Raw genomic sequence first — 56,807 nt, forward strand, 5'->3', positions numbered from 1 at the left:
GACGAGGAGTCGTCGGACGACGAGCAGGCGCTCAGGGCCAGCAGCGCGGCCGCCCCCAGTACGGCCACCCGCATCGGTCGGCGGGTCCGGCGCGCGGTACGGGTCATCACGGGTCCACTCCCTCTGGTCCTGACGGACACGATCGCCTGCGGTCCTGTCGGACAATCCGCATCCCCGATCCGGCGGGTGCGCGTACGCTGATCATACTGCCGCAGATGCGAGCGGAATGGTGCCTGTAGCTTCGCATGAGCTGGCATGCTGATCTGTGTGGACGGCATGTGCGTTCGCATGGGACGGTCGGCCGCCGGTCAGGGAATCCCGTTGCCGGAAGCGATCCAGGTCACTACCTTCGCCCCATGGCGGACGACGAACCCATACGCGCGGCAAGGCTGCTGGATGCTCAGGCGAAGGCCGAACGGCTCTTCACCGAGATCGAGAAGCGCGGGCTGATCGCCCCGGGCGAGGGCGAGCGGGCGGTCAGCGACCGGGTGCGGGACCTGGCGAACGACCTGTTCGGCACGACCCGGCACTGGCACAAGCGGATCGTGCGCTCCGGCCCGAACACCCTGAAGCCCTACCGGGAGAACCCGCCGGACCGGGTGATCACCGCGGACGACATCGTGTTCGCCGACTTCGGCCCGATCTTCGAGGAGTACGAGGCCGACTTCGGCCGCACCTTCGTCCTCGGCGACGACCCGGTCAAGCACCGGCTGCGCGACGACCTGCCCCAGATCTTCGCGGCGGGCCGGCACTTCTTCGACGCCGACCCGGAGATCACGGGCGCACGACTGTACGCCGAGATCGAACGGCTCGCGAAGGAAGCCGGGTGGGAGCTGGGCGGCTGGCACGCCGGGCATCTGGTCGGCGAGTTCCCTCACGAGTGGATCGACGGCGCGGACGTGGAGTCGTACATCACCCCCGCCAACACCACACCGCTGCGCCGCACCGACAAGGCCGGACGCCGCTGCCACTGGATCCTGGAGATCCATCTCATCGACCGGCAAAGGGAGCTCGGCGGCTTCCACGAGGAACTGCTCACGCTCTGACGCCACAGCGACGACCCCACCGACGGATACCCGACGACGTACGCCCGTGACGACCTCCCCGCGATCGACCACTGTCCCGGCGGCCAGACCACCCCGACCCCCGAGGGCATCGACTTCACACCGGGCCGGCTGCTCGGCAGCGTCTCCGGCGAACTCGGTCTGCGCACCGTGAACTGCCCGACGCCGATGTCGTCGTCTCACAGCCGTTCTGGCCCGCCTGGCGCATCGGCCTCGCCGTGCTGTGCCGCCTCGCGCCCTTCGACGTGAAACTCCACTACACCGACCGGCACCGGCTGCCGGCCGACCTTGAGCGCGAGCTGGGGCTGGTCTTCCACACCTCGGCCGCCGAGATGGTCCCGCACTGCGACGTCGTCACGATCAACGCCCCGCTGCACCCGGAGACCGAGGGCCTGTTCGGCGACGAGCTGCCGGCCACGATGAAGCGCGGCGCGTACCTGATCAACACGGCGCGGGCGAAGATCGTCGACGGAGGAACCCTGGCCGGAGCGGGCGCCCACTCCTACTCCGTCGGCGGCTGACCTGCACCGCTCGACAGCCGACGTGCGGACGCCGCACCTAAGAGGACCAACTGCCTCCAGAATCCCAGTATTTCAGTGAAATCCCCGTGCAACCATCCGTACCGCTCGCGGGTCACATCAAGTGGGAGCAAAGCGCTCCCATGGACCCAAGGGGGAAATATGCGAACCATGCGTAATGTCGCGGATGTCGGCGCGTTAACCGTTCTGGCGGTGGGCTCCGCGACCGCGTTCAGCGCGACCGCCTCCGCCGCGCCCAACGTCACCCCGCAGGGTGTCTGCGGCAAGGCCTACAAGACCGTCAACTCGGCGCCCATCGGCTCCTTGGGCACGGTCTACCTGACGTACAACCCCGCGAACGGCGAGAACTGCGTCGCGACCATCCGCAGCAACCCGGGCACGGTCAAGACCATGGGCACGTGGGTCTACGTCCCCGACACCGGCGACTCGGCCGAGGACGTCGGCAACTACACGTCGTACGCGGGTCCGGCCTACGTCTACGGCAAGGGCCACTGCGTCAGCTGGGGCGGCAGCATCAGCAACACGTACGTGACGGTGGAGAACTCCAACTGCGCCTCCCTGAAGGAGCGCCGGGTCACCGAAGTCCGCTGACCCGCACATCACCCCACCGTGCGTTCCCGCGCCGCCGGCAGCGCGGGAACGCACAGGGGCCCCGTATATCGCGTGCGCCGCGACCGGTGGACGTAGCAGACTCCGAGCATGGTCGACATGCGCATGCTCCGGGACGAGCTCACCGGCTGGGCGGGCGGTGGCTCCGGCCGGCCGGCGCGGGAGCTGGCGGAGCATCTGGGCGTGCACACGGCGGTCCTGCTGGAGGGGCTGAGCGACCTCGCCGCCGTCGAGGCGCTCGCCGCACGGCGGGACCGTGACCTGGCCGCCGAGGGGGTGTGCGTGGTGTCGATGGGCGGGGCGATGAGCGTCGGCCGCTACGCGGGGCTCCTCGGGCCGTCCGGTCTCGGCCTGCGCCTGCTCGGCCTGTGCGACGAGCGCGAGAAACCCTTCTTCGACCGTGGCCTCGACCGGGCCTCGGCGCCCCGTCCGAGCGTCTTCGTCTGCGCGGCGGACCTGGAGGACGAGCTCATCCGCGCGCTGGGCCCGGCGCGGGTCGAGCAGATCATCGAGGCCGAGGACGAGCTGCGCCCCTGGCAGACCTTCCTGCGCCAGCCCGCCCAGCACGGCCGGCCCCGGCCCCAGCAGCTGCGGCGCTTCCTCGGCACGAAGAAGGGCCGCAAGATCCGCTACGGCCGCCTCCTGGTCGAAGCCCTCGCCCCCGACGAGGTGCCCGCCCCGCTGGACGACCTCTTCGCCGGCCTGTGACGGCCTGTGACGGCGTGAGCGGCTCCACCCGGCCGGAGACCCGCTCCCTGCCGCCCCGGGCCCCTGACCTGGTGTGACTTCTCCCACCTGCTCTTGCCGGGACGAGGAACGCTTACCTACGTTCGGTCGTATGCCCCACCATGGCCGCGCCCTTCCCGGCGACCCGGACGAACCCGTCGCAGCGAGCGATCCTGCCGCGGACCGTCCCGATGCCGCCCGGACGGTCGACCTGACCGTCGACCTGAGCTCGCACGAAATGCTCCGGCGCGCCCATGTCCTGGAGGCCCTCGGCCCCGACTGGGACCCCGTGACCGCACTGCGCGACGAGGAAGCGGCGTACAAGCTGCTGTACTCCGGCCTCAGCGAGGACCAGCAGCGTGTGTACGACGAACTGGTCGCGGCCGGTGTGCTTCCGGAGGGAGGCGGCGGCCATGCTGCCGCTTGACCCGCAGGCCGACGTCGGGCGCCGCGCCTGGGTGGCCTGCCCGAACTGCGACGACCGGCGCGGGTGCGCCACCTGCGAGCAGGGCCGTACCTGCTCCGAGCACTGGCGCTATCTGCTCTCCAACCTCGGCAGCCTCCTCCATCTGCAGTGCCGGTCGTGCACCCACATCTGGACCCACGAGACCCACTTCGGCGCCACCCGCTCCCCATGGGAACGCATCACCAGCGGCCTGCGACGACAGTGATCGCCCGCGGCGGCCGACCCGGTGACCAGCCGGTGAGGCCGTACGGCGGATCGGCGCCCGCTTTCGGATGACCCGGCCGTCTGTCGCCGGGGAACGCCCGCCCGCCGTGGCCCAGGATCTCGGACGGCGGCCATCGCTGCCTGCCGTTCGTCCGCCCGGAGGCAGCTGTGCACATCCTGCTCCTAGCCAGCGCGTTCAACAGCCTCACCCAGCGCGTCCACGCCGAGCTTCGCGACCGGGGCCACACCGTGGCGGTCGAACTCGCCCTGCCGGACAGCCCGTTGCCGGACGTCGTACGGCGCCACGCACCCCAGCTCGTCATCGCGCCGATGCTGAGGACGGCGATCCCCGAGGAGGTGTGGACGGCGTACACCTGCCTCGTCGTCCACCCGGGGCCCGTCGGCGACCGAGGCCCGTCCTCCCTGGACTGGGCGATCCACGAGGGCGTCGACGACTGGGGCGTCACCGTCCTCCAGGCCGACGCGGAGATGGACGCCGGTGACGTGTGGGCCTCCGTCCCGTGCCGGATTCCCCAGGTGCCCAAGAGCGAGCTCTACCGGGGCGAGATCGCCGACGCCGCCGTCGAGGCCGTTCTGCTCGCGGTGGAGCGCTTCGCCGGAGGCACCCACGTACCGCGCAGGCAGGACCCGGCGAACGAGACCGGCTCCCGGCTGCGCACCCGTCCGTACCTCGACCAGAGCGTCCGGCGGATCGACTGGGCCGAGGACTCCACCCAGGACGTCCTGCGCAAGCTGAGGGCGGCCGACTCGCAGCCCGGCGTGCTGGACGTGCTGCTCGGCGGGGAGTGGTATCTGCACGGCGGTCACCCCGAGAGCGTGCTGCGCGGCCGGCCGGGGGAGCTGCTGGCCACCCGGGCGGGGGCGGTCTGCCGGGCCACCAGGGACGGCGCCGTGTGGATCCCCGAGCTGCGGCCCCGGCGCCTGCCCGGGCAGCCGCCCACGTTCAAGCTGCCGGCCGTGCGGGCACTGGGCGACCGGCTGCCGCCGCTGCCCGAGCACCCCCTGCCCCCGTTGCCCGACGAGGCACGGCAGCGGACCTGGTCGGACATCCGCTACCGGGAGGACGGCGACGCGGGCTTCCTCACCTTCGCCTTCCCTGGCGGCGCCATGAGCACGGACCAGTGCCGACGTCTCCTGGACGCCTACCGGGAGGCGTGCGCGCGGCCCACGTCCGTGCTGGTGCTCGGCGGCGAACGGGACTTCTTCTCCAACGGGATCCACCTCAACGTCATCGAGGCCGCCGCCGACCCCGCCGCCGAGTCCTGGGCGAACATCAACGCCATCGACGACCTGGTCGAGGCGGTCCTGACGACGACGGACCGGCTGGTCGTCGCGGCGGTCCCGGGCAACGCCGCGGCGGGCGGGGTGATGCTCGCCCTCGCGGCCGACGAGGTGTGGTGCCGCTCCGGCGCCGTGCTGAACCCGCACTACCGTCTGATGGGCCTGTACGGCTCGGAGTACTGGACGTACACGCTGCCGCGCAGGGTGGGCACCGCGACCGCCGAACGGCTCCTGAGTGAGGCGCTGCCGGTGAGCTCGGCGGGCGCGCTGCGCCTCGGGCTGGTCGACCGGGTCGTCGACTGCGGTCCCGACGCGTTCGCGGGCGAGGTCGGCGGCCTGGCGGCGCGTCTGGCCTCCCTGCCGGCGACGGCGTCACGGATCACCGCGAAGAAGACCGAACTGGACCGGCTGGAGAGCGCCACCCCGCTGGCCGGCTTCCGCGCCCGGGAGCTGACCCGGATGCGCCGGACCTTCGACGACCCGGACGCCCCGTACCACGCCCTGCGCCGCTCCTTCGTCCACAAGGAACGGCCGCCGCGCACCCCGCCGCACCTCGGCCCGGCTCCGGTTGCGTGAACCCGCCCGATCCGCTTCGGCGCCGGCGTCACCGGAACGGCCCTCGATGGCGTCTCGTCACGGCCGATCAGCTGGTACGAAGAAGAACGATGGTCGAAATGAAGGCTTTCATCCCTAACCTCCCCAGGAGGCGGTCCCATGACTGAGGCGACGCCGGGAACAGTCGACACCGCGCACGCGGACGGCGCGTCCGCCGACGAGACACCCACGATCCACATTCTCTGGATCAACGCGGGGCTCAGCTGCGACGGCGACTCGGTCGCGTTGACGGCGGCCATGCAGCCCAGCATCGAGGAGATCGTGCTCGGTGTGCTGCCGGGCCTTCCGAAGATCGCCGTCCACTGGCCGCTCATCGACTTCGAGTGCGGCCCGGTCGGCGGCTCGGACACGTTCATCGAGTGGTTCTTCAAGGGGGAGCGGGGCGAGATCGACCCGTTCGTGCTGGTCGTCGAGGGCTCCATCCCCAACGAGTCGATCAAGCCCGAGGGCTACTGGTGCGGCTTCGGCGACAACCCCGAGACCGGCCAGCCGATCACCACCAGCGAGTGGATCGACCGGCTCGCCCCCAAGGCCCTCGCGGTCGTCGCCATCGGCACCTGCGCCACGTACGGCGGCATCCACGCCATGGCGGGCAACCCGACCGGCGCGATGGGCGTCCCGGACTATCTCGGCTGGGACTGGAAGTCCCAGGCCGGCATCCCCATCGTGTGCGTCCCGGGCTGTCCGATCCAGCCCGACAACTTCTCCGAGACGCTCACCTATCTGCTCTACCAGGCGGCCGGTTCCGCCCCGATGATCCCGCTGGACGACAAGCTGCGTCCCACCTGGCTGTTCGGCGCCACCGTGCACGAGGGCTGCGACCGGGCGGGCTACTACGAGCAGGGTCAGTTCGCGATGTCGTACGACTCGCCGACCTGCCTGGTCAAGCTCGGCTGCTGGGGCCCGGTCGTGAAGTGCAACGTGCCCAAGCGCGGCTGGATGAACGGCATCGGCGGCTGCCCCAACGTCGGCGGCATCTGCATCGCCTGCACGATGCCCGGCTTCCCCGACAAGTTCATGCCGTTCATGGACGAGCCCCCCGGCGCCAAGCTCTCCAGCAACGCCAGCGGGGCGTACGGCGCGGTGGTCCGCAAGCTGCGGTCGATCACCGCCAGGACCGTGGACAAGGAGCCCAAGTGGCGCCGTACCGGAGAAAAGATCACCACGGGATACCGGCCCCCGTGGTGAGCAGCGGCCGAAGCGGCCGCGCGTAGTCGGCTCCCCGCTTCGCGCACCCCCCACCCCAACCTCCCGCGCAATGACGCAACGAAGGGCACGCACACAGATGGCACCGAAGACGAAGACGGCCGGCGACGGCAGCGGCCTGGTGGAGATGGCCTGGGACCCGATCACCCGGATCGTGGGCTCCCTGGGCATCCACACGAAGATCGACTTCAAGCAGAAGCGGGTCGCCGAGTGCTACAGCACGTCGTCGGTCTTCCGCGGCTACAGCGTCTTCATGCGCGGCAAGGACCCCCGCGACGCCCACTTCATCACCAGCCGCATCTGCGGCATCTGCGGCGACAACCACGCCACCTGCTCGGTGTACGCGCAGAACATGGCGTACGGCGTGAAGCCCCCGCACCTCGGCGAGTGGATCATCAACCTCGGTGAGTCGGCGGAGTACATGTTCGACCACAACATCTTCCAGGAGAACCTGGTCGGGGTCGACTACTGCGAGAAGATGGTCAAGGAGACCAACCCCGGTGTCCTCGAACTCGCCGAACGCACCGAGGCCCCGCACGCCGCCGAGCACGGCTACCGCACCATCGCCGACATCATGCGCTCGCTCAACCCGCTGGAGGGCGACTTCTACCGCGAAGCCCTCCAAGTGAGCCGCTACACACGGGAGATGTTCTGCCTGATGGAGGGCCGCCATGTGCACCCCTCCACCCTCTACCCGGGCGGCGTCGGCACCATCGCCTCCGTACAGCTCTTCACCGACTACATGAGCCGCCTCATGCGGTACGTCGAGTTCATGAAGCGCGTGGTGCCGCTCCACGACGACCTGTTCGACTTCTTCTACGAGGCCCTCCCCGGCTACGAGGAGGTCGGCCGCCGCCGGGTCATGCTCGGCTGCTGGGGCGCGCTCAACGACCCCGAGTACTGCGACTTCACCTACGCCAACATGACCGACTGGGGACGGAAGATGTTCGTCACCCCCGGCATCGTCGTGGACGGCAAGCTCGTCACCAACGACCTCACCGAGATCAACCTCGGCATCCGCATCCTCCTCGGCAGCTCCTACTACGAGGACTGGCAGGGCCAGGAGCAGTTCGTCACCCACGACCCGCTCGGCAACCCGGTGGATCCGCGCCACCCGTGGAACCAGCACACCATCCCGGCCCCGCAGAAGCGGAACTTCGACGACAAGTACAGCTGGGTCATGTCCCCGCGCTGGTTCGACGGCAAGGACCACCTCGCCCTGGACACCGGCGGCGGTCCCATCGCCCGCCTGTGGTCCACCGCCCTGTCCGGCCTCGTCGACATCGGCTACATCAAGGCCACCGGCCACAGCGTGGTCATCAACCTGCCCCGCACCATGACCAAGCCGGAGACCACCTTCGAGTGGAAGATCCCGCAGTGGTCCAACGCCCTGGAACGCAACCGCGCCCGCACCTACTTCCAGGCGTACGCCGCCGCCGTCGCCCTGCACTGCGCGGAGAAGGGCCTCGCGGAGGTCCGCGCCGGACGCACCCAGACCTGGGAGAAGTTCGAGGTCCCGGACGAGGGCATCGGCGTCGGCTTCACCGAGGCCGTACGCGGCGTCCTCTCCCACCACATGGTCATCCGCGACGGCAAGATCGCCAACTACCACCCGTACCCGCCGACCCCCTGGAACGCCAGCACCAGGGACACCTTCGGCACCCCCGGCCCGTACGAGGACGCCGTACAGAACACGCCCATCTTCGAGGAGAACACCCCGGAGAACTTCAAGGGCATCGACATCATGCGTGCCGTCCGCAGCTTCGACCCCTGTCTGCCCTGCGGCGTCCACATGTACGTCGGCGGTGGCAAGACCGTGAAGTCGATGCACGTACCCACCGGCCTGAGCGGACTGGGCGGATGAGCGCCCCGACGACTACGCGCCCCGTCGACGCGCAGCAGACCGGGCGCCGGGTCGAGGAGGTGCTGGAGCGGCTGACCACCAGCGGCGACCCGGCCGCCGCCGCGGCGGCGGAGGAACTCGTCCGCTCCCTCATGGACTTCTACGGCGCCGGTCTGGCCCGCATCCTCCACCTGCTGTCCTCCGCTCCCGGGAAACCGTCGGCGGGACTGCTCGGCGACGAACTGGTCGCCAGCCTGCTCGTCCTGCACGACCTGCACCCCGAGGACCGCGACACCCGCATCGCCCGCGCCCTCGACAGCGTCCGGGAACACACCCTGGACGTCGTGGGCTTCGACGAGGAGAGCGGCACGCTGAAGGTGCGGGCCCGGGAGGCCGGTGGCTGCGGTTGCGGCTCCGGCTCCGGTGCGGGCGCCCGGGAGGCCGCGGAGGCGGCGCTCGCCTGCTTCGCGCCGGAGGTCAGGGCCGTCGACGTACAGACCGCGCCCGCCGGGCCCACGCTGCTCCAGATCAGCACGGCACCGACGGGGGCCCGATGACGGCGTCCCCGGCGACGCGCACGTCCGGCCTGCGGAGGTTCCTCACCGAGAGGCCTCCGCAGCCCGAACGGTGCGAGCTGTGCGCCGTGACGGTGGAGGCGGACCACCGTCATCTCGTCGACACCGACAAACGCGCCCTCGTCTGCGCCTGCGCCCCCTGCGCGCTGCTGATGGAACAACCGGGCGCCGCCGCGGGCCGGTTCCGCACGGTCCCGGCCCGCTACCTCTCCGACCCCGGACATCGCCTCGACGACAGCGCGTGGGAGGCGTTGCAGATCCCGGTCGGCGTCGCCTTCCTCTTCCGCAACGCCGCGCTCGACCGGCTCGTCGCCCTCTACCCGAGCCCGGCCGGAGCCACCGAGAGCGAACTCGAACCGGCCACCTGGGAGGAGGTCCTCGGCGGCAGCCGCCTCGCCGCACTCCTCGAACCCGACGTCGAGGCACTGCTGCTGCGCCGCACAGACGGACGCTGCGAGCCGCACCTCGTACCCATCGACATCTGCTACGAACTCGTCGGCCGTATGCGCCTGTTGTGGCAGGGCTTCGACGGCGGAGCCGAGGCCCGCGCCGCGCTGGACGCGTTCTTCGCGGACGTCGCGCGACGCGCCAGGCCCGTGGACGCGGCGGAAAAGGTGCCGGCGCACGCGCCGGACCGGGCGGTGCGCCCGTGACGGAGTTCTCGTTCGCCTGCACCGGCGTCCGCGCCGACCGGTACGCCGCCGGACCGACGCTCGTCTTCCGGCTGCGCGTCACCGCCGCCGACAACGCGCGCGTGCACGCCATGGCGCTGCGCTGCCAGCTCCGCATCGAACCCGCCCGCCGAGGCTACGAGCCCGCCGAGGCCGACGGGCTCGCGGACCTCTTCGGCGAGCGCTCCCGCTGGGGCAGCACACTCCAGCCGGTGCAGTTCGCCCAGGTCGCGGTCATGGTCCCGAGCTTCACCGGAGAGATCGAGACCGACCTCGTGGTGCCCTGCACCTACGACATGGAGATCGCCGCCACCCGCTACCTCACCGCCCTCACCGACGGCGAGGTTCCCCTGCTGATGCTCTTCTCCGGTACGGCGTTCACCGGCGACGGCGGCTTCCGGATCGAACCCGTCCCCTGGGACCGGGAGGCCACCTTCCGGATGCCGGTCACCGCCTGGCGGGAGATGGTCGAGCAGCACTTCCCCGGCTGCGGCTGGATCCGGCTGCCCCGCGACACCATGGACGCCCTCCTCGCCTACCGCTCCCGGCACGCCCTGCCCTCCTGGGAAGCGACCGTCGAGGCCCTGCTCGACGGCGACGACGCCGCCGACCCGCCCACGAGCGACCCGTTCCGCGCGCTCACCGGCACCACCGGAAGGACCGACCCGTGACCGTCACCGCGTTCGCCGCCGAGACCGAGGAGCGGTTCGCCCTCGCCCGGCAGGTGGCCGACGCCGTCCTCTTCGAGGGCTATGTGCTCTACCCCTACCGTGCCTCGGCGGCCAAGAACCGGCTGCGCTGGCAGTTCGGGGTGCTCGTGCCGCCCGCGTGGGGCGCCGAGTGCGAGGAGCACGACTTCCAGCAAACCGAGTGCCTGATGGAACCGAAGGCGGGCGCGACCCTCGCGGTCGAGGTGCGTTTCTTGCACGCCCGACGGCGCACGGTGCAGCGGGTCCGCCCGGACGGCGGCTTCGACACCGTCGCCGAACTCGACCTCGACGACCGCGTGCTGGTGCCCTGGGACGAGGGGTTCGAGGAACGGGTCGAGGTCATCGCGCCGGTGGACGACCTCCTCGGCGACGGCGTCACCCACCCCTTCCGGGTCCCGGCCCGGGAGGACACCGCACCCGTCCTCGACGCGGCCGGCCGTACCGTCGGCCGACTGCTCCGGCGGTCCGAGGAGATCAGCGGCACGGTCCGGCTGACGGCACGCGAACTCGACGGCCCCTACCGGGCGTTGCGGCTGACCGCCGTCGTCGAGAACACCAGTGACTGGATCCCGCCCGAGGGCCACGGCACCGACCGGGACGCGGCGCTGCCGCACTCCCTGGTGGCCACCCACCTCCTCATGGCCCTCAGCGCCGGATCGTTTCTGTCGATGACCGATCCCCCCGAGTGGGCCAAGGGCGCGGTCGCCGCCTGCCGCAACCTGCACACCTGGCCCGTCCTCGCCGGCGAACCCGGCCGAGCCGACCTCGTACTGTCCTCGCCGATCATCCTGGAGGACCACCCGGCCATCGCCCCGGAGAGCCCCGGCGCGCTCTACGACGCCACCGAGATCGACGAGATCCTCGCCCTGCGCACCGCCGCCCTCACCGACGAGGAGAAACGCGAGGCCCGGGGCACCGACGAACGGGCCGCCGCCGTCATCGACCTGGCCGACTCGATGCCGGCCGAGGTGCTGGAGCGACTGCACGGGGCGGTACGGAGCCTGCGCGAGGTGACCGGCCCGGAACCCGCCGCCCCGGACGCCGGCTTCCCCGACGAGTACGGGGTGCGGCGGCCCGACACACCCTGGTGGGACCCCGCGAGCGACGCGGGCTTCGACCCGACCCAGGACCGAGTCGTCGTGGACGGCCGGTCGGTGGGCAAGGACAGCCGCGTCGAACTGCACCCGGGCCTGCGGCGCACCGACGCGCAGGACATCTTCCTGCGGGGTCGCACCGCGAAGGTCGAGGCGGTGCTGCACGACGTCGACGGCGGGGTGCACCTGGCGGTCACCGTGGACGGTGACCCGGGGGCCGACATCCGCCGCGAGCAGGGCCGGTTCCTGTACTTCCAGCCCGACGAGATCACCCCGCTGGAGGACGACGTATGAACGCCTCCGCGCAGTCGCCCCCCAGGACCCTCGTCGCCGGCATCGGCAACGTCTTCCTCGGCGACGACGGCTTCGGTGTGGAGACCGCGCGTCTGCTCACCGAGCGCGAACTGCCCGGACATGTCGAGGTCGTCGACATCGGGGTGCGCGGGGTGCACCTCGCCTATCAGCTGCTGGACGGCTACGACACCCTCGTCCTCGTCGACGCCACGGCACGCGGCGGAGCCCCCGGCACGCTGTACGTGATCGAACACGACGTCGGCGGCCCGAGCCCGGCACCCGACGCCCCCGCCCTGGACGGCCACCGGATGACCCCCGACACCGTCCTGGCACTGCTGAGCACCCTGTGCGCCGGAACCGGCGCGGAGCCACCGCGCCGCGTCCTGGTCGTCGGATGCGAACCGGCCTCGGTGGACGAGCGCATCGGGCTCAGCGCGCCGGTGTCCGACGCCGTACCGGAGGCGGTCCGGCTGATCGAAGAGCTGCTGCGGAACGGCGAACCGTCCGTGGCGCAGGCCTCAACCGCTGAGGCCTCGACATGAGGAGAGACGGGATGAAGAAGATCGTCATCGGAGGAGCGGCCGTGGCCGCCCTGGTCGCCGTGGTCGCCGAGGTCCTGCCGGACGTCAGGCGCTACCTGAGGATCCGACGGATGTGAACCACGGGCGGCGAGCGGTTGCGTCGAACGGTGTACCTGTCGGCCGGTGACGGCGTGCCGGGCCGGGCGACCCGGGTGCGCGCGCCTCTAATGAACCCCGGCCGGAGGCAGGCGGCGAAAGGACGGAGAGCCCATGCACGAGATGTCCGTCGCGCTGGCCGTCGTCGACCAGGTCGCCGAAGCCGCCGACCGGGCCGGCGCCGTCACCGCGGTGCGCTCGGTACGGCTCCAGGTGGGCGAACTCGCCGGTGTCGTACCGGACTCGCTCGCCTTCTGCTTCGAACTGGCCTGTGCCGGAACCCTGTTGGAGGGCGCCGAACTGGTCACCGAAGCGGTGCCGGGGCGGGCCCGCTGCACCCCCTGCGCCCATGAATGGGCCGTCGGCATGCCGCCCCGGCTGACGTGCCCCGCGTGCGGCGGGACGCGGACCGACCTGCTCGCGGGCCGGGAACTGCAGATCGTCGAGGTGCGCTGGGAGGACGGCGGCCCCGCGCACCCACCCACCCGCGAACCGATCTCCGAGGAGCGCTGAACCATGTGCCGTGTCGCCGACCTGCGCCAGGCCGTACTCGCGAAGAACGACGCGAGCGCCCGGGAACTGCGCGCCGCCCTCGCGGCGCGCGGCACCGCGGTCGTCAATCTGCTGTCCAGCCCGGGCACCGGAAAGACCGCGCTCCTCGAACAGGAACTGCTGCGGGCACGGGAGCGGTCCCTGTCCGTCGCGGCCCTGAGCGCCGATCTCGCCACCGAGAACGACGCGGTCCGCCTGGCCCGTTCGGGCGTCCCGGTCAAGCAGGTGCTCACCGACGGCCTGTGCCACCTGGAGGCGGGGATGCTCGCCGGGCACCTGGACGGGTGGCTGCCCGACGACACCCGGCTGCTGTTCGTGGAGAACGTCGGCAACCTGGTCTGCCCGGCCTCCTACGACCTGGGGGAGACCCTGCGGGTCACCCTCGCCTCCGTGACGGAGGGCGAGGACAAGCCGCTCAAGTACCCCAACGCCTTCGGCCTCGCCCAGCTGGTCGTGATCACCAAGACCGACATCGCGGAAGCCGTCGAGTTCGACGAGGTCGCGTTCCGCGCGAATGTGGAGCAGGTCAATCCGGGGGTCGAGATCGTCATGACCTCGGCGCGCCGGGGGCGCGGGGTCGGCGCACTGCTCGACAGGGCGCTCGCGGTCGCGGACGGCGCCCCCGCCCACACGCCGGTCATGGCCCGGCAGCCCCACCACCACGGTCACACCCATGCCCACGACAGTCACATCCACGACGGTCACACCCACGCGCACCCGGAGGCCACCGGCGCGATGGCCCACACCCACCCGTGAGCGCTCCGCAGGCTCCGGCCGCCGTAGTCGAGGACACTCCGCTGCGCCGCCGGGTCACCGTGCGGGGAGTGGTGCAGGGCGTGGGATTCCGGCCCTATGTGTACGGCCTCGCCACCGAACTCGCCCTGGCCGGACATGTGACCAACACTCCCGAGGGCGTCGTCGTCGAGGTCGAGGGCGCCGCCTCGGCCGTGGCCCGGTTCTGCGACCGGATCGCCGCCCAGGCACCGCCCCTGGCCCGTGTCGAGTCCGTCGACCACCGGGAGATGCCTCCCGCCGGCGACACCGCTTTCACCATCCTCGCCTCCCACTCCGGCGGACCGGCCCGCACCCTGGTCTCCCCGGACACCGCCACCTGCGCCGACTGCCTCGCCGAGCTGGCCGACCCGGCGGACCGGCGGTACCGCCACCCCTTCGTCAACTGCACCCACTGCGGGCCGCGCTTCACGATCGTCACCGGTGTGCCCTACGACCGGGCCAACACCACCATGGCCGGCTTCCCGATGTGCCCCGACTGCGCCCGGGAGTACGCGGATCCGGCCGACCGGCGCTTCCACGCGCAGCCGGTCGCCTGCCCGGCCTGCGGGCCCCGGCTGCGGCTGCTGGTCCCGCGATCCGGGAACGGCACGAACGGCACAGGGGCGGACCCGGTCACGGCGGCCCGCGCGCTGCTGGCGAGGGGCGCGATCCTCGCCGTGAAGGGCCTGGGCGGCTACCACCTGGCCTGCGACGCCACGAACGAGACGGCGGTCGCCCTCCTGCGGCGACGCAAGGCGCGCGGGGACAAGCCGTTCGCCGTCATGGCGAGTAGGGCGGACGACGTCCGGCACCTCGTGCGCCTGAGCCCCGAGGAACGGGCGCTGCTCGAAGGCCGGGCCAGGCCGGTCGTCCTGCTCAGGCGCCGCCCGCACCCGACCGGGGACCCGCGGCCCGCCGAGGCCGTCGCGCCCGGCAGCCCCGACCTCGGCGTGATGCTGCCGTACACGCCCCTGCACCACCTGCTGCTCGGCCTGCCCGGCGACCCGGACGGCCCCCGGCTGCTCGTCATGACCAGCGGCAACCTGTCCGGCGAGCCGATCGTCACCGACGACACCGAGGCGCTGGAGCGGCTCGCGCATCTGGCCGACGCCTGGCTCACGCACGACCGGCCGATCCACGTCCCGTGCGACGACTCCGTGGTCCGCGTCTGCGACGGGCAGCCGCTGGTGATCCGCCGCTCGCGCGGCTACGCCCCCCTGCCGCTCACCCTCCCGTTGCCCGTGCGGCCGGCCCTCGCCGTCGGCGGGGACCTGAAGAACGCCTTCTGTCTGGGATCGGACCGCCACGCCTGGCTGTCGGCGCACATCGGCGACATGGACGACATCGGCACCCAGCGGGCCTTCGAGCACGCGACGGCGCAGCTGGAGTCCATCACCGGCGTACGGCCCGAGACCCTGGTGTCCGACCGGCATCCCGGCTACCGCTCCGCCCGCTGGGCCGACCGGAACGCGGCACACCGGCCCGTCGTACGCGTCCAGCACCATCACGCGCACATCGCCGCCACGATGGCCGAACACGGGCTCGACGGCACCCGGCCGGTGATCGGCGTCGCCTTCGACGGCACGGGCCACGGCGACGACGGTGCCGTGTGGGGCGGGGAGCTCCTGCTCGCCGACTACGACCGCTTCACCCGGTTCGGGCACCTCGCGTACGTCCCGTTGCCCGGCGGCGACGCCGCGGTGCGCCGGCCGTACCGCATGGCGCTGGCCCATCTGTGGGCGGCCGGGATCGACTGGTCCGACGACCTCGCCTGTACGGCCGCCTGCCCGCACGATGAACTACGGCTCCTGGAAAGGCAGTTGGAGCGTGGCCTGAACTGCGTGCCCACGTCCAGCATGGGCCGGCTCTTCGACGCCGTGTCCTCACTGGCCGGTGTCTGCCACCGAGCCGGCTACGAGGCACAGGCCGCCGTCGAGCTGGAGAGCGCGGCTCTGCGCGCGCCCGCCGAGGACACCACGGCGTACGCCTTCGCCCTGCGCGAGCCGGCGGACGACGAGGGCGGCGAGGGTGGCGAGGGTGGCGTCGTACGGGCGGATCCGGCACTCGTGCTCGGGGCGATCGTCGGCGACCTGCGCGCGGGCGTCGAACCGGGCCTGATCGCGGCACGCTTCCACCGGGGCGTGGCCGGGCTGGTGCGCGGGCTGTGCGTGCTGGCGCGGGAGCGGTACGGCCTGGACACCGTTGCCCTCAGCGGGGGCGTGTTCGCCAACACGCTGCTCTCCTCGGCCTGCGCCGCCGGTCTGCGCGAGGACGGCTTCACGGTCCTGCGGCACCACCTGGTGCCGCCCAACGACGGCGGTCTGGCGCTCGGCCAGCTGATGGTGGCCGCCCGGACCACCCCCACCCCCACGCCCATCGACTGAGCGACGCGCGACCCACAGCGAGGAGAGGCTCATGTGCCTGGCGGTACCCGGCAGAGTGCTGGACATCGAGGAACGGGACGGCACCCGGATGGCCACCGTCGACTTCGGCGGCGTGGTCAAGGAGGTGTGCCTGGAGTATCTGCCCGACCTCCAGGTCGGCGAGTACGCCATCGTCCACGTCGGGTTCGCCCTGCAGCGGCTGGACGAGGAGTCGGCACGGCAGACGCTCGAACTCTTCGCCGAACTCGGCCTGTTGCAGGAGGAGTTCGGCGACCCCTGGGAGATGGCGGCGGTGGAGGCGGGCGTGGACCCGGTGGCGGAGGTGTCCGTGGAAGAGGTGCGCAACCAGTGAAGTACATCGACGAGTTCCAGGACCCGGAGCTGGCGCGTCGGCTCCTCGACGACATCCATGCCACGGTGACCCGGCCGTGGGCGCTGATGGAGGTGTGCGGGGGACAGACGCACAGCATCATCCGGCACGGCATCGACCAACTCCTGCCGGACAAGGTCGAGTTGATCCATGGCCCCGGCTGTCCCGTCTGCGTGACCCCGCTGGAGGTCATCGACAAGGCGCTGGAGATCGCCTCCCGCCCCGAGGTGATCTTCTGCTCCTTCGGCGACATGCTGCGGGTGCCGGGCACGGGACGGGATCTGTTCCAGGTCCGTGGGGAGGGCGGCGACGTACGGGTCGTCTACTCGCCGCTCGACGCGCTGCGGATCGCGCAGCGGAACCCGGACCGTGAGGTGGTGTTCTTCGGCATCGGCTTCGAGACGACGGCGCCGCCCAACGCCATGACGGTCCATCAGGCCCGGAAGCTGGGGATCAAGAACTTCAGCATGCTGGTGTCCCATGTCCGGGTACCTCCCGCCATCGAGGCGATCATGTCCTCGCCGAGCTGCCGGGTGCAGGGCTTCCTCGCGGCCGGGCACGTCTGCAGTGTGATGGGGGTGGGGGAGTACCCGGAACTCGCGGAGCGCTTCCGGGTCCCGATCGTCGTGACGGGCTTCGAGCCGCTGGACATCCTCGAAGGCGTACGCCGGGCCGTCCGCCAGCTGGAACGCGGTGAGCACACCGTGGACAACGCCTACGCCCGTGCCGTCCGCCCGGAGGGCAACGCCGCCGCCCGGGCCATGTTGGAGGACGTCTTCGAGGTCACCGACCGGGCCTGGCGCGGCATCGGGGTGATTCCCGACAGCGGCTGGCGGCTGGCGGCGAAGTACCGCGACCACGACGCCGAGCACCGTTTCGAGGTGGGCGGGATCCGGACGGCCGAACCCGCCGAGTGCCGCAGCGGAGAGGTGCTGCAGGGGCTGCTGAAGCCGCATGAGTGCGAGGCCTTCGGCACGCTGTGCACCCCGCGTACGCCGCTGGGGGCCACCATGGTGTCCAGCGAGGGCGCCTGTGCGGCGTACTACCTCTACCGGCGGCTGGACGTGCCCACCACCACGACGGTTCGGGAGGCGAGCCCCGTTGTCTGACACCACCGATCTCCCCGTCCTCGACATCGAGGGGTGGACCTGCCCGGCGCCCGTGCGGGACCGGCCCCGGGTCGTCATGGGCCACGGCGGCGGTGGGGTCCTCTCCGCCGAACTGGTCCAGCAGATCTTCGCGCCCGCTTTCGGGGGCGAGGTGCTCGCCCAGATGGGTGATGCCGCCGTGCTCTCCCTGGGCGGGGCCCGGCTGGCGTTCTCCACCGACTCCTATGTGGTGCGGCCGCTGTTCTTCCCCGGCGGCAGCATCGGTGACCTGGCGGTCAACGGAACCGTCAACGACCTCGCCATGAGCGGGGCCCGCGCCGCCTATCTCTCCTGCGGATTCATCCTGGAGGAGGGCGTCGAGCTGGACGTGGTCACGCGGGTGTCCGAGGCGCTGGGCGCGGCGGCGCGTACCGCCGGGGTGGAGGTGGCCACCGGCGACACCAAGGTGGTGGAGGCCGGCCACGGCGACGGGATCTTCATCAACACGGCGGGCATCGGTCTCGTCCCGGCGGGCGTCGATCTGCGTCCCCAGCGGGTCGTCCCCGGTGATGTCGTGATCGTCAGCGGCGCCGTCGGCGTCCACGGGGTGGCGATCATGAGCGTGCGGGAGGGGCTGGAGTTCGGTGTGGAGATCAAGAGCGACTGCGCGGCGCTCGGCGGCCTCGTCGACGCGATGCTCGCCGTCACCCCTGATCTGCACGTCCTGCGCGATCCCACCCGTGGTGGCCTGGCGGCCTCGCTCAACGAGATCGCGCAGGCCTCCGGCACCGGCGTGGTCATCAGGGAACGCGACGTCCCGGTTCCGTCGGCCGTGGCCAACGCCTGCGCGATCCTCGGGCTCGACCCCATGTACATCGCCAACGAGGGCAAGCTCGTGGCCTTCGTCCCGCGCGAGCACGCCGACGCCGTGCTGGAGGCGATGCGGGCCCATCCGCTCGGCGCGGACTCCGTGATCATCGGCGAGACCGTCGAGGCGCACCCCGGCATGGTCGTGGCCCGCACCGGCCTCGGGGGAACACGGGTGGTCGATCTGCCGATCGGGGAGCAGTTGCCCCGGATCTGCTGAGACGGGCGGCGCGCGCGCCGCCCGTCGAGGAGCCCGCCGTCCACGGGCCGAACGGAACGGGCCGCTATCCCCGGCGGCCCCCGGACGGCGGGTCCTGCGGGTCCACGCCCGTCGTGGCGGAAGCGTCCTTGGTGCCGCTGGGGCGCTGGGAGCGGCCCTTGCGTCCGGTGTCGCGACGGCCCTTCTCGTCCGTGTCGCCGTACTCCTCGCCGCGTGCGCCCTGGCTCTTCGCCGTGTCACCCGGGACGGACTTCGTCTCCTCGGCGGACCTCGTCCGGCCCCGGCCCGCTTGGCCCGCGTGCTCGGCCGTATGGAAGGAGCGGTGGGCGCTCGGATTGTCCTGCTGGCGGGTCTCGTCCACATCGGGCGACCAGCCGTGCTGTCCGGGGCCCTGGTGACGGCTCTGGCCCTTTCCGTGCGCCGGTTCGGACGAACGTGATTTCTTCGACATGGTCCGACCTGCCTGTCCATGGTCAGTGGGGGACGCCGGTCCGGCGTCGCCGCGATGGGTAAATTATCCCCTCTCGTAATATTTCGGGCACATTGTGCTGTCCGGTCTCCGGCCCCTCAGCGCCGCCCGCGGGCGTTGAGCCGGGCGGCCTGGCGGGTCAGGTGGCCGCGCTCGGCGAGGTTCGGGGCCCTCAGCGCCGCCTCGGCGTACAGCCGCGCGGCCGTCGCCAGGTCGCCGTCGCGCTCGTGGAGGTAGGCCGCCACCGCCGTGTGGCGGGGGAGCGCATCGTCCAGGGCCGCGAGCGCCGCCAGACCGGCGCGCGGTCCGTCGGCCTCGCCGACGGCCACCGCGCGGTTGAGCCGGACGACCGGGCTGTCGGTCAGGCGCGCGAGCTCGTCGTACCACTCGACGATCTGCACCCAGTCGGTCTCCTCGGCGGTGCGCGCGTCCGCGTGGAGTGCCGCGATGGCGGCCTGGGCCTGGAACTCGCCCAGCCGGTCGCGGGCGAGGGCCCTCTGGAGGATCCGGACGCCCTCGGCGATCGACGCGGTGTCCCACCGGCCTCGGTCCTGTTCGGCGAGCGGTACCAGACTGCCGTCGGGCGCGGTCCGGGCGGCGCGCCGGGCGTGGTGCAGCAGCATGAGGGCGAGCAGCCCCGCCACCTCGGGATGGTCGATCGCCGCCGCGAGCTGGCGGGTGAGCCGGATGGCCTCGGCGGCGAGGTCGACATCGCCGGAGTAGCCCTCGTTGAAAACCAGGTAGAGGACGCGCAGCACCGTGGCGACATCGCCGGGCCGGTCGAAGCGCACGCCGGAGACGGTGCGCTTGGCGCGGCTGATGCGCTGCGCCATGGTCGCCTCGGGCACCAGATAGGCCTGGGCGATCTGCCGGGTGGTGAGGCCGCCGACGGCGCGCAGGGTGAGCGCGACGGCGGACGACGGTGTGAGTGAGGGGTGGGCGCACAGGAAGTAGAGCTGGAGCGTGTCGTCCGCCGCAGGACCGGGCCCCGGCGCCGGCTCCTCCTCGACGAGGTCCTCGCGCCGGCGGCGGGCGGCGTCCGCGCGGGTCGCGTCGAGGAACTTGCGCCAGGCCACGGTGACCAGCCAGCCCTTCGCGTCGCGCGGCGGGTCGGCGGGCCAGACGCGGACCGCCTCGACCAGCGCGTCCTGTACGGCGTCCTCGGCCGCCGCGAAGTCTGCTCCGCGGCGGACGAGGACGGCGAGCACACCGGGTGTGAGGCTGCGGAGCAGGACCTCGTCCATCGATGCGGTCACTCCGTGATGGTGGGCGACACGCCGTAGAACGGGCGCAGCTCCAGCCACTCGTGGATCGGCTTCCCGCCCGCCCCGGGGGCGGCGGACAGCTCCCCGGCCAGTTCGACGGCGCGTTCGTAGCTGTCGACGTCGATGATCATCCAGCCGGCGATGAGGTCCTTCGTCTCGGCGAACGGGCCGTCGGTGACCGGTGGGCGCCCCTCGCCGTCGTAGCGGACGAACGTCCCTTCGGGGGCGAGCGCCTGACCGTCGACGAACTCGCCGGTCTTCTCCAGCCGGTCCGCGAAGTCCTGCATGTATTGCATGTGGGCCGAGATCTCCTCGGGCGTCCACTGGTCCATGGGCACGTCGTTGACGGCGGCCGGGGCACCTCGGTAGTGCTTGAGAAGCAAGTACTTGGCCATGGCGGTTCTCCTCGGTACTGGTGCGGCCCATTGTGGTCGCGTTCACCTCGGGGACGGAGCCGGGCACGGGTTCTCGACATCGCCGGCGAAAGTTTTTTCTCGGTTGCCGGTGACGAGGTCAGTCGGTCGCGGTGGGTGACGACGGTGCGGCGGCCCGGGGCGGGCAGAATTCGGCCGAGACGACGGTCTTGCCGCCGCCGACCCAGTCACCGTTGAAGTTCAGGGTGATCATGTGGCGGCCGTCCCTGGTGCCGAAGGCCTGGGTCGAGGAGCCGTGGATACCGCCGGAGTGGCCCCAGACCCTGACCCCGCAGCTCGTCTCGTACTCGATGAGGCCCAGGCCGTAGCGCTGGCTAGGCAGGTTGCCCTCGGTCGAGACCGTGGCCGTCATCTGGCGCAGCTGGGCGGGGCGCAGCAGTCTGCCGGTGAAGAGGGCGGTGTAGAAGCGGTTGAGGTCGGCGGCGTCGGTGATCATCTCGCCCGCCGCCCAGGCCCAGGACGGGTTGAGCTCGGTCACGTCGTAGGTCGTGCCCGGGTCCTCCGTGAAGGTGGAGTAGTGCCGGGTGGGGGCGGGCACGCGCGGGTCGGTGCCGGGGAAGTACGTGGCGCGCATCCCGAGCGGCTTGATGACGCGGCGCTCGATCTCCTCGGCATAGGGCCTGCCGGTGACCTTTTCGAGGATCAGTCCGATCAGGAGGTAGTTGGTGTTGGAGTACCGCCAGGACGTGCCGGGCTCGAACTGGGGCGGGTTCCGCAGGGCGAGGGCGATGACCTGCTGCGGGGTCCAGTCGTCGTAGCGGGTCTTGAGGAAGTCGATGCCCAGCACCCGCTGCGCGAACGTGGCGTCCTCGGTGAAGTTGAAGACGCCGCTGGTGTGGTTCATCAGCTGACGCACCGTGATCTTCGTACCGTCGTGGCCGTTGCCCCGGACGAGGCCGGGCAGATAGCGGTCGACCGTGGCATCGAGGTCGACCCTGCCCTCCGCCTGGAGTTGGAGCATGACGGTCGCCACGAGCGACTTGGTGACGCTTCCGGTGCGGAAGCTGTCGCCCGTGCCGCGTGGCTGTCCCGTGGTCAGGTCGGCGACGCCCGAAGTGCCTTTCCACACACCGTGGGTGTCGCGTACCTCGGCCACGACCCCGGGGACGCCCGCGGCGACGGCCGCGTCCATGGCCGCCCGGGTGGCGTCGTGGCCCGGCGCCCGCGTCGCGGCGGCGGCCGTCGGGTGGTCGACCGCGGCCGACGGGGTGGCCGACAGGACCGTGCCCGCCGCCGCGATCGCTGTCATGCCCGCCAGTGCGGTCCGTGTCAGGCGTGTCGACATACGTGCCAACTCTCACTCAGTTCAAGGGACTTGGCACATCGTCCTGACCACCCCTAACACGCGTCCAACGCGCGGCCAACAGCGTGGCCGTGACCCTCTTTGATCACGACCGGGTGCTGGACGAGGATGGTGTTCTTCGATCGACGTCGGACGTCGGGCGCCCGGTGTCTCCGCGTCCGGCGCGGGGGAGTGCCGGTGAGGTTCGCAGTACTGGGAGCGCTGACAGCGGTCGACGACGACGGAGCGGCCGTCGTCGTCCGTGGACCGAAGGCCCGCGCGTTGCTCGCCGTCCTGTTGCTGGAGCCGAACAGGACCGTGCCGGTGGACACGGTGAGGGCGGTGCTGTGGGGCGAGGACCCGCCGCCGACGGCCACCGCCTCGCTGCACAACCACGTCGCCCGACTGCGGCGCGGCCTCGGCGACACCGGTGGCGTACGGCTGCGCACCAGGGCCCATGGACTCGAACTGCGGGTCGACGAGGGGGAGTTGGACCGTGACGTGTTCGAGGGGCGGGTGCGGCTGGCACAGGAGGCCCACCACCGGGGGGAGTGGGAGGCGGCGGAGCGCGTCGCGGGGGATGCGCTCGCGCTGTGGCGCGGCACACCGTTCGCGGATGTGCCCGCCCTCGCCGGTCACCCCGCCGTGACGTTTCTCCAGGAGCAGCGGCTGCAGGTGCTGGAATGCCGCTTCGAGGCCCTACTGCGCCTGGACCGCCTCGACGGGCTGGCCGCCGAACTGGGCTCCCTGGCGGAGGAACATCCGTTCCGGGAGACGCTGCACCGCCAGTTGATGCTCGTCCTCGGTCGCACGGGCCGTCAGGCCGAGGCTCTCGCGCACTTCCGGTCGCTGCGCCGGACCCTGGTCGCGGAACTCGGGGTGGAGCCCGGCCCCGCCCTCCAGGACGCACATCAGGAGGTGCTCCGCAGGGCGGCCGTCCGGCATCGCGAAAGCACCGCCGTCCGGCATCCCGGGGCACCCGCCCACGCTGCCGCTGCCGCGGATCCGGAGGGCGGCCCGTGGACTCCGCCGACGGGGATGCCCGCGCGACCCGAGCAACTGCCCGCGCCGCCCGGTGGGTTCGTCGGCCGCGCCGAGCACATCGCCGAGATCCTTGCCGAGTTGGAGTCGGATCGTGGCCGTACCGCGCTCGCCGTGATCAGCGGCATGCCGGGCGTGGGCAAGACGGGCCTCGCCCAAGCACATCGCGGAACGGCTTCGCGGCGCGTTCCCGGACGGTCAGCTCTACCTCAACCTGCACGGGGCCACACCCGGAATGCGGCCCCTCGCACCCGCCGAGGCCCTCGCCGCCCTCCTGCACGGCCTGGGGGTGGACGCCCGGCGGATCCCGGCCGACGTGGCCGCGGGCTCCGCCCTGCTGCGCTCAGCGCTCGCCCCCACCCGCACACTGCTCGTCCTCGACGACGCGGCCTCGGCGAGCCAGGTGCGTCCACTGCTGCCGGCCGGCGCCGGCTGCGCCGTCCTGCTGACCAGCAGACGGCCGCTGGCCACCCTGGGCGTCTCCACGCATGTCCGGCTCGACCCGCTGTCGCCGCAGGAGAGCGCCCGTCTGCTGGAGCGGGCCTCGGGCCGGTCCTGGACCGCCTCCGACGCCGAACCGGTCGCCCGGCTGGTCGCCCTGTGCGGCCACCTGCCCCTCGCGCTGCGGATCTGCGCGGCCCGGCTGCGGAGCCGTAGGGCGCTGTCGGTGCGGAGGCTCGTGGAACGCCTCGCGCACCAGGAAGAGCGCCTGGACCACCTCGAACTGGAGGACCTGAGCGTCCGCCGCTCCCTGACGGCGGCCCACGAGGCGCTCCTCGCGTCGGGCGACCCGTGCGACGCCGACGCCGCCGGGGCCCTGCTCCTCATCGGCGCGCTCGACCTGCCCGAGTACGGCGCGCCGCCGCTGGCCGTGGCCATGGACCGCACCGAGCGGAGCGCCGAACGCGCCCTGGACCGGCTGGCGGAGGTGGCGCTGCTCCAGGAGACGGGCTGGGGCCGCCACGTCCCGCACGACCTGGTCCGCGACTTCGCCCGGGAACGCGCCGCCCGGCCCGATGCACCGGCCGGGCACGCCGACGCCGTCGACCGGGCGCTGCGCTGGTACGAGCGGCGCCTCGCGCGATGCGCCGCCACCCTGCGGCCCCACCCGGGGCGCGCGCCCGGACAGCCAGGCCCCGACACGGCCTTCGCCGACGAGGCGGCGGCGCTCGCCTGGGGCGACACGGAGGCGGCGAACCTGCTCTTCCTGGCCGGCTCCGGCGCGCACGGGCCGCTGGGGACGACCCGCACCCTGGACCTGATCCACGCCCTGTTCCCCTACCTGCACGACCGCGGCCGGGTGCGGGATCTCGCGCGGCTGACGCGTCATGCCGTCACCCTCGCCAGGTCCAGCGGCGACGCCGCGTCCGAAGCGCGGGCGCTCGGCCACCTCGCCTCCGCGCACTACTCGGCCGGACACGTCCGGCAGGCGCTGCACCTCGTGGACGAGGCCGTCGCACTCAGCGAGCGCCTCCGCGACGACACGGCCCGGATGCGTCACCTCGGCAACCGGGCAGCGCTGCTGAGGGAACTCGGCCGCGACACCGACGCACGGGCGGCCCTGGCACGGTGTCTCGCCCTGCGCACCGGCCCCCTGACGACCGCCGAGGAGGCGATCCTCGCCGGGCACCAGGGATACGTCGCCGAACTCACCGACCCGCGCTCGGCCCTCACGTTCCACCGGCGCAGCCGGGGCCTCGCCCGGGCGGCCGGGAGCGCCGTGATCGAGCAGGTCGCCCTCTGCAACACCGGCCGCGCCCACCTGGTCCTCGGCGAGCCCGCCCGGGCCCTGCGCAGCTTCGACGAGGCGCTGGCCGTCATGGCGTCCGGCGCGGCCCACTGGAACGCGGAGCGGGAGACACGCCTCGGCCGCGCCCAGGCCCTGCGGGCGCTCGGCCGCCTCGCACCGGCCCGGGAGGCGTGCGGGACGCTGCTCGACGAGACCGCCGTACGCGGCGACTCCTATGGGCGGGGCCTCGCCGAGTACGAGTACGGGCACGTCCTGCGGGCGCTCGGCGACGAGCGGGCGGCCATGACCCGGTGGCACAGCGCGCTGACCACCCTGGAGAGCACGGACGCGTCGGTCCTCGCCGACCTGCGCGCCCTGACGGCGGCGACGGCGAAGCCGACGTCGACATGCGGAGGGATCGGGGCGCTACCGGGGAGCGGGCCGGCGGGAAGCTGATCCTCCGCGGCGAGTGCGCCCTCGCCGGCGGTGCCCGGAAGGCGGGCCCGGAATGCGATGCCGGAATGTGATGCCGGAATGCGATGCCCAAACCCTGCCGAGTGCCCTTTGTCCGGCCGTGTATGCCCCCCGGCGGGGTATGTTTCCGGGACGGTCGAGAACTCCGCAGCAGGCTTTGGTTGTCGGACGACAACTGCGTTAACCTTCACCGGATTTTCTCATCCGGCCAATCCGTGAACTGCGGAAATACGGTCGGTGAGCGGGCCTCTGGAGGCCCGGCGCGGGTTCCGAGTCCTCGGTGCGAGGGCTCTTGGGGAGCGGAACGAGGGTGCGCATGAGCAGCAGGACGATCGAGGCCGCCGACCGGGCCCCGGGCGAGCAGGAGCTACGGCAGCTCCTGGCCGGTCTGACCGCCGTACGGGACGGCGACTTCGGCACCCGACTGCCCTCCGACGGCGAGGGTCTGCTCGGCGACATCGCCACGGTCTTCAACGGCATGGTGGACCAGCTGTCCGTGTTCACCTCGGAAGTGACCCGGGTGGCACGCGAGGTGGGCACCGAGGGCACGCTCGGCGGACAGGCCGAGGTGCCGGGGGTCTCGGGCACCTGGGCCGATCTGACCGACTCGGTCAACGCCATGGCGGGCAATCTGACCACACAGGTGCGGGACATCGCGCAGGTGGCGACCGCCGTGGCCAGGGGTGATCTGTCGCAGAAGATCGATGTGCCCGCGCACGGCGAGATCCTGCAGCTGAAGGACACCGTCAACACGATGGTGGACCAGCTGTCGTCGTTCGCCGCCGAGGTCACGCGCGTCGCCCGGGAGGTCGGCAGCGAGGGCCGGCTCGGCGGACAGGCCCAGGTGCCCGGCGTCGGAGGGGTCTGGCGCGACTTGACCGATTCGGTCAACTTCATGGCGGGCAACCTCACTTCCCAGGTCCGCAATGTCGCCCAGGTGACCACGGCGGTGGCTCAGGGTGATCTCTCGCAGAAGATCACGGTGGATGCGCGTGGTGAGATCCTGGAGTTGAAGAACACCATCAACACGATGGTGGATCAGCTCTCCGGTTTCGCCGATGAGGTGACGCGGGTCGCCCGTGAGGTCGGTACCGAGGGGCGGCTCGGCGGGCAGGCGGACGTCAAGGGCGTCAAGGGCACCTGGCGGGACCTGACCGATTCGGTCAACTTCATGGCGGGCAACCTCACCGCGCAGGTCCGCAATGTCGCCCAGGTCGCCACGGCGGTGGCTCAGGGTGATCTCTCGCAGAAGATCACGGTGGATGCGCGTGGTGAGATCCTGGAGTTGAAGAACACCATCAACACGATGGTGGACCAGCTCTCCGGCTTCGCCGACGAGGTCACGCGCGTCGCCCGCGAGGTCGGCACGGAGGGCAATCTCGGCGGGCAGGCGATCGTCCGGGGCGCGTCGGGGACGTGGAAGGACCTGACGGACAACGTCAACGTGATGGCGTCGAACCTGACCGGGCAGGTCCGCTCGATCGCCCAGGTCGCCACGGCCGTCGCGCGCGGCGATCTGTCCCAGAAGATCACGGTCGAGGCCAAGGGCGAGGTCGCGGCCCTGGCGGACGTCATCAACACCATGGTCGACACGCTCTCCGCGTTCGCCGACGAGGTCACCCGGGTCGCCCGCGAGGTCGGCACCGAGGGGCGCCTCGGGGGACAGGCCCATGTGCCGAACGTCGCGGGCACGTGGAAGGACCTGACCGACAACGTCAACTCGATGGCCAACAACCTCACCGGCCAGGTCCGCAACATCGCCCTGGTGACCACGGCGGTGGCCAACGGCGACCTGTCGAAGAAGATCGACGTCGACGCCCGCGGCGAGATCCTGGAGCTGAAGACCACCATCAACACGATGGTCGACCAGCTGTCGTCGTTCGCCGCCGAGGTCACCCGGGTGGCCCGGGAGGTCGGCAGCGAGGGCCGGCTCGGCGGGCAGGCGGAGGTGGAGGGGGTCGAGGGCACCTGGAAGCGGCTGACGGAGAACGTCAACGAACTGGCCGGCAACCTCACCCGTCAGGTCCGCGCGATCGCCGAGGTGGCGAGCGCCGTCGCCGAGGGCGACCTGACCCGCTCGATCACCGTGGTGGCCTCGGGCGAGGTCGCCGAACTCAAGGACAACATCAACTCCATGGTGGAGTCGCTGCGGGAGACCACCCGGGCCAACCAGGAGCAGGACTGGCTGAAGACCAACCTCGCCCGGATCTCCGGCCTGATGCAGGGCCACCGTGACCTGCCCGTCGTCGCCGAACTCATCATGGACGAACTCGCGCCGCTGGCCTCCGCGCAGTACGGCGCCTTCTACCTCGCCGAGGACACCGCGCGCGGCCCCGAGCTGCGGCTCGTCGGCTCGTACGGCTACCCCGACGACACCGAGCGGCCCGACCGCATCCCCGTCGGACGCTCACTCGTCGGGCAGGCCGCGCGCAACCGCCGCCCCATCACCGTGGAGGAGCTGCCGCCGGGCTATGTGACCATCTCCTCCGGTCTCGGACAGGCCGTGCCCAGCGCCCTGGTGGTGCTGCCCATCGTGGTCGAGGACCAGGTCCTCGGCGTCATCGAACTGGGCTCCGTCACCCCCTTCACCCAGATCCACCAGGACTTCCTGGCCCAGCTGATGCCCACCATCGGCGTCAACCTCAACACCATCGTCGCCAACGCCCGCACCGACGAACTGCTGGGGGAGTCCCAGCGCCTGACCGCCGAACTCCAGGCCCGCTCCGAGGAGTTGCAGGTCCAGCAGGACGAACTGCAGCGCTCCAACGCCGAACTGGAGGAGAAGGCCTCCCTGCTGGCCTCGCAGAACAGCGACATCGAGGCCAAGAACCTGGAGATCGAACAGGCACGGCAGGAGCTGGAGACCCGCGCACAGCAACTGGCCCTGGCGTCGAAGTACAAGTCGGAGTTCCTGGCGAACATGAGCCACGAACTGCGCACCCCGCTCAACAGCCTGCTGATCCTGGCCCAGTTGCTGGCCCAGAACCCCTCACGCAACCTCACGCCCAAGCAGGTCGAGTACGCCGGCATCATCCACTCGGCGGGCTCGGACCTGCTCCAGCTGATCAACGACATCCTCGACCTGTCGAAGGTAGAGGCCGGCAAGATGGACGTCGCCCCCGAGCGGGTCCCGCTGCGCAAGCTCCTCGAGTACGTCGAGGCGACGTTCCGGCCGATGACGACCCAGAAGAGCCTGGACTTCACGGTCGCCACCGCGCCGGGCACCCCCGCCGACCTGCTCACCGACGACTCCCGGCTGCGGCAGATCCTGCGCAACCTGCTGTCGAACGCGGTGAAGTTCACCGAACAGGGCGGCGTCACGCTGCGTATCGAACCCGCGGTGGACCGGGAGATCCCGCTCGGCGTCATCCGCGGCGGTCCCGTCGTGGCCTTCCGGGTGCAGGACACCGGGATCGGCATCCCCCAGCAGCAGCTGGAGACGATCTTCGGGGCCTTCCAGCAGGCGGACGGCACCACCAGCCGCAAGTACGGCGGCACCGGCCTCGGTCTGTCGATCACCCGGGAGATCGCCCATCTGCTCGGCGGCGCCGTCACGGTCGACAGCACCCCCGGCCAGGGCAGCACCTTCACCCTCTATCTCCCCGTGGCCCGCGCCGACTTCGAGGACCTGCTCGACGGCGGCGGCCTGTCGACGCAGCACCCGCACCCCGCCGGCCGGGAACTCCCCTCGGCCGCCCGCCCGGATTCCGCTTCCCCCACCGTGCCCGAACAGCGCCGACGCCGTCTGCTCGTCGTCGAGGACCGCCCGCGCGGACTGCTGACCCTCGTCGCCGAACGCGCCGTCGCCGACCTCGCCCCCGACGACGGCCCCCGCGGGGTGATCGACATCATCACGGCGGTCGGGGCACAGGAAGCGGCGACCACGCTGGCCGCCGACCCCTGCCACTGCGTCGTCCTCGAACTCGCCATGCCCGACGACGAGGGCGCACGCCTGCTGGAGGCCATGGAGGGCGACTCCGCGCTGGCCAGCGTGCCCGTCCTCGTGCACACCGGCCATCGCGTGGACCTGGCGCACGAACAGACGCTGCGCTCCCGCGCGGACGGCCGCCCACTGGACTTCCTCTCCAGCCTGGACGAACTGCGCGAACGGATCACCCTGCACCTGTCCGCCGAGGAGCCGGGGGACGTCCTGTCCCTGGTACGCGCCGAGGAGACCCAGCGCCCGGCCGCACAGGTCGTCGACGGCGCCTTCGCAGGCCGTACGGTCCTCGTGGTCGACGACGACGCGCGCAACCTGTTCGCGCTGAGCGGGATGCTGGAACTCCATGGCTTCCACGTCCTGCACGCCGAGAACGGCCGCAAGGGCATCGAGATGCTGCTCGCCCACCCGGACATCTCACTGGTCCTGATGGACGTGATGATGCCGGAGATGGACGGCTACACCGCCACCGCGGAGATCCGGTCGATGCCCCAGTACGCCGACCTGCCCATCATCGCCGTCACCGCCAAGGCCATGCCCGGCGACCAGGAGAAGAGCCTCGCGTCCGGCGCCAACGACTACGTCACCAAGCCGGTCGACACCAACGACCTCATCGGCCGCGTCCGGCACTGGCTGTCCGTATGACGGGCAGCCATGCCGTTCCGCGAACCAGCCGACCGCGTGGTGTCCCTGGACACCCGAGCCGAGGAACAGGCCGACCGTGAGCAATCCCCACCGACCCGGCGAGCCGCAGGACGCCGGGGAAGAACGCGACGGGAAGGAACAGCCTTCCCCCGTCGGCAGACTCGCGGCGACCGTGGAGCGGCTGCGCCGCGAGGTGCAGGCGGCCCAGGCGGAGGCCGACGGGCGCGCCCTGATCGAGCTGGCCAAGGGCATCCTCGTCGAGCGGCTCGGCTGCGGGCCTTCGCAGGCTGCGCGGCAGCTCGCCGAGCTGACCGAGCAGGCGGGCGTGACCCCCCTCGAATTCGCCGTCGAGGTCATCAACCAGGCAGCGCGCGACCGGCTCTCCGAGGTGACGACCGCCTTCCTCGCGATCACGGGCCGCGAGGACGCCACCGAGCCGCCGGCGGACGGGTCCCTGGCCGTACGGCTGCGGACCGCGGAGAGCGCCGCACTGGCCGCCAACGACGCCCAGGCCGTGGCCGACTCCCTGCTGGAACACGCCCTGACGCCGATCGGGGCGGAAGCCGTGGCGATCTGGGCGCTGGGCGCCGACGGCTCCCTCACCCTGGCGGGCAGCGCCGGCTTCTCCGCCGCCGAGGCGGCACGCTGGCGGTATGTGCCGCCGGGCGTGGTGACGGTGGCACGCCATGGGCTCGGCGAGCGGACGGGACAATGGATCGGCAGCCTGTCGGAGACCGGCCTGCCCTCCATCGGCCGGCACCACCACCCCGACGGCGGCCGGGCCGCCGTACCCGCGGGCACCGGCGGCCGTATCCACGGAGTGCTGGAGATCGTCTGGCCGACGCCGCTGGCGGCCCAGCCCCCGCAGATCGTCCGTCAGGTCGAGGCCCTGGCCGAGCTGTGCGCGCACACCCTGGAGACCTACGCCCCGAACCACCCCGATGAGGACTGGCGGCCCGGGATCCTGCCGGATGTCGCCGAGCTGATGGAGCTGGCCGACGGTCTGCACGACCCCGCGCTCGTGCTCGTCCCGCATCTGGACGCCACCGGGGACCTCGTCGACTTCCGCATCCACCACGTCAACAGCCGTTTCCTCGACCCGGCAGGACGGCCGCGCGGCGTCGTCAACGGGGCGCTGCTCCTGGAGACGTATCCGATGGCCGCCGGCGAGAGCGAGCTGTTCGAGCAGGTCGAACGGGTCTATGCCACCGGCGAGGCGTTCCGGGCCCGGCGGATGCGGCTCACGGCCCTGGTGGAGGACGTCCCGCTGGCGGCGGTCGCCGACATCAACATCAGCCGGCACGGCCGCAGCGTCCTGCTCATCTGGCGCATGGAGGACGAGACCGCACGGCTGGCGAGCCTGCTGCAACACGCCCAGCGCCTCGGCCGCATCGGCGGTTTCGAGGAGAACCTCGTCACCGGCGAGATCACCTGGAACGGCCAGCTGTACAGCCTCTACGGCACGCCCTCCGTCAGCGGCCCCGTCCCGCTGGAGGACCTGCCCGCCCACGCCCACCCCGACGACGCCGTCGGCATCGGCAGGTTCCTTCGCACCCTGCTGCACCACCGCCGCCCCGCGTCCGCCGCCTTCCGGCTCCAGCGGCCCGACGGCGTGACCCGGCACATCCGCGTGGTGGCCGAGCCGGTCCTCGACTCCGACGGCCGGCTGTCCGTCGTCCGGGGCGCCTACCAGGACATCTCCGCCCACCACTGGACGGAGGTCGCCCTCGCCGCCACCCGCGACCAGCTCGCCCACTCCGAGCAGCAGGCCAGCGAACGCGACCGCCTCACCCTCCAGCTCCAGCACGCGATCATGCCCCCGGCGCAGGCACCCCTGGAGGCCCCCGGGCTGCGCGTGGCCGTCCGCTACCGGCCCGCCGAGACCCAGCACCTGGTGGGCGGCGACTGGTACGACGCGGTGGTGCTGCCGTCCGGGCTGGTGCTGCTGTGCGTGGGGGACGTCGCCGGGCACGGCATCGAGGCGGCCACCAGCATGGTCGTCCTGCGCAACGCCCTGCGCGGTCTCGCCGTGACCGGCGCCGGGCCCGGCCAGCTGCTGTCGTGGCTCAACATGGTGGCCCACCATCTGACGGGATCCATCACCGCCACCGCCGTCTGCGGCCTGTACGACCCCGACCGTCACACCCTGCGCTGGGCGAGGGCCGGCCATCTGCCGCCCGTCCTGGTACGCCCCGGCGAGGCGACGCCGTTGCCCCTGATCAAGGGCCTGCTGCTCGGTGCCGTGCCCGAGGCCACGTACGAGGAACACGAGCTCCAACTGGCCGTCGACGACACCCTGCTGATGTACACCGACGGCCTGATCGAACGCCGCGACCGGTCCCTGGAGGAATCACTCGCCCAGCTCCTGACAGCCGCGCGCACCGTACCGCCCACGCTCGACCAACAGCTGGACCGCCTCCTCACCCACAGCAGGTCCGACACGGACGACGACACCTGCCTCGTGGGCATCCGGGTGGCCTAGGCCCTGTCGTCAAATTCCCGCCTGCCCCGCGACGCCATGCACGCACTCTCGCCGCACCGGGCCCTGACCCGAGTACGTCCAGTACGCGGGTCAGGGCCCGGCACGCCGAGAGCACGCACCTGACGCCGCGGGGCCGCCCTCCGGGCGACGGCGGGAATTTGACGACAGGGCCTAGGCGGGAAACGTTCGGCGGCACGTCTGCGAACGCGAAGGGTGGGCACACGGTGTGTACGAGGGGGTTCGGACGACAGGACGGGGAATCCGGTGGTGATCAAGGCGATGGGCTGGGCGCATTCGTTTCCCGTGTCGGGAGGCGTGCGCGCCGGCCGGCGGTGGACACGAACGCAGTTGGAGTCGCTCCCGTGGACGGCAGCCGAGCCCCAGACGGTGGACGCCGTCGTGCTGGCGGTGTCCGAACTGCTCACCAACGCGCATGTCCACGCGCACAGCGACGCGCATCTGATCCTGACCTGGGACGGAGACTGCCTGCATGTGAGCGTCCATGACGAGGACCCGACACTGCCGCGCCAGCGTCATCCGCAGGCGGGCGAGGCCTCCGGCCGCGGTGTGGGGATCGTACGGATGCTCGCCGACGAGCTGGAGATGAAGGGGCAGCGGCACGGCAAGACGGTGTCGGCGTGCTTCCGGCCGGCCGGCGGCGACCGGTCGGACGGCGGTGACTGAGCGCTGCCCTGCCTACGGATTCACGGTTCAGTTCGTGGTGAGCATGCCCCGGCGCAGTCGGGTCAGCGTTCGCGAAAGCAGGCGTGAGACATGCATCTGGGAGCAGCCGAGGTGTTCGGCGATCTGGGCCTGGGTGAGTTCGTCGACGAACCTGAGGCAGATGATCCGCCGGTCGCGTTCGTCCAGTTCGGCGAGGAGCGGCGCCAGGACGTGAAAGTCCTCGACCAGTTCCATGGCGGCGTCCTCGGTTCCGATGAAGTCCGCCAGTGCCGCCTCTCCGGTCGCGTCCGCGTTGAGGGCGGCGTCGAGGGAGGAGGAGCTGTACCCGTTGGCGGCCAGCCGCGCCTCGACGACCTCCTCCTGCGGGAGGTCCATCAGTTCGGCCAGTTCCTTGACCGTCGGGGTGCGGCCGAGCCGGCTGTTGAGTTCGTCGGTGGCGCGGGCGAGGTCGACGCGGGCTTCCTTCAGGCGCCGGGGGACATGCACGGCCCACGAGGTGTCACGGAAGAACCGTCTGATCTCGCCGACGATGTAGGGGACGGCGAAGGTGGTGAACTCCACCTCACGCGAGAGCTCGAACCGGTCGATCGCCTTGATCAGTCCGATCATGCCGACCTGGACGATGTCCTCCATCTCGTCCGCGCCCCGGCTGCGGAACCGGCCCGCCGCGTAACGGACGAGGGAGATGTTCATCTCGATCAGTGTGTTGCGCGCGTACTGGTATTCGCGGGTGCCCTCTTCCAGGAGGGCGAGCCGCGCGAAGTACAGCTTCGACAACGACCGCGCGTCCTTGGGCGCCACCTTCAGCGGATCGGTCACCTCCGGCAGTGCGGCGGTGGCGTGGCCGGCGGCCGTCCGGACACTCGTTGTCGCCGTCATCCTGGCTTCCTTTCCTGGCTGGTCGGCCCCGGCTCCCGGCCGTCACCGCGCATCGACGGCCAGCCGCCTACCCCGTTCGGCCGCGGTCATGCGTACGCGTTCTCGATCGACTCCGCCCACCCGCCGCCGGACCTGTCGTCGAGCACCGGCAGCCTCTCGGATGGACAGGTCACGGTCACCCCGTGCGCCGGCTGCCTATACGATGACGTGTCCGTAGCCCGTCGTTCCGTGGCCGCGGTGAACACAGAGACTGGGGAGCGCCGTTCGGCGGCACCTGAGGCAGGGGAGGGACCGTGGATGTCTCCCACGGCGTGGACAGGGCGGTCCCGGCGTCGTCGTTCGGCGGCACCGCGCTGGAGATCCGTTCGTTGTCCGGTCGCCCCGGGATTCGTGTCGCTGGAGAGATCAACGTGATCACCCGTTCGTTCTGGGAAAAGGGACTGGAGGAGCTGGCGAGCGCTCACCGGGATGTCTCCTTCGTGGAACTGTCCGACCTGATGTCCATCGACGTGGGCGGCGCGGCGGCGCTGGCGGTCACCGCCCAGCGGCTGGGCACCGGCCGCATCGTCGTGGACCGTCCGCCGCCGGAGCTGGAACGCATCCTGGGACTGTTCTGGCCCGACCTTCCGATGATCGAGGTGGCGGGGCGATGAGTACGGCCACCAGCAGCGAACCCTTTGTGCACCCGGCGCTGTTCTACCGGGGCAAGGAGCAGTACACGGCGGGCACGGTGCCCTTCCTCGTGGAGGGCCTGGCCGCCGGAGAGGCCGTCGCGGTCGCCGTTCCCGGCCCCAACCTCGACCTGATCAGGGCCGAGATGGGGGCGAGCGCCACCGAGGTGACGTTCCTCGACATGACCCGGGCGGGCCGCAACCCGGGGCGGATCATCCCCGGTGTCCTGCGTGCCTTCGCCGACGCCCACCCGGCCGGCCGGGTGCGGATCATCGGGGAACCGATCTGGGCCGGTCGTTCGGCCGCCGAGTACCCGGCGTGCGTCCAGCACGAGGCCCTCATCAACGCGGCGTTCCAGGGCCGTGAGGTGACGATCCTCTGCCCGTACGACGCGGACGCCCTGGAGCCTGAGGTGCTCGCCGACGCCTACGCCACCCATCCCGTCGTCATCGACACCGGCGTCGAACAGGCAAGCGACGCCTACGACCCCGAGCTGGTCGTCGCCCGCTACAACCAGCCGCTCGTCCACCCGCCCGGGGCCGCGTCCCTGTCGTTCGAGGCGGAATCCCTCCCGCAGGCCCGTACGTTCGCGGTCCGGGAGGCCGAGCAGCTGGGCCTCGCCGACGAGCGGATGCAGGATCTGACGCTGGCGGTGGCGGAACTGACCACCAACAGCGTGGTGCACGGCGGTGGTTCGGGGACACTGCGGATCTGGGCCGAGGGCGAGCAGATCGTCTGCGAGGTCCACGACCGCGGCCGGCTGACCGATCCGCTGGCGGGCCGGCGGCCACCGGCCCGCGACCAGCTGGGCGGGCGCGGGCTGATGCTCGTCCACTACATCGCCGACCTCGTGCGCCTGTACACCGCGCGGGACAGCACCACCATCCGCTTCTACCTGAACCGCTGACAGCCCGGACAAAAGCGCTGACACCGGTCCGGACGGCGGCTCAGATGGCGGCGCGGATGGCCTGTTCGAAGCCCACGACATGGCTGCGGGCGAGGTGGGCCGCCTTGTCGGGGTCACCGGCGACGATCGCCTCGATCAGCGGGCCGTGCTCCTCGACGTGACCGGCCATGTCGGAGAGCCGGTCGACGAACAGACACCAGATGCGGGTGGCCAGGTTGTCGTGGCGGACCAGGGTGTCCTCGAGGTACGGGTTGTGTGTGGCGGCGTAGATCGCGCGGTGGACCTGGAGGTCCAGCTGCATCAGTTCGGTGGCGTCCTGTCGACCGGAATCCGCACTCTCCAGCTCCCGCCGTAGGGCCGTCAGGGTCGCACGGTCCGTGGCCGTGGCCCGCCGTGCGGCCTGGGCGGCGGCCAGGGGTTCCAGCTCCTGGCGGACCTCGGAGATATGGGCGAGGTCGGTGATGTTGACGTCGGTGGCGAAGGTGCCGCGCCGGGGGTAGGTCGCGACCAGGCGCTCGTACTGGAGCCGCTTGAGGGCCTCGCGCACCGGCGTCCGTCCGACGCCGAGGGACTGCCCCAGCTGTTCTTCGTTGATCGGCGCGCCCGGGCGGATCTCCAGCATGACGAGACGGTCGCGGATGACGCGGTAGGCGCGTTCGGCGAGGGAGAGCTCCTCGCCCTGTTCCCCGCCACCGGGCTCTGTCGCCAGCTGCTGCATGAAGTGCCCCCTTGACCTGTCCGGCGAGCTCCCATACCTTACCGCAGAGGCTGATATATCAGTCGTTCATTAGTCGGCTCTCAGAATGGTGTGCAGATGGCAGCCATCCCGTCCCTCACCACGGTCGCCTCCTCCCTCTCCCTCCCGCTCGGCGCGCTCGACCCGGAGATCGCCGCCGCGGTCGACGCCGAGCTGCGCCGCCAGCAGTCCACCCTCGAAATGATCGCCTCGGAGAACTTCGCCCCGGCCGCCGTCATGGAGGCCCAGGGTTCGGTCCTGACCAACAAGTACGCCGAGGGTTACCCGGGCCGCCGCTACTACGGCGGCTGCGAACACGTCGACGTCGTCGAGCGGTTGGCCATCGACCGGGTGAAGGAACTGTTCGGCGCCGAGGCCGCGAACGTACAGCCGCACTCGGGTGCCCAGGCCAACGCCGCCGCGATGTTCGCGCTGCTGGAGCCCGGCGACACCATCCTCGGCCTCGACCTGGCGCACGGCGGCCATCTGACCCACGGCATGCGCATCAACTTCTCCGGCAAGCTGTACGACGTCGTGCCGTACCACGTGCGCGAGTCCGACATGCGTGTCGACATGGACGAGGTCGAGCGGCTCGCCCTCGCCCACCGGCCCAGGATGATCGTCGCGGGCTGGTCGGCGTACCCCCGTCAAGTGGACTTCGCCGCGTTCCGGCGGATCGCCGACGCGGTGGGCGCGTACCTCCTGGTGGACATGGCGCACTTCGCGGGACTGGTGGCCGCGGGCCTGCACCCGAACCCGGTGCCGTACGCCGACGTCGTGACCACCACCACGCACAAGACCCTCGGCGGCCCGCGCGGCGGTGTGATCCTCAGCCGGGCGGGCCTGGCCAAGAAGATCAACTCGGCGGTCTTCCCCGGGCAGCAGGGCGGCCCGCTGGAGCACGTCATCGCGGCGAAGGCGGTGGCCTTCAAGGTGGCGGCGGGCGAGGAGTTCCGCGAGCGTCAGCGGCGCACACTCAAGGGCGCGAAGATCCTCGCCGGACGGCTGCTGGCCGACGACGTCGCCGAGGCCGGGATCACCGTGCTGACCGGCGGCACCGAGGTCCATCTGGTCCTCGTCGACCTGCGGAACTCCGCGCTCGACGGGAAGCAGGCCGAGGACCGGCTGCACCGCGTCGGCATCACCGTCAACCGCAACGCGGTGCCGTTCGACCCGCGCCCGCCGATGGTCTCCTCGGGCCTGCGGATCGGTACGCCCGCCCTGGCCACCCGGGGCTTCGGCGAGGCGGAGTTCCGCGAGGTCGCCGACATCGTCGCCCAGGCCCTGAAGGAGGAGCGGCTCGACGACGAACGCGCGGGCCTGCTGCGCGACCGGGTCGCGAGGCTCGCCGACACGTTCCCCCTGTACCCCCATCTCGACGGAGCCGCCGCATGACCGCCGACACGCTGCCTGAGCACCCGGACTGGCTCTGGCGCAACCCCGAGCCGCGCTCCTCGTACGACGTCGTCATCGTCGGCGCCGGCGGCCACGGCCTGGCCACCGCCTACTACCTCGCCAAGAACCACGGCATCACCAACGTCGCGGTCCTGGAGAAGGGCTGGCTGGCCGGCGGCAACATGGCCCGCAACACCACGATCATCCGCTCCAACTATCTGTGGGACGAGAGCGCGGCGATCTACGAGCACGCGCTCAAGCTGTGGGAGCGGCTCCCGGAGGAACTGGACTACGACTTCCTGTTCAGTCAGCGCGGAGTCCTCAACCTCGCGCACACCCTCCAGGACGTCCGCGAGGGCATGCGCCGCGTCAACGCCAACCGGTTCAACGGCGTCGACGCCGAGTGGCTGACCCCGGAGGAGGTCGCCGAGGTCTGCCCCATCCTCAATGTCTCCTCCCGCACCCGGTACCCGGTCCTCGGCGGCACCTTCCAGCCGCGGGCCGGCATCGCCAAGCACGACCACGTCGCCTGGGCCCTGGCCCGCCGCGCCGACGAGCTGGGTGTGGACCTGATCCAGGGCTGCGAGGTCACCGGCTTCCTCAAGGACGGCGACCGGGTCGTGGGCGTCGACACCAACCGGGGCCGCATCCACGCCGGCCGGGTCGGTCTCGCGGCCGCCGGGCACAGCAGTGTGCTGGCCCGGCGGGCGGGCGTACGGCTCCCCGTGCAGTCGCATCCCCTCCAGGCGCTGGTCTCCGAGCTGCACGAGCCGGTGCATCCGACGGTCGTCATGTCGAACCACGTGCACGTCTACGTCTCCCAGGCGCACAAGGGCGAGCTGGTGATGGGCGCGGGCGTCGACTCGTACAACGGCTACGGCCAGCGCGGCTCCTTCCACGTGATCGAGCAGCAGATGGCCGCCGCCGTCGAACTGTTCCCGGTCTTCGCCCGCGCGCATGTCCTGCGGACCTGGGGCGGCATCGTCGACGTGACTCCGGACGCCTCGCCGATCATCGGCACCACTCCGGTCGAGAACCTGTACGTCAACTGCGGCTGGGGAACGGGCGGTTTCAAGGCGACCCCGGCCGCCGGCTGGACCTTCGCCCACACCATCGCCACGGGCGAGCCGCATCCGCTGAACGCCCCCTTCGCCCTCGAACGGTTCGCGACGGGCGCGTTGATCGACGAACACGGCGCCGCGGCCGTGGCCCACTGACGGACGAGGAGAACACCGTGCTGCTGATCACCTGCCCGTGGTGCGGCCCGCGTGACGAGACCGAGTACCACTACGGGGGACAGGCCCATGTGCCCTACCCCGAGAACCCCGCCGACCTCACCGACGAGCAGTGGGCCGAGTACGTCTTCTACCGCGACAACCCCAAGGGTCCCTTCGCCGAGCGGTGGATGCACGGCATCGGCTGCCGCCGCTGGTTCAACGTACTGCGCGACACCGCCAGTTACGAGGTGCTGGCCACCTACCGGGCCGACGAGCCCCGCCCCGAACTGCCCCAGGCCGGAGGGAACCGATGACCGACCAGCACTTCCGACTCGGGCGGGGCGGTCGTATCGACCGTGACGCCGTGCTGCGGTTCACCGTCGACGGACGGGAGTTGACCGGGCACCCCGGAGACACCCTCGCCTCGGCGATGCTGGCGAACGGTGTCGCCGAGGTCGCCCCTTCGCTGTACCGGGGCCGTCCGCGCGGCATCGTCGCCGCCGGCGTCGAGGAGCCCAACGCCCTGGTGCAGATCGACGGTCCCTGCTCGGAGGGCATGCTCCCGGCCACGACCGTGGAGCTGTACGAAGGCCTGTCCGCCACCACGCTCTCCGGGATGGGCCGCCTCGACCCCACCCCCGACCCCGCCGTCTACGACAAGAAGTACGCGCACACCGACGTCCTGGTCGTCGGCGCCGGACCGGCCGGCCTCGCTGCAGCCGCCGCAGCCGCGGGCTCCGGTGCCCGCGTGATCCTCCTCGACGACCAGCCCGAGCCCGGGGGTTCACTGCTCTCCGGGCGCACCGAGCGGGTCGGCGGGCAGAGCGCCGTGGCGTGGGTCGCCGGGGTCCGCGCGGCACTCGACGCCGCGCCCGAGACCGTCGTCCTGCGCCGCACCTCCGCCTTCGGCTCGTACGACGACAACTACGTGCTGGCCCTCCAGCGGCGCACCGACCATCTCGGCGCCGACGCCCCCGAACCGTCCACGGGTGTCTCGCGCCAACGGCTGTGGCACATACGGGCCCGCCAGGTCGTCCTGGCGACCGGCGCGCACGAGCGTCCCCTGGTCTTCGCCGGCAACGACCGCCCCGGCGTGATGCTCGCCGCCGCCGTACGCACCTACCTCAACCGGTATGCCGTGGCCCCGGGTTCGCGGGCCGTGGTGAGCACGACCAACGACAGCGCCTACGACACGGTCGCCGATCTCCACGCCGCCGGCATCGACATCGCCGCCGTCGTGGACGCGCGCCCCGAACTCTCCCATCGGGCCGCCGAGGTGGCCGTGGCGACCGGGGTGCGGGTGCTGACCGGCAGCGCGGTGGTCGACACCCAGGGCGAGGGCCGCCTCACCGGCGTCACCGTCCAGGCCCTCGACGAGAGCGGTCGACTCACCGGTGAACCAAGGTCGTTCGACTGCGACCTGCTCGCCGTCTCGGGCGGCTGGAGCCCGGTGGTCCATCTGCACAGCCAGCGTCAGGGCAAGCTCCGCTGGGACTCCGGGCTCGTGGCGTTCGTGCCCGACGGCACCGTACGGGACCAGCAGATCGTCGGTGCGGCCCGGGGCACGTACGACCTCGACGGCTGCCTGGCCGAGGGGGCGCGCGCGGGTGCGCGGGCCGCGACGGACGCCGGGTTCCCGGTGCCGGTGCCCACGGAGACGTACGAGGAGGTACGCCCCGAGGTGCGCGCCCTCTGGCTGGTGCCCGCCCCCGAGGGCGAGCCCGGGGCCTGGGACACACACCTGGTCGACCTGCAACGCGATGTCACCGTCGCCGATGTCTGGCGCTCGACCGGCGCCGGTATGCGCGGTGTCGAACACGTCAAGCGCTACACCTCGCTCGGCACGGCCAACGACCAGGGCAAGACGTCCGGCGTCAACGCGATCGGGGTGATCGCCGAGGCGCTCGGCGGTTCGCTCGGAGAGATCGGTACGACGGCGTACCGGGCGCCCTACACACCGGTGGCCTTCGCCGCCCTCGCCGGCCGTGAGCGCGGCGAGCTGTTCGACCCCGAACGCACAACCCCCGTCCACAGCTGGCATGTTGCCCAGGGCGCGGAGTTCGAGGACGTCGGGCAGTGGAAGCGGCCCCGGTACTACCCCCGGCCCGGCGAGGACATGGACACCGCCGTGGCCCGCGAGTGCCGCGCGGCCCGCGAGGGCGTCGCCTTCATGGACGCCTCCACCCTCGGCAAGATCGAGATCTGGGGCGTGGACGCGGGCGAGTTCCTCAACCGCGTCTACACCAACGCCTTCAAGAAGCTCAAGCCCGGCACGGCCCGCTACGGCGTCATGTGCAAGCCCGACGGCATGATCTTCGACGACGGTGTCACGCTCCGCCTCGACGACAACCGCTACTTCATGACCACGACGACCGGCGGCGCCGCGAACGTCCTGGACTGGCTGGAGGAGTGGCTGCAGACGGAGTGGCCCGAACTCGACGTCCACTGCACCTCGGTGACCGAGCAGTGGTCGACGATCGCGGTCGTCGGCCCCCAGTCACGCGAGGTCGTCGCCCATCTCGCCCCCGACGTCGACCTGTCGAACGAGGCCTTCCCGTTCATGGCCTTCCGCGAGACGACCCTGGCCTCCGGCGTCCCGGCCCGTATCTGCCGGATCTCCTTCTCCGGCGAACTCGCCTACGAGATCAACGTCTCCGCGTGGTACGGCCTGGCGGTCTGGGAGGAGGTGTACGCGATCGGACGGCCGTACGACATCACGCCGTACGGCACCGAGACCATGCACGTCCTGCGGGCCGAGAAGGGCTACATCATCGTCGGCCAGGACACCGACGGCACCGTCACCCCACAGGACGCGGGCATGTCCTGGGTGGTGTCGAAGCAGAAGGACTTCATCGGGAAGCGGTCCTACTCCCGCGCCGACACCTCCCGCGCCGACCGCAGGCAGTTGGTCGGTCTGCTGCCGGCCGACCGTACGACCCGGCTGCCGGAGGGCACCCAACTGGTGGCCGAGGGCGTGCCGTTGACCCCGGAGGCCGGGCCGGTGCCGATGCTCGGCCATGTCACCTCCAGCTACCACAGCCCGGCCCTCGGCCGCCCCTTCGCCCTCGCCCTCGTCGCCGGCGGACGGGCCAGGATCGGCGAGACCCTGCTCGCGCCGGTGGGCGAGGAACTGGTGCCCGTCGAGGTGGCCGACTTCGTCCTCTACGACCCCGAAGGGACCAGGCGAGATGGCTGAGCCGACGATCGACGCGGGCACGGCGGGCACGGGGGCGGGCCCGATGGCCCTGCGCACCAGCCCGCTGGCCCATCTGGAGGAGCGGATGCGGGCCGCCGCCGTCACCGGCGCCCGTGGCGTCGCGCTGATCGAGTGGCCGTTCCTCACGATGGTGAATCTGCGTGTCGACCCCGCCTCCGAAGGGGCCGACCGGGTCGAGAAGGCCCTGGGGGTGCCGCTTCCGCAGCGGTGCGGGCACACCACCACGTCCGGCCCGCACACGGTCGTCTGGCTCGGCCCCGACGAATGGCTCGTGGTCTCCCGCGCCGAAGGGGCCACTGTGGGCGCCGAGTTGCGGGAGGCGGTCGCGGGCGCCCCGGGCTCGGTCGTGGACGTCTCGGCGAACCGCACCACACTGGAGCTGAGCGGCCCGGCCGCCCGGCAGGTACTGGAGAAGGGCTGCCCGCTGGACCTCCATCCCCGGGCCTTCGGACCCGGACAGGCGGTGTCGACCACGGTCGGACCCGTCGCGGTGCTGCTCTGGCAGGTGGACGACACACCGACGTACCGGCTCTTCCCACGGTCCTCGTTCGCCGACTATCTGGCCCGCTGGCTCATCGACGCGATGAGCGAGTACGGCGCCGACGAGGTCGTCTGACGGCGCCTCGCTCTCCGCGTCCATCCCCCTGGCCGACGACCTTCACCTCGCTCACCACCGACGGCACGACGTTCTACGGCATCGCGGACGCGACGACGGCGACGTACGACCTGGTGAAGGGCGAGGGGTTGTGGGTCTCCGGCGACGGCGGACGCGGGTGGCGGCGCCACGGGCAGGGCGGATAGGCCATATCGGCGGGGCGGGTCAGGGGGTGAAGACCTCGTCGAGGCGGTCGATGGCTCCGTCGCTGCCGAGGTGGTAGGTGAACACCAGCCCGGAGTTCGGGTGTGCTTCGAGCCAGTCGAGGAACTCCTGGACGCCGATGGGCTGATTCTCGGTGCTCTCCACGATGGGGGTGGTCACGGTGATGTCGGCGGCCTGATCCAGCGGGATGTAGGTCTCTTTGCCGACCGTCTCGAAGGGCGCGCCGTCCGAGTCGGGGGTGCCGCATCCCCAGTTGCCGTGCTTGACGATCAGACTCAGGGATCCCCCTTCCGGGGTGTAGCGGTAGACCGCGATCTCGTCGGGGGAGATGGGCATCTTGTGGTCGCAGTCGTCAGCACCGCCATCACTCCCGTCGCTCCCGTCACCGCCGCCATCGGCTTTCGCAGCCGTAGCCGTGGGGGCCGATGGCTTGGAGGTGACCGGAACGCCTCCGGGGGCCTCGCCCTCGCCGCTCGCGCTCGTAGAAGCCTTGGCGCCGGGCTTCTTGGCCGTCGTGTCGGCCTGTGACCCGGTCTTGTCGTCGGTGCCGCTCGTGGCTGTGGCGGTCGGTGTCGTGTCACCGTCGGCACTCCCCGTGCCGCCGTCACCGGAACAACCTGTGAGGCCCAGCGCTCCTACGGCGCATACACCCAGCACGGCTGCCGTGACGGCGCCCGGTCTGCGGCGGCTCTTCCTCGGCATCAGGTTCATGCTTCGTCCCCCATCGTGGTGGTGCGAGATCTCCGTGAGCCCCGTCGGCTCGGGAGGAGGGACGAGTTTCGGCCGTTGGCAGTTGCGCGTCCTGGCCAGATTCTGCACTACGGCTTGAGTGAGGTCCGAGTGACCGAGGGGGAGGGCGGGGGAGGGTGGGCGTTGCGGGTCAGTGGTTCCGGGGCCGGACCGCGAAGCAGTGGTCCGGCCCCGGAGCGGGCCTCATGCCTCGCAGGCGCTCTTCGTGTCGTTCGTGTCGGCGGTGCATGTGTCGGTGTTGGCGCCCCCGTTGAGGGAGTCGTTGCCGAACACGCCGTCCACACCGTCGAGGGTGTCGTTGCCGGCCCCGCCGCTGTGGCTGTCGTTGCCGGCGCCGCCGACGAGGGTGTCGTTGCCCGTCCCGCCCACCAGGAGGTCGTTGCCCCCGAAGCCGGACAGTACGTCGTTGGCCGTGCCCCCGGTGAGCGTGTCGCCGAACGGGCTGCCGTAGACGAACTCGACGTCCGTGAGGACGTTGTCGCCCTCCCCGCCGACCCCGTCGTCCGCGGCGTTGTCGATGTCCACGACGACGCCGGCGGGGCTCTCCAGATAGTTGACGAGGTCGGTGGTGCCGCCCCCACCGCTGAGCCGGTCGGCGCCGGTACCGCCGACGAGCATGTCGAAGGTGGCACCGCCGTTCAGGGTGTCGTTGCCGGTGCCGCCGTTGAGGATGTTGCTGCCGGGGCTGGGGCCGCCGTTGATGACGTCGTTGCCCGACTCGCCCTTCAGATCACCGCGGATGTTGCCGGTCTTGGTGATGATGTCGTTGCCGTCACCGGCGTTGACCACGACCGTGTCGTTGTTCAGGTTCACCGGGCAGGACACCGAGCCGCCGACCTGGAGGGTGCAGCCGACACCGGCGGTCAGGGTGTCGGAGGTGTCCTGGATGACGACGTTGCTCCCGGACACACTGACCTTGATGTTGTTCGCACGGCCCGCCGCCGCGTTCACGACCACGTTGGTGCCGCTCTTGAACACACCGGTGGCCGCACTCGCGGACCCTCCGGTCAAGGTCACCGCGGAACCCGCCATCGCCGCGACCACCATGACCCGGAGTAACACTTTTCTGCCCATGGACTGCCTCTCGGTTACGTGAATCGACCCGTCCGCGCACCGCCGGGGTGCGTCGGACCGGGTCCCAAGGTGGCAGGCGGAGCAGGGCGGGACATGGGGGAAGGGCCCCCATTTACCGGTTGAGGCCCGAGAGCCGCAGGGCCCTTGTCATGGCGGGCCAGTCGAGTTCCCGCGAGTCGGTCTCGGTGACGAGGGACTTCAGAAGGTCCGGCGTCACCCGGTACTCCTCGGCGTGGCCGAGCAGCGTCTCCGCGTCGTGGGCCGGCATGGCGCCGTGCTCCCGGTCGGCGACCATCCTCAGTACGTCCTTCGTGTCGACGAAGCGGCTCATACCGCAGTCGAGCCCGTCGTCGTCCAGGGTCGCCGGGTACGGAGTCCGGGACCAGGCGCCGTTCTCGTACCAGTAGACGCAGCCCAGTTGCCAGCTTTTCATCAGGTCCCGCAGATGCTCGTGGGGGAGCCAGTCCGGGGCGCCGGCGAGCATGTCGAAGGGCGGCTCGTGCCACTTGACGTCGCTCGACTCGTCCTCGCCGTAGAGCACGTACCGTCCCTCGCCCCGCTGCGCGAAACCCCACCAGGTGCAGCCGCAGTCGTCCAGATGGAGGCCCTCGTCGTCCACCCAGGTTCCAATGCGGTGATGGCCGGCCCCTTCGTCCTCCGTGGTGGCCTCCAGCACGGCGATGAGCGCCCAGCGCGCCCACAGCACCTCCGCCGACGGCAGATCCCCGGGCAGCCCCGGCCGATTGATGGTCATGTCTGTCCGCGCCCTCCGGGCTCCACACCGATCACAAACCAGGCAAGGTTCTCATGGACCTGAGCGAGCTTGTTCCTGCCAGGGGTGTTCATGCTTCTGTGCGCAGCCAGGTGTTGCCTGCGCGGAGCCAGAGGGAACCGTCACGGCCCTGGCCGCAGTGCATGACGACCCGACCGGGCACCCGCAGCCGACGGCGGCTGGTTACCGTCCAGGTGGTGCCGTTGAGCTCGGCACGTATGAGTTCGACGGACCGCTTGTTGTGGTGGCGGCGGGTGAGTACCGCCCTGTTCCCGCAGACCGCGAATCCGTCCGGGGCATGGACGGGGCTTCGGTAGCTGGCGACGTCGCCGGTGGACGGAGTGATCCGCGTCAGAAAGGTGCCGCCTCTGCCGCTGCCCGAGTACCAGACGAGCCATACCTGTTCGTTCTCGGTCGCGGCGGTGCAGCCTTGCAGTGGGTGGTCGGGCAGTCGACCCTCGGGAGCCCAGGAGGCTCGGCCCCGGGTGTCCCAGCCCGCGAGGCCCGCTGCCGACTCGGGGTGGCCGCCGTAGACGCCCTCATCGCCGTAAGCCGTCCAGATGCCTCCGTGTACGTCGGTGACCAGGGCGGGAATGTCATCTCCGACGCAGAACTCGGCCTCAGGTGTTCCGGACGGGGAGAACACCACGGCGTTGGCCGTCCAGGGCCCCTCGGCCTCGCCCATGTTCTCGTCCTTGTTCTCGTGCCGGAACGTACGCCCGCTCACCAGCAGGAATCGGGAATCCGGGAGCAGGGCCAGGTGACTGGGCCTCATCCGGATGTCCTTCACCTGGGTGCGCCGTTCCTCCTGTCCCGTGACGGTGACCAGCTCACCTGTGAACGGGACTCGCGGGCTCCATCCGATCCACCCCTTGACGTAGCGGGTGTGCTGAAGGTGTCGCCGGTGGACCAAGAGAACCGCAAGCTCCCCGGCGGGCCCGACGTTCCACCAAAGGGCTCGGTGTCCCCGCATGGCATCGGCAGCGGGAAGCCGCCACACGTTGTGCGGCGCGGCATCGGAACCAGCAGTCAGGGAGCGGAGATTCAAGGGATTCATGTGGAGTTGCCTCTACGACTCCGGAGCCATGCAGCCCGAAGAGCACTACCCTACCGGCCCTCACCCGGCCGGGCCTCCGCGAGAATCAGCTGGGCGCGCCCGGGGCCCGGTGCAGACGGGCGCCGGTGAATCGCCCGTCCTCGAAGTCGAGCCGTACGCCGTCCAGATGGCCGAAGGGTGTGCCCCACGACGCGTGATCCGCGTCGGGCAGGCAGCTCACCAGCGCAGGTTCGATGGAGCCGCCGTGCGAGACGATGAGCGCGCCGCTGCCGTCCGGTACGGACCGGACCGCCTCGGTCCAGATCTTCCGGTGTTCCGCTGCCACGGCGGCGAGTCCACCGCCGTCCGCCAGCAACTCGGCGTAACGAACGTACGGTTGAGGCCAACCCCACTGGTCGTGGTGCCCGACCTCGCCCGGAACGTAGCCGGATGGCATGTCGACGGCATCGTCGACAGCCCAGCCCATCGCGATCGCCGTCTCGATCGCTCGCGGCGACGCACTGGTCACCACCAGCTCGAAGGACCCCAACTCGGCACCTACAGCGCGCGCGAGCCCGACCCCGGACGCGGACAGATGCGAACCGCGGCCGCGAGCCACCCCCTTCTTCGTCGGCGCATGCCGCCGAATCTCCAGCCACCGCATCCCGCAACCCTACAGAAACGGACGTGCCGGCTGAGGGCTGCGGCTGCGCCGTGCGGGCCCGAGTGACCGGAGGCGATGCCGCGGGTAGGCAGTGGGGCCTGAGGTCTCCGGTCGAGGGCCCGCCCGGACGGTGTGTCAGAGCACGGCGAGCCGGTCCACCAGCAGTTCCGTCCTCCGCTCGGTGTCCTCCGGCGGTAGCCGTCCCGCTCGGGTCAGGGAGGCCAGCCCGTGCAGGGACGCCCAGAACACCTCGGTGAACATTCCCGGGTGGACGCCGTCCCCGGCGACCTCGCCGAGGCTTTCCAGCAGGGCGGCGAAGGCGTCCTTCAGCGGCTCCGGGGTGTCCTCCTGGGCGAACGCCAGACCGCCGTCGAGCCGGAACATGGCGTCGTAGACCGCCGGGTTGCGCTCGGCGAAGTCGAGGTAGGCGCGGGCGAGGGCGGTGACCCGGGCGCGAGGGCCGTCCGCGGCTGAGGTCGCCGCCCGCAGCGCCACGGCCATCTCGGCGGCACCTTCGAGGGCGACGGCGCCGATGATCTCGCGCTTGCCGCGGAAATGGCTGTAGAGGACGGGCTGGCTGTATTCGATGCGCTCGGCGAGCCGGCGAGTGGTGACCGCGTCCCAGCCCTGCTGCTCGGCGAGTTCGCGGGCCGTCGCCACGATGAGGCGCTCACGGACCGCCCGTTCGCGCTCCTTGCGTTCCTGTACCGACATGGGCCGATTCTAGCACCGCTAGACAATCGAGCGTGAGTAGGTCTAGCGTTGCCTCATCAGCTAGCGACGCTAGATCCTGGGAGGGGCATGATGCTCAACGCACTTGAGGTCTTCACCATCGTGGTCGTCGGCGTGATGGTGGGGGTGGAGTTCTCCGTGGCCTTCGTCGTCAACCCGATCCTCAAAGCTCTCCCCGAGGACAGCGGTCAACTCGGCCGCGCCCACGGGGGCCGCATGCTCGGCGCCGTCATGCCGTTCTGGTACATCGGCTCGCTCGCCCTCGTCGCGGTCTGGGCCGTCGCCGGATGGCACGACCCCGGCGCCGGCCTCGTCGTCCTCGCCGGCGCGCTGCTGATCCTGAGCGTGGTCATGTCGCTCCTGCTGCTCGTCCCGATCAACAACCGGGGCAAGACGTGGACCCCCGAGAACCGGCCCGAGGACTGGAAGGAGCAGGCGAACCGCTGGGACCGCTTCCACTACGTCCGCGTCGCCGTCATCATCGCCGCCTTCGCGTTGCTGGCCGCCGCCCTCGCCTGAGCCTGCGGGCCACACCGCGTCTGCGGCGCTCAACTCGCCTGAGCCTGCGGGCCACACCATGCCGGAACGGCCGGCCAGGGGCCGCTGGCGCGGCGCACAATCCCCACTCCCCCGAGTGGCGGCGGGTCACCGAAATCCCGGCACCCGGGAATGCGGCCGGCGCCAAGAGCCCACCACTGCGCCCCGATAATCGCTTGCCTGTCGGCGACGGTCTGGTTGCAATGACCAGCATGATCACCCAGGTGCGCTCGCCGCGGCGAGATGAGATGAACGCGTACGACCGGGACCCAGAACGGCGCGAGTTGAGCGAGCCGCGACCGAATCCTCACTCGGGAGACGTCGACGCATGACTACTACGCCGGCATCCCAGCCTTGGGCGGAGCGGACTGACGGATCCTCCGTCCAGATCGGCGTACTCGCTCCGCTGACTCGGCCCGGCTGGGTCGAGGCGGGTCAACACCTGCTCGCCGGACTGGAGTTGGGCGTTCGCGAGGTCAATGACGCCGGTGGGATCGTCGGAAGACCGCTCGAACTGGTGGTCAGGGACACCGCGGCCGATCCGCAGAGGGCCGCGGCGGTCGTGGACGAGCTGGCCGGTCTGGGCGTGGCCGCCTTGGCGGGGGAGTATCACAGCGTCGTCGCTCGCGCCGCCGCCGGCCGGGCCGACGCGCTCGGCCTGCCGTTCCTCTGCTCGTCGGCGGTTCTCGACGCGCTCACCGACCAGCCGACGGAATGGGTCGCGCGTCTCTCCCCACCGCAGTCACGCGGCTGGCGCGTGTACGCCGACTTCCTCCTCGGCGCGGGCCACCGCCGTATCGCCGTGGCGGCCCAGCCGAGTGTCTACTGGGCGTCCGGAACCCGCATTCTGCGGGACTACTTCGCCGAACGAGGCGGCACCGTCGTCGAACTCGACATGAGCGCGCTCACCCCCACGGCCGTCTGCGACGAACTCGCCGACCACCGCGCGACAGCCCTCCTCCTGCTGGTCGGCCACCCGGAGCCGGCCGTGCCGATCGTCAGGTCCGTACGCGGCGACCAGCGCCTCGCCGGGATCATGGTCGGTGCTCCGGCCGGGCAACCGGAGTTCGCCGAATGGGCGACCTCGCTGGGCGACGACGGTGCCGCGATCCCGTTCCTGCGTTACCTGCCCGAACGCCTCAGCCCACTCGGCGTACGAGTCGAGGGGGCCCTCCGCGAGAGGTTGGCCGGTGCGCCCTCGTTCGTCGCCTTCGAGGGCTATGACACGGTCGCCGTCCTCGCCGATGTGCTGCGTTCCCACGGCACGGACCGGGCGCGTACGGCCCAGTCCTGGCCGCACGTCGCAGTCGAAGGCACCCGGGGGCTGATCCGGTTCTCCCGCGTGCCAGGCATCGGCGTTTGGCAGTGGGCTCGGCCGCCCATCCAGGTCGTCGATCGAGATCCGGCGGACCCCGATCGCTTCCGGATCCTCCATGCCGCCTGAGACCAGGGCCGACCAGGACGGCGACGAGTACTTCCGCGCCGCCGCCCGGGTCACCCTCGGCAGCGTGCTGCTCGCCCTCGGCCGCCACGACGAGGCCTCCGACGCCTGCCGGGAGGCGCTCAAGCCGGCCCGCGGCCGAGGTGCGCACGACCTGGAGGCCCGCGCCCTGATCGGACTGGCGTCCGGCAGGCGCCCTCTCGACCACGAACAGGCCACCGTGGCGCTGGACATCACCGCCGCACGGAATACCGCCTGGTGGAGGGCGAGGCGCTGACCGCCCTGGCCCGGGCCGGCCTTGAACGGGGGGAACCCCCCGAACTCCCGCAGACCCTCCGGTAGTTCGCCTACCACCCCTCCTGAAGCTCGTCGTCCTCCCCGGCCTCCAGCAGGGTCGCCGCCTCGCCCACGACCCTGCGATCCGGCTGGCCGACCACCTCGTGGTCCTTGCCGGTGTAGTCGAAGCGGGCCAGCACACTGCGCATGGCCTCCACGCGGGCCCGCTTCTTGTCGTTGCTCTTGACCACGGTCCACGGGGCCTGCTCGGTGTCCGTCTCGCGGAACATGGCGACCTTCGCGGAGGTGTAGTCGTCCCAGCGGTCCAGGGAGGCCAGGTCCATCGGGCTGAGCTTCCACTGCCGTACGGGATCGACCTGACGGATCGTGAAACGGGTGCGCTGTTCGCCCTGGGACACCGAGAACCAGAACTTCACCAGGTCCACGCCGTCGTCGACGAGCATCCGTTCGAAGGCGGGCGCCTGCCGCATGAAGCGCCGGTACTCGTCGTCCGTGCAGAAGCCCATGACCCGCTCCACGCCGGCTCTGTTGTACCAGGACCGGTCGAACAGCACGATCTCCCCGGCGGTCGGCAGATGCTCGACGTACCGCTGGAAGTACCACTGCCCCTTCTCACGCTCGGTCGGCTTCTCCAGGGCCACCACCCGGGCGCCGCGCGGATTGAGGTGCTCGGTGAAGCGCTTGATCGTGCCGCCCTTGCCCGCCGCGTCCCGCCCCTCGAAGACGACGACGAGCCGGCGCCCGGACTCCTTGATCCAGCTCTGCAGCTTCAGCAGCTCGATCTGCTGCAACCGCTTGTGCCAGTCGTACTCCCCGCGCTCCATGCGCCGCGCGTAAGGGTAGTTCTCCCGCCACGTGTCCACCGGGCTGCCGTCGGGCCGGATCAGTACCGGATCGTCGTGATCGCTGTAGTCGACACGCATGTCGCTGAGCAATTCGGTCATCTCTACTTCCCTGGAGCGTCAGTGGAACTGCGGCACGATCAGATAGATCCCGTACGCCACCACGGCCGCGCACGCGAGGAAGCACAGCCCGGCCACGCCGAGCCCCACCGTGTCGGTACCGCCGTCGCCCTCGCGCGCGGTCTCCGCGCGGGCCAGACCCAGTACCCCGAGGGCGAAGACGACGACCACTCCGACCGTGACTCCGGTACTCACCGAGGCGACCTCGCCGAGGGCGCTCCAGTCAAGCTGCATCGCTCGTACTCTCCTTACTCTCCCGGAACTCTCCCGGACTTGGGCGGCTCAGGCGGCGGTGGAGACCGGTGCCGGTACCGCGACGCGGACGTTGACCTCGTGGGTCTCGTTGACGTTGGACGCGTGCACCGGGTTGCGGCGCGACATGAGGACGATGAAGCCGGCCCCGGCGAGGGCGAGGAGCGCGATCACCACGAGGCCGAGGTTCCCGCCGTGTGTCACCACGCTCGCGGCGAGACCGCCGACCAGCGCGGCGGCTGGGAGCGTCACCAGCCACGCGATCACCATCCGTCCCGCCGTTCCCCATCGCACCTCGGCGAGACGCCTGCCCAGGCCGGCGCCGAGGATGCCTCCGGAGCACACCTGCGTGGTCGACAGCGCGAAGCCGAGGTGCGCGGAGGTCAGGATGACCGTCGTGGAGGCGGCTTCCGCGGCGAAACCCTGCGGTGACTGGATGTCCGTCAGTCCCTTGCCCATGGTCCGGATGATCCGCCAGCCACCGAGATACGTACCGAGGCCGATCGCGAGTCCGGCCGAAGCGATCACCCACAGCGGCGGCCCGGCGTCGTGGCCGAGCGCCCCGGCCGAGATCAGTGTGAGCGTGATGACGCCCATCGTCTTCTGCGCGTCGTTGGTGCCGTGCGCGAGCGAGACCAGCGAGGCCGAGGCGATCTGTCCGAGCCGGAAGCCCCTCGTCACCGTCTTCTGCCGGGCCCGGGCGGTGATCCGGTACGCGAGATAGGTCGCGATCAGCGCGGCCACGCCCGCGACCAACGGCGAGGCGACCGCCGGGATCAGCACCTTCTCGACGACCTTGCCGAAGTGCACCCCGTGCTCCCCGGCGCCCACCCACACGGCCCCGATCAGACCGCCGAACAGCGCGTGCGACGAGCTCGACGGCAGCCCGAGCAACCACGTCGTCAGGTTCCACAGGATCGCGCCGACCAGACCGGCGAAGATCATGCCCGGTGTCACCAGGGTGTCGTCCACGATTCCGCCCGAGATCGTCTTCGCGACCTCGGTGGACAGGAACGCGCCGACGACGTTCAGTACGCCGCTGATCAGGACCGCTGTTCTGGGCCGCAGCGCGCCGGTGGCGATCGAGGTCGCCATCGCGTTGGCCGTGTCGTGGAAGCCGTTGGTGAAGTCGAACGCGAGGGCCGCGACGATGACGACGGCCACGAGGAACGTGATGTGGTCCATACCGTCGATGCAAGCAAGCCGAGGAATACGGGCGGCGAAGCGGAAGCAAAGGCTACGCATGCACGTGGTCATGCCACCTACAAGTCCGCTGTTCCGGCGCGTGAGCCGGTCATTCCCTCCGGGGAGTTCGACCGGGTACGCGCATCCGGGAGTTCGACGGGGCGGCCGTCCTGACGAACCCCGCCCTCGACCCGCACGGCCTCACAACGTGCCCGTGACGACTCCTCGCCAGGTCCACCCCGCGGCCAGGACGGTGTCCTGCAAGGGGTTCTTCAGGTCGGACGTGTCGAAGTGGAACGTCCCTGTCGCATCGGGGCCGTGCTCCTCGCCCCCGCCGAGCGTCCAGCGCTTCGAGACGGTCCGTACCTGGCCACGGTGCGCCTCGGCCGCGAGGACCAGCCTCGGAGTGTCACCGGCCCATGTGACCTCGTACTGCCGGTCGAGGGAACGGACTTCGTTCTTCTCCGCGACCAACCGCATACGGACCTGGAACACCCGGCTCACCCGGGCGCGGACGAAGAACGTCCGCCAGCCCGGGTCCAGGACACGCCACTCGGCCACCAGATCGGCCCCCTCCGCGCGGCCGTCCCGGACGACGTACGGCACATCAGGACTGTTGAGGCCGAGCAGTTCCGCCTGGACCTCCACGGCCGTTCGCGCGGCGACACCGTCGGCGGGGCGTCTGGTGCCGGTCAACTTGTCGAAGAGTCCCATGACTTCAGCCTATATAGGGGGTCGGGTCATGGTGTCGTGCGGATCCGAGGCTGCTGGACGCCGGCGGTGCGGTTCGGGATCAGGAGCGTGGCCGCAGCCAGTGCCGCGCGGCGTCCAGCGTCACCTCGATGTCGTCGCTCCATGAACAGACTTCCAGCCATGACAGACAGCCGGACTCGGCGAAGACCAGGACCTCACCGGGGCACACACCGGCCTCGGTGACGAGTCGCGCCTCGGCTGCCACGACCGTGCCGGGGCCGGTGGGCGCGGGCTCGACCAGGCCGGTGTCGAGTGCGAAGCAGGCGGTACCGCACCCGCATGCGCAGCGCGCTCGTACGCTGAGGTGGGGCATCTGCCGTCGGAGCGCGACATGAACCGGGTCTGCCGTGCCCAGGACCGCCGCGAGCACCTCGGCCACATCGGCAGGCAGGCTCTCGGTCATCCCGTCACCGTATCCGACCAGGTGACGCGGTCCGGACGTGGTGAGGTCATCGAGTACGGTGCCCGGAGCCCGCATCCCGTGGTGACGAGGCTCGGCAGGCCGCCGGCCAGGCCGAACGCGGAGGCACTGCACCGGCAGTTGGACGGTCCGAGAGCGCTCCTGCCCGGCCGCGTCCTGAGGGACGTGTCTGCCATGTGACTCCGAACCACCGAACTGTCATGAGGAGGCGGGGAGTTCCTGCTCGGCCCAGATCGTCTTGCCGGTGTAGGTGTGGCGGGAACCCCAGCTCTGGGTGAGCTGGGCGACCAGGAGGAGTCCGCGGCCGCCTTCGTCGAACGTGCGCGCCCGGCGCAGGTGGGGGGCGGTGCTGCTGGCGTCGGAGACCTCACAGATCAGGTTGCGGTCGCGGATCAGCCGGAGCTGGATGGGGGGTCCGCCGTAGCGGATGGCGTTGGTGACCAGCTCGCTGACGATCAGTTCGGTGACGAAGGCGGCCTCGTCCAGGCCCCAGACGTCCAGCTGGCGGCAGGCGTTCTTACGTGTCTCGGCGACCGAGGCGGGGTCGGACGGCACGTCCCAGGTGGCGACGTGGGCAGCGTCCAGGGCACGGGTCCGGGCCATGAGCAGAGCCACGTCGTCGGCGGGGCGCTCCGGGAGCAGCGTCCGCAGCACGGTGTCGCAGGTGTCTTCCAGCGACCCGGTCCGCCGGGCCAGGGCCGCGCGCAGGGCGTCGAGGCCCTCGTCGATGTCGTGGCCACGGGCTTCGACGAGACCGTCGGTGTACAGCGTGAGGACGCTTCCCTCGGGCAGTTCGATCTCGGCGGCCTCGAACGGCAGACCTCCCAGCCCCAGCGGCGGGCCCGCCGGGACGTCGAGGAACTCCACGGTGCCGTCCGGGGTGGTCAGCGCGGGCAGGGGATGCCCGGCCCGGGCCAGTGTGCAGAGCCGGGAGACCGGGTCGTAGACCGCGTACAGACAGGTCGCGCCGATGCCGCCGGTGAAGTCGGCCGCGCGTTCGGCTTCGGCGGACAGATGGATGACGAGGTCGTCCAGGTGGGTCAGGAGCTCGTCGGGCGGAAGGTCGACATCGGCCAGGGTGCGTACGGCGGTGCGCAGCCGCCCCATGGTGGCCGACGCCTGGATGCCGTGGCCGACGACATCGCCGACGACGAGCGCGACCCGGGCGCCGGACAACGGGATCACGTCGAACCAGTCGCCGCCGACACCTGCCTGGGCGCTGGCCGGCAGATAGCGGGAGGCGACGTCGACGGCGGCCTGCGGGGGCAGCCGCTGCGGCAGAAGACTGCTCTGCAGGGTGAGGGAGGTGCGGCGCTCGCGGGTGTAGCGGCGGGCGTTGTCGATACAGACGGCGGCCCTCGCGGTGATCTCCTCGCCGAGAAGCAGGTCGTCCTGCTCGAAGGGTTCCGGGCGTTGGTGCCGGGAGAAGGTGGCCACGCCGAGGGTGATGCCACGGGCGCGCATCGGTACGGCGAGCACCGAGTGGAAGCCGTACCGCCGCACCCTGTCGGCCCGCTCCGGGACCTGGCTCGCCCACTTGTCGATGGCGGGCTCGGTCACCTTGCGGATCAGCGGGCGATCGACGGCCAGGCACTCGGCCGCGGGCGACTCGTCCGGGTAGGCGGCCAGCGTCCCAGGCTCGACCACGGCCTCGGGGCAGCCCTCCAGGACGGACTGGTTGGCGACCCTGCGCAGCATGACAGGACTGGGCGGCGGCCCGGTGGGCGGATCGTCGCCCCCTTCGATGGCGGGGAGGAGGTCGACGGTGACGAAGTCCGCGAAGCGGGGGACGGCCACGTCGGCGAGTTCCTGCGCGGTACGGGCGAGGTCCAGGGTGCTGCCGATGCGGACGCTCGCGTCGTTGAGCAGGGCCAGCCGACCCCGGGCCAGATGCTCCTCGGTCACGTCGTGGGCGGAGAGGAGCACTCCCCGTACCCTTCCCTCGGCGTCCGGCACCGGGGTGAGCGTCGTGGCCCAGATGCTCTCGCGGTCGTGGCCGACCATGTGCAGGGTCTGCCGCAGATCCTGCTGTTCGCCGGTCTGCAGCGCCCGGCGCATGCACTGTTCCGTGCGATGGCCCTCCGGGTCCACCACGATCTCCGACACGCGCAGTCCCCGCATCGCCGCTTCGGGCAGGCCGATCACCCGCTCCATGTCCGCGTTCGCCCGCCGCAGCCGCAGGCCGGTGTCGTAGAGCGCCGTCGCGGACGGGGACCGGGCGAACGCCCACATCACCAGCGCGTCGTCCTGGGTCGGCGGCGCCGGGCGGACCATGGAGGAGACCAGAAGCCACGCGCCGGCCCCCGCCTCCTCACCGTCCGGCTCCCGGCGGTGCGCCAGCAGGTTCACCGTGAGGCGGTGGCCGTCCCGGTGCCGGAGGCTGACCTCCCCGTTCCACCTCGGCAGGGTCCGCAGGGGCAGCAGTGCCCGCGCGGACGGCTCCTCGGCGAGCAGTCGCGCCACAGGCCGGCCGACGACCTCCTCGGACCGGAATCCGAGCAGCCGCCGCGCCCCCTCGCTCCACCCGGTCACGATGCCGTGCGGATCCACCGTGGCACGCGCGGTGCCCGCCTCGTCGACGGGGTCGCTCGACCGCCGCGCCTTCCGGTCGTCGCCGGCGGCATCAGAACCCGTCATCGCGCTTATCCGCCCTCGCCTCGGTCTATCCACCCTGCGCCCGGGGTCGGCCGGGAGCAACCGATGGGTGGAACAGTCGAACATCTAGGATTAATCATGATGTACGAGTAAAAACCCGCCAGTACGTCGACGAGGGAGGGCAGCCCATGACTGCCA

General features: G+C 71.3%; 54 protein-coding genes and 2 pseudogenes (2 of these 56 running past the window's edge). 37 read left to right on the forward strand and 19 right to left on the reverse strand.

The features are described from left to right. On the reverse strand, positions 1–107 hold the 5' end (the start) of the coding sequence (modA, locus tag ABT147_RS22225; protein ID WP_351408729.1) for a molybdate ABC transporter substrate-binding protein. It extends 721 nt beyond the left edge of the window; 107 of the gene's 828 nt are visible here — the first part of the coding sequence; it begins with the start codon at positions 105–107; the stop codon falls past the left edge of the window. Positions 108–356: 249 nt separating this feature from the next. On the opposite strand from modA, the gene ABT147_RS22230 reads away from it, so the two are divergent. The 21 genes and pseudogenes from ABT147_RS22230 to hypE all read left to right on the forward strand — a co-directional run bounded on the left by ABT147_RS22230 (position 357) and on the right by hypE (position 18,850). Further along, positions 357–1,046 carry a M24 family metallopeptidase gene (locus tag ABT147_RS22230; protein ID WP_351408731.1) on the forward strand — a complete coding sequence of 230 codons (690 nt, stop codon included), beginning with the start codon at positions 357–359 and terminating at the stop codon, positions 1,044–1,046. Positions 1,047–1,055: 9 nt separating this feature from the next. Beyond that, a pseudogene (locus ABT147_RS22235) lies at positions 1,056–1,552 on the forward strand (NAD(P)-dependent oxidoreductase); the annotation flags it as partial. 192 nt (positions 1,553–1,744) lie between these two features. Then, the gene (locus ABT147_RS22240; RefSeq protein ID WP_351408733.1) at positions 1,745–2,194 is read left to right on the forward strand and encodes a spore-associated protein; all 450 of its coding nucleotides are present in this window, start codon (positions 1,745–1,747) and stop codon (positions 2,192–2,194) included. A 108-nt stretch (positions 2,195–2,302) separates the two neighbouring features. Continuing rightward, positions 2,303–2,920, forward strand: coding sequence for a TOPRIM nucleotidyl transferase/hydrolase domain-containing protein (locus ABT147_RS22245; protein ID WP_351408735.1), 618 nt, complete (start codon positions 2,303–2,305; stop codon positions 2,918–2,920). A gap of 130 nt (positions 2,921–3,050) precedes the next feature. Then, a complete protein-coding gene (locus ABT147_RS22250) occupies positions 3,051–3,365 on the forward strand; it encodes a DUF6400 family protein (RefSeq protein WP_351408737.1) in 315 nt (104 codons plus the stop codon). Then, a complete protein-coding gene (locus tag ABT147_RS22255) occupies positions 3,352–3,609 on the forward strand; it encodes a hypothetical protein (RefSeq protein WP_351408740.1) in 258 nt (85 codons plus the stop codon). Before ABT147_RS22250 ends, ABT147_RS22255 begins: the two co-directional genes overlap by 14 nt. Positions 3,610–3,776: 167 nt before the next feature. Continuing rightward, entirely contained in the window at positions 3,777–5,486 is a 1,710-nt protein-coding gene (locus ABT147_RS22260) for a hydrogenase maturation protein (protein WP_351408742.1), read from the forward strand. A gap of 138 nt (positions 5,487–5,624) precedes the next feature. Next, positions 5,625–6,713 (forward strand): NADH-quinone oxidoreductase subunit B family protein, encoded by a 1,089-nt coding sequence (locus ABT147_RS22265; protein WP_351408744.1) that lies wholly within the window; start codon positions 5,625–5,627, stop codon positions 6,711–6,713. Between the two features lie 97 nt (positions 6,714–6,810). Continuing rightward, positions 6,811–8,595: a nickel-dependent hydrogenase large subunit gene (locus ABT147_RS22270; RefSeq protein WP_351408746.1), complete on the forward strand. Its 1,785-nt coding sequence runs from the start codon at positions 6,811–6,813 to the stop codon at positions 8,593–8,595. Further along, positions 8,592–9,131, forward strand: a complete 540-nt coding sequence (locus ABT147_RS22275) for a NifU-related iron-sulfur-binding protein (RefSeq protein ID WP_351408748.1) — start codon at positions 8,592–8,594, stop codon at positions 9,129–9,131. The genes ABT147_RS22270 and ABT147_RS22275 overlap by 4 nt, the downstream gene beginning before the upstream one ends. After that, on the forward strand, positions 9,128–9,802 hold the full coding sequence (locus ABT147_RS22280; protein ID WP_351408750.1) for a DUF5947 family protein: 675 nt from the start codon (positions 9,128–9,130) through the stop codon (positions 9,800–9,802). Before ABT147_RS22275 ends, ABT147_RS22280 begins: the two co-directional genes overlap by 4 nt. Next, positions 9,799–10,491, forward strand: coding sequence for a DUF6084 family protein (locus tag ABT147_RS22285; protein ID WP_351408752.1), 693 nt, complete (start codon positions 9,799–9,801; stop codon positions 10,489–10,491). Before ABT147_RS22280 ends, ABT147_RS22285 begins: the two co-directional genes overlap by 4 nt. After that, the gene (locus ABT147_RS22290) at positions 10,488–11,918 is read left to right on the forward strand and encodes a hypothetical protein (RefSeq protein ID WP_351408754.1); all 1,431 of its coding nucleotides are present in this window, start codon (positions 10,488–10,490) and stop codon (positions 11,916–11,918) included. Before ABT147_RS22285 ends, ABT147_RS22290 begins: the two co-directional genes overlap by 4 nt. Next, the gene (locus ABT147_RS22295) at positions 11,915–12,460 is read left to right on the forward strand and encodes a hydrogenase maturation protease (RefSeq protein ID WP_351408756.1); all 546 of its coding nucleotides are present in this window, start codon (positions 11,915–11,917) and stop codon (positions 12,458–12,460) included. Before ABT147_RS22290 ends, ABT147_RS22295 begins: the two co-directional genes overlap by 4 nt. An 11-nt stretch (positions 12,461–12,471) precedes the next feature. After that, positions 12,472–12,576, forward strand: a complete 105-nt coding sequence (locus ABT147_RS47365) for a DUF6893 family small protein (protein WP_502983131.1) — start codon at positions 12,472–12,474, stop codon at positions 12,574–12,576. Between the two features lie 133 nt (positions 12,577–12,709). Then, entirely contained in the window at positions 12,710–13,108 is a 399-nt protein-coding gene (hypA, locus tag ABT147_RS22300) for a hydrogenase maturation nickel metallochaperone HypA (protein ID WP_351408758.1), read from the forward strand. Positions 13,109–13,111: 3 nt separating this feature from the next. Then, a complete protein-coding gene (hypB, locus tag ABT147_RS22305) occupies positions 13,112–13,903 on the forward strand; it encodes a hydrogenase nickel incorporation protein HypB (RefSeq protein ID WP_351408760.1) in 792 nt (263 codons plus the stop codon). Beyond that, entirely contained in the window at positions 13,900–16,305 is a 2,406-nt protein-coding gene (hypF, locus tag ABT147_RS22310; protein ID WP_351408762.1) for a carbamoyltransferase HypF, read from the forward strand. Before hypB ends, hypF begins: the two co-directional genes overlap by 4 nt. Positions 16,306–16,336: 31 nt before the next feature. Then, positions 16,337–16,657, forward strand: coding sequence for a HypC/HybG/HupF family hydrogenase formation chaperone (locus ABT147_RS22315; RefSeq protein WP_351408765.1), 321 nt, complete (start codon positions 16,337–16,339; stop codon positions 16,655–16,657). Then, positions 16,654–17,784, forward strand: coding sequence for a hydrogenase formation protein HypD (gene hypD / locus ABT147_RS22320; protein ID WP_351408767.1), 1,131 nt, complete (start codon positions 16,654–16,656; stop codon positions 17,782–17,784). Before ABT147_RS22315 ends, hypD begins: the two co-directional genes overlap by 4 nt. Continuing rightward, positions 17,777–18,850, forward strand: coding sequence for a hydrogenase expression/formation protein HypE (hypE, locus tag ABT147_RS22325; protein WP_351408769.1), 1,074 nt, complete (start codon positions 17,777–17,779; stop codon positions 18,848–18,850). Before hypD ends, hypE begins: the two co-directional genes overlap by 8 nt. Before the next feature lie 64 nt (positions 18,851–18,914). On the opposite strand, the gene ABT147_RS22330 is transcribed toward hypE, so the two are convergent. The 4 genes from ABT147_RS22330 to ABT147_RS22345 form a co-directional block, all read right to left on the reverse strand. Next, positions 18,915–19,301: a hypothetical protein gene (locus tag ABT147_RS22330; protein WP_351408771.1), complete on the reverse strand. Its 387-nt coding sequence runs from the start codon at positions 19,299–19,301 to the stop codon at positions 18,915–18,917. A 116-nt stretch (positions 19,302–19,417) separates the two neighbouring features. Then, a complete protein-coding gene (locus ABT147_RS22335; RefSeq protein ID WP_351408848.1) occupies positions 19,418–20,563 on the reverse strand; it encodes an RNA polymerase sigma factor in 1,146 nt (381 codons plus the stop codon). Between the two features lie 8 nt (positions 20,564–20,571). After that, positions 20,572–20,979 carry a YciI family protein gene (locus tag ABT147_RS22340; RefSeq protein WP_351408774.1) on the reverse strand — a complete coding sequence of 136 codons (408 nt, stop codon included), beginning with the start codon at positions 20,977–20,979 and terminating at the stop codon, positions 20,572–20,574. Between the two features lie 118 nt (positions 20,980–21,097). After that, on the reverse strand, positions 21,098–22,267 hold the full coding sequence (locus ABT147_RS22345; protein ID WP_351408776.1) for a serine hydrolase domain-containing protein: 1,170 nt from the start codon (positions 22,265–22,267) through the stop codon (positions 21,098–21,100). A 162-nt stretch (positions 22,268–22,429) separates the two neighbouring features. On the opposite strand from ABT147_RS22345, the pseudogene ABT147_RS22350 reads away from it, so the two are divergent. From ABT147_RS22350 to ABT147_RS22370, 5 genes and pseudogenes are all read left to right on the forward strand, one after another. Beyond that, a pseudogene (locus ABT147_RS22350) lies at positions 22,430–23,164 on the forward strand (AfsR/SARP family transcriptional regulator); the annotation flags it as partial. A gap of 412 nt (positions 23,165–23,576) precedes the next feature. Beyond that, complete coding sequence (locus ABT147_RS22355) at positions 23,577–25,526, forward strand: NB-ARC domain-containing protein (protein ID WP_351408778.1); 1,950 nt, start codon at positions 23,577–23,579, stop codon at positions 25,524–25,526. A gap of 334 nt (positions 25,527–25,860) precedes the next feature. Continuing rightward, complete coding sequence (locus tag ABT147_RS22360; protein WP_351408780.1) at positions 25,861–30,129, forward strand: HAMP domain-containing hybrid sensor histidine kinase/response regulator; 4,269 nt, start codon at positions 25,861–25,863, stop codon at positions 30,127–30,129. A 76-nt stretch (positions 30,130–30,205) separates the two neighbouring features. Beyond that, positions 30,206–32,611 carry a SpoIIE family protein phosphatase gene (locus ABT147_RS22365; RefSeq protein ID WP_351408783.1) on the forward strand — a complete coding sequence of 802 codons (2,406 nt, stop codon included), beginning with the start codon at positions 30,206–30,208 and terminating at the stop codon, positions 32,609–32,611. 264 nt (positions 32,612–32,875) lie between these two features. Further along, positions 32,876–33,295, forward strand: coding sequence for an ATP-binding protein (locus tag ABT147_RS22370; RefSeq protein ID WP_351408785.1), 420 nt, complete (start codon positions 32,876–32,878; stop codon positions 33,293–33,295). Between the two features lie 27 nt (positions 33,296–33,322). Here ABT147_RS22370 and ABT147_RS22375 read toward each other — a convergent pair whose 3' ends face one another. Beyond that, positions 33,323–34,174 (reverse strand): RNA polymerase sigma factor SigF, encoded by an 852-nt coding sequence (locus ABT147_RS22375; RefSeq protein WP_351408787.1) that lies wholly within the window; start codon positions 34,172–34,174, stop codon positions 33,323–33,325. A 293-nt stretch (positions 34,175–34,467) separates the two neighbouring features. Between ABT147_RS22375 and ABT147_RS22380 the strand changes: the two genes are divergently transcribed. Both ABT147_RS22380 and ABT147_RS22385 read left to right on the forward strand, forming a co-directional pair. After that, a complete protein-coding gene (locus tag ABT147_RS22380) occupies positions 34,468–34,827 on the forward strand; it encodes a hypothetical protein (RefSeq protein WP_351408789.1) in 360 nt (119 codons plus the stop codon). Further along, positions 34,824–35,753, forward strand: coding sequence for an anti-sigma factor RsbA family regulatory protein (locus tag ABT147_RS22385; protein ID WP_351408791.1), 930 nt, complete (start codon positions 34,824–34,826; stop codon positions 35,751–35,753). Before ABT147_RS22380 ends, ABT147_RS22385 begins: the two co-directional genes overlap by 4 nt. A 40-nt stretch (positions 35,754–35,793) precedes the next feature. On the opposite strand, the gene ABT147_RS22390 is transcribed toward ABT147_RS22385, so the two are convergent. Further along, complete coding sequence (locus ABT147_RS22390; protein WP_351408794.1) at positions 35,794–36,471, reverse strand: GntR family transcriptional regulator; 678 nt, start codon at positions 36,469–36,471, stop codon at positions 35,794–35,796. 96 nt (positions 36,472–36,567) lie between these two features. Here ABT147_RS22390 and glyA point away from each other — a divergent pair, with 96 nt between their 5' ends. Genes glyA through ABT147_RS22415 form a run of 5 tightly spaced genes read left to right on the forward strand, consistent with a single transcriptional unit; the run spans position 36,568 to position 42,934 of the window. Beyond that, positions 36,568–37,884, forward strand: a complete 1,317-nt coding sequence (gene glyA, locus ABT147_RS22395; protein WP_351408796.1) for a serine hydroxymethyltransferase — start codon at positions 36,568–36,570, stop codon at positions 37,882–37,884. Continuing rightward, positions 37,881–39,101, forward strand: coding sequence for a sarcosine oxidase subunit beta family protein (locus ABT147_RS22400; RefSeq protein ID WP_351408798.1), 1,221 nt, complete (start codon positions 37,881–37,883; stop codon positions 39,099–39,101). Before glyA ends, ABT147_RS22400 begins: the two co-directional genes overlap by 4 nt. Positions 39,102–39,118: 17 nt before the next feature. Next, a complete protein-coding gene (locus ABT147_RS22405) occupies positions 39,119–39,415 on the forward strand; it encodes a sarcosine oxidase subunit delta (RefSeq protein WP_351408801.1) in 297 nt (98 codons plus the stop codon). Beyond that, positions 39,412–42,297, forward strand: a complete 2,886-nt coding sequence (locus ABT147_RS22410; protein WP_351408803.1) for a sarcosine oxidase subunit alpha family protein — start codon at positions 39,412–39,414, stop codon at positions 42,295–42,297. The genes ABT147_RS22405 and ABT147_RS22410 overlap by 4 nt, the downstream gene beginning before the upstream one ends. Next, the gene (locus ABT147_RS22415; protein ID WP_351408805.1) at positions 42,290–42,934 is read left to right on the forward strand and encodes a sarcosine oxidase subunit gamma; all 645 of its coding nucleotides are present in this window, start codon (positions 42,290–42,292) and stop codon (positions 42,932–42,934) included. Before ABT147_RS22410 ends, ABT147_RS22415 begins: the two co-directional genes overlap by 8 nt. Positions 42,935–43,138: 204 nt before the next feature. Here the strand turns inward: ABT147_RS22415 and ABT147_RS22420 are convergent, their stop codons facing one another. The 6 genes from ABT147_RS22420 to ABT147_RS22445 form a co-directional block, all read right to left on the reverse strand. Further along, complete coding sequence (locus tag ABT147_RS22420) at positions 43,139–43,840, reverse strand: hypothetical protein (protein ID WP_351408807.1); 702 nt, start codon at positions 43,838–43,840, stop codon at positions 43,139–43,141. Between the two features lie 231 nt (positions 43,841–44,071). Continuing rightward, positions 44,072–44,905, reverse strand: coding sequence for a calcium-binding protein (locus ABT147_RS22425; RefSeq protein WP_351408809.1), 834 nt, complete (start codon positions 44,903–44,905; stop codon positions 44,072–44,074). Positions 44,906–45,074: 169 nt separating this feature from the next. After that, the gene (locus ABT147_RS22430) at positions 45,075–45,716 is read right to left on the reverse strand and encodes a hypothetical protein (RefSeq protein ID WP_351408812.1); all 642 of its coding nucleotides are present in this window, start codon (positions 45,714–45,716) and stop codon (positions 45,075–45,077) included. A gap of 88 nt (positions 45,717–45,804) precedes the next feature. Further along, complete coding sequence (locus ABT147_RS22435) at positions 45,805–46,509, reverse strand: hypothetical protein (RefSeq protein ID WP_351408813.1); 705 nt, start codon at positions 46,507–46,509, stop codon at positions 45,805–45,807. Between the two features lie 367 nt (positions 46,510–46,876). Then, entirely contained in the window at positions 46,877–47,434 is a 558-nt protein-coding gene (locus tag ABT147_RS22440) for a phosphoglycerate mutase family protein (protein WP_351408815.1), read from the reverse strand. 135 nt (positions 47,435–47,569) lie between these two features. Further along, positions 47,570–48,148 carry a TetR/AcrR family transcriptional regulator gene (locus tag ABT147_RS22445; protein ID WP_351408817.1) on the reverse strand — a complete coding sequence of 193 codons (579 nt, stop codon included), beginning with the start codon at positions 48,146–48,148 and terminating at the stop codon, positions 47,570–47,572. 90 nt (positions 48,149–48,238) lie between these two features. Between ABT147_RS22445 and ABT147_RS22450 the strand changes: the two genes are divergently transcribed. From ABT147_RS22450 to ABT147_RS22460, 3 genes are all read left to right on the forward strand, one after another. After that, entirely contained in the window at positions 48,239–48,685 is a 447-nt protein-coding gene (locus ABT147_RS22450; RefSeq protein WP_351408850.1) for an anthrone oxygenase family protein, read from the forward strand. Between the two features lie 346 nt (positions 48,686–49,031). Next, the gene (locus ABT147_RS22455) at positions 49,032–50,147 is read left to right on the forward strand and encodes an ABC transporter substrate-binding protein (protein WP_351408819.1); all 1,116 of its coding nucleotides are present in this window, start codon (positions 49,032–49,034) and stop codon (positions 50,145–50,147) included. After that, complete coding sequence (locus ABT147_RS22460; protein ID WP_351408822.1) at positions 50,137–50,421, forward strand: hypothetical protein; 285 nt, start codon at positions 50,137–50,139, stop codon at positions 50,419–50,421. Before ABT147_RS22455 ends, ABT147_RS22460 begins: the two co-directional genes overlap by 11 nt. Before the next feature lie 70 nt (positions 50,422–50,491). On the opposite strand, the gene ppk2 is transcribed toward ABT147_RS22460, so the two are convergent. The 6 genes from ppk2 to ABT147_RS22490 all read right to left on the reverse strand — a co-directional run bounded on the left by ppk2 (position 50,492) and on the right by ABT147_RS22490 (position 56,651). Next, on the reverse strand, positions 50,492–51,385 hold the full coding sequence (gene ppk2 / locus ABT147_RS22465) for a polyphosphate kinase 2 (RefSeq protein ID WP_351408824.1): 894 nt from the start codon (positions 51,383–51,385) through the stop codon (positions 50,492–50,494). 18 nt (positions 51,386–51,403) lie between these two features. Beyond that, a complete protein-coding gene (locus ABT147_RS22470; protein ID WP_351408826.1) occupies positions 51,404–51,637 on the reverse strand; it encodes a hypothetical protein in 234 nt (77 codons plus the stop codon). 48 nt (positions 51,638–51,685) lie between these two features. After that, on the reverse strand, positions 51,686–52,840 hold the full coding sequence (locus tag ABT147_RS22475) for an inorganic phosphate transporter (RefSeq protein ID WP_351408828.1): 1,155 nt from the start codon (positions 52,838–52,840) through the stop codon (positions 51,686–51,688). 201 nt (positions 52,841–53,041) lie between these two features. Beyond that, on the reverse strand, positions 53,042–53,554 hold the full coding sequence (locus ABT147_RS22480) for a hypothetical protein (protein ID WP_351408830.1): 513 nt from the start codon (positions 53,552–53,554) through the stop codon (positions 53,042–53,044). 79 nt (positions 53,555–53,633) lie between these two features. Then, positions 53,634–53,996, reverse strand: a complete 363-nt coding sequence (locus ABT147_RS22485; protein WP_351408832.1) for a hypothetical protein — start codon at positions 53,994–53,996, stop codon at positions 53,634–53,636. 216 nt (positions 53,997–54,212) lie between these two features. Next, positions 54,213–56,651, reverse strand: a complete 2,439-nt coding sequence (locus ABT147_RS22490) for a SpoIIE family protein phosphatase (protein ID WP_351408834.1) — start codon at positions 56,649–56,651, stop codon at positions 54,213–54,215. A 146-nt stretch (positions 56,652–56,797) separates the two neighbouring features. Here ABT147_RS22490 and ABT147_RS22495 point away from each other — a divergent pair, with 146 nt between their 5' ends. Continuing rightward, on the forward strand, positions 56,798–56,807 hold the start of the coding sequence (locus ABT147_RS22495) for a benzaldehyde dehydrogenase (protein WP_351408837.1). 1,466 nt of this gene lie beyond the right edge of the window; only the first 10 of its 1,476 coding nucleotides appear in the window; it begins with the start codon at positions 56,798–56,800; its stop codon lies off the right edge, out of view.

It is taken from the genome of Streptomyces sp. NPDC001868 (genome assembly GCF_040297125.1).
In the GTDB taxonomy this organism is placed as follows: domain Bacteria; phylum Actinomycetota; class Actinomycetes; order Streptomycetales; family Streptomycetaceae; genus Streptomyces.

Coding starts and splice junctions, on each gene's coding strand:
- ABT147_RS22480 (WP_351408830.1), bottom strand. CDS start 53,554: ATGGGACTCTTCGACAAGTTGACCGGCACCAGACGCCCCGCCGACGGT.
- ABT147_RS22440 (WP_351408815.1), bottom strand. CDS start 47,434: ATGCGGTGGCTGGAGATTCGGCGGCATGCGCCGACGAAGAAGGGGGTG.
- ABT147_RS22415 (WP_351408805.1), top strand. CDS start 42,290: ATGGCTGAGCCGACGATCGACGCGGGCACGGCGGGCACGGGGGCGGGC.
- hypB (WP_351408760.1), top strand. CDS start 13,112: ATGTGCCGTGTCGCCGACCTGCGCCAGGCCGTACTCGCGAAGAACGAC.
- ABT147_RS22375 (WP_351408787.1), bottom strand. CDS start 34,174: ATGACGGCGACAACGAGTGTCCGGACGGCCGCCGGCCACGCCACCGCC.
- ABT147_RS22345 (WP_351408776.1), bottom strand. CDS start 22,267: ATGACAGCGATCGCGGCGGCGGGCACGGTCCTGTCGGCCACCCCGTCG.
- ABT147_RS22230 (WP_351408731.1), top strand. CDS start 357: ATGGCGGACGACGAACCCATACGCGCGGCAAGGCTGCTGGATGCTCAG.
- ABT147_RS22400 (WP_351408798.1), top strand. CDS start 37,881: ATGACCGCCGACACGCTGCCTGAGCACCCGGACTGGCTCTGGCGCAAC.
- ABT147_RS22355 (WP_351408778.1), top strand. CDS start 23,577: ATGCGGCCCCTCGCACCCGCCGAGGCCCTCGCCGCCCTCCTGCACGGC.
- ABT147_RS22435 (WP_351408813.1), bottom strand. CDS start 46,509: ATGAGGCCCAGTCACCTGGCCCTGCTCCCGGATTCCCGATTCCTGCTG.
- ABT147_RS22280 (WP_351408750.1), top strand. CDS start 9,128: ATGACGGCGTCCCCGGCGACGCGCACGTCCGGCCTGCGGAGGTTCCTC.
- ABT147_RS22340 (WP_351408774.1), bottom strand. CDS start 20,979: ATGGCCAAGTACTTGCTTCTCAAGCACTACCGAGGTGCCCCGGCCGCC.
- ABT147_RS22295 (WP_351408756.1), top strand. CDS start 11,915: ATGAACGCCTCCGCGCAGTCGCCCCCCAGGACCCTCGTCGCCGGCATC.
- glyA (WP_351408796.1), top strand. CDS start 36,568: ATGGCAGCCATCCCGTCCCTCACCACGGTCGCCTCCTCCCTCTCCCTC.
- ABT147_RS22460 (WP_351408822.1), top strand. CDS start 50,137: ATGCCGCCTGAGACCAGGGCCGACCAGGACGGCGACGAGTACTTCCGC.
- ppk2 (WP_351408824.1), bottom strand. CDS start 51,385: ATGACCGAATTGCTCAGCGACATGCGTGTCGACTACAGCGATCACGAC.
- ABT147_RS22450 (WP_351408850.1), top strand. CDS start 48,239: ATGCTCAACGCACTTGAGGTCTTCACCATCGTGGTCGTCGGCGTGATG.
- ABT147_RS22315 (WP_351408765.1), top strand. CDS start 16,337: ATGTGCCTGGCGGTACCCGGCAGAGTGCTGGACATCGAGGAACGGGAC.
- ABT147_RS22385 (WP_351408791.1), top strand. CDS start 34,824: ATGAGTACGGCCACCAGCAGCGAACCCTTTGTGCACCCGGCGCTGTTC.
- ABT147_RS22475 (WP_351408828.1), bottom strand. CDS start 52,840: ATGGACCACATCACGTTCCTCGTGGCCGTCGTCATCGTCGCGGCCCTC.
- ABT147_RS22360 (WP_351408780.1), top strand. CDS start 25,861: ATGAGCAGCAGGACGATCGAGGCCGCCGACCGGGCCCCGGGCGAGCAG.
- ABT147_RS22470 (WP_351408826.1), bottom strand. CDS start 51,637: ATGCAGCTTGACTGGAGCGCCCTCGGCGAGGTCGCCTCGGTGAGTACC.
- ABT147_RS22485 (WP_351408832.1), bottom strand. CDS start 53,996: ATGACCGAGAGCCTGCCTGCCGATGTGGCCGAGGTGCTCGCGGCGGTC.
- hypA (WP_351408758.1), top strand. CDS start 12,710: ATGCACGAGATGTCCGTCGCGCTGGCCGTCGTCGACCAGGTCGCCGAA.
- ABT147_RS22265 (WP_351408744.1), top strand. CDS start 5,625: ATGACTGAGGCGACGCCGGGAACAGTCGACACCGCGCACGCGGACGGC.
- ABT147_RS47365 (WP_502983131.1), top strand. CDS start 12,472: ATGAAGAAGATCGTCATCGGAGGAGCGGCCGTGGCCGCCCTGGTCGCC.
- ABT147_RS22275 (WP_351408748.1), top strand. CDS start 8,592: ATGAGCGCCCCGACGACTACGCGCCCCGTCGACGCGCAGCAGACCGGG.
- ABT147_RS22390 (WP_351408794.1), bottom strand. CDS start 36,471: ATGCAGCAGCTGGCGACAGAGCCCGGTGGCGGGGAACAGGGCGAGGAG.
- ABT147_RS22245 (WP_351408735.1), top strand. CDS start 2,303: ATGGTCGACATGCGCATGCTCCGGGACGAGCTCACCGGCTGGGCGGGC.
- ABT147_RS22240 (WP_351408733.1), top strand. CDS start 1,745: ATGCGAACCATGCGTAATGTCGCGGATGTCGGCGCGTTAACCGTTCTG.
- ABT147_RS22420 (WP_351408807.1), bottom strand. CDS start 43,840: ATGCCGAGGAAGAGCCGCCGCAGACCGGGCGCCGTCACGGCAGCCGTG.
- ABT147_RS22455 (WP_351408819.1), top strand. CDS start 49,032: ATGACTACTACGCCGGCATCCCAGCCTTGGGCGGAGCGGACTGACGGA.
- ABT147_RS22270 (WP_351408746.1), top strand. CDS start 6,811: ATGGCACCGAAGACGAAGACGGCCGGCGACGGCAGCGGCCTGGTGGAG.
- ABT147_RS22335 (WP_351408848.1), bottom strand. CDS start 20,563: ATGGACGAGGTCCTGCTCCGCAGCCTCACACCCGGTGTGCTCGCCGTC.
- ABT147_RS22330 (WP_351408771.1), bottom strand. CDS start 19,301: ATGTCGAAGAAATCACGTTCGTCCGAACCGGCGCACGGAAAGGGCCAG.
- ABT147_RS22410 (WP_351408803.1), top strand. CDS start 39,412: ATGACCGACCAGCACTTCCGACTCGGGCGGGGCGGTCGTATCGACCGT.
- ABT147_RS22430 (WP_351408812.1), bottom strand. CDS start 45,716: ATGACCATCAATCGGCCGGGGCTGCCCGGGGATCTGCCGTCGGCGGAG.
- ABT147_RS22445 (WP_351408817.1), bottom strand. CDS start 48,148: ATGTCGGTACAGGAACGCAAGGAGCGCGAACGGGCGGTCCGTGAGCGC.
- ABT147_RS22255 (WP_351408740.1), top strand. CDS start 3,352: ATGCTGCCGCTTGACCCGCAGGCCGACGTCGGGCGCCGCGCCTGGGTG.
- ABT147_RS22250 (WP_351408737.1), top strand. CDS start 3,051: ATGCCCCACCATGGCCGCGCCCTTCCCGGCGACCCGGACGAACCCGTC.
- ABT147_RS22490 (WP_351408834.1), bottom strand. CDS start 56,651: ATGACGGGTTCTGATGCCGCCGGCGACGACCGGAAGGCGCGGCGGTCG.